Annotated in this window: 53 protein-coding genes (2 of these 53 cut by a window edge); 36 read left to right on the top strand and 17 right to left on the bottom strand. The window is 45.6% G+C overall.

Features of this window, described 5'->3' with window-relative positions:
* Positions 1-203, bottom strand: the 5' portion of a protein-coding gene (locus L3V37_RS08700; RefSeq protein WP_005379193.1) for a hypothetical protein. Its footprint begins 196 nt before the window's first position; 203 of the gene's 399 nt are visible here — the first part of the coding sequence; the start codon lies at positions 201-203; the stop codon falls past the left edge of the window.
* Between the two features lie 148 nt (positions 204-351).
* Positions 352-789: a DUF2383 domain-containing protein gene (locus L3V37_RS08705; RefSeq protein ID WP_005379194.1), complete on the bottom strand. Its 438-nt coding sequence runs from the start codon at positions 787-789 to the stop codon at positions 352-354.
* A 361-nt stretch (positions 790-1,150) separates the two neighbouring features.
* Between L3V37_RS08705 and L3V37_RS08710 the strand changes: the two genes are divergently transcribed.
* From L3V37_RS08710 to L3V37_RS08725, 4 genes are read left to right on the top strand one after another with little or no spacing between them, the layout of a single operon-like run.
* The gene (locus L3V37_RS08710) at positions 1,151-1,399 is read left to right on the top strand and encodes a hypothetical protein (RefSeq protein WP_005379196.1); all 249 of its coding nucleotides are present in this window, start codon (positions 1,151-1,153) and stop codon (positions 1,397-1,399) included.
* Between the two features lie 48 nt (positions 1,400-1,447).
* Positions 1,448-1,960, top strand: a complete 513-nt coding sequence (locus L3V37_RS08715) for a phage holin family protein (protein ID WP_158157086.1) — start codon at positions 1,448-1,450, stop codon at positions 1,958-1,960.
* Positions 1,950-2,276: a hypothetical protein gene (locus L3V37_RS08720; RefSeq protein ID WP_005379200.1), complete on the top strand. Its 327-nt coding sequence runs from the start codon at positions 1,950-1,952 to the stop codon at positions 2,274-2,276. Before L3V37_RS08715 ends, L3V37_RS08720 begins: the two co-directional genes overlap by 11 nt.
* A gap of 45 nt (positions 2,277-2,321) precedes the next feature.
* Complete coding sequence (locus L3V37_RS08725) at positions 2,322-3,392, top strand: AI-2E family transporter (protein WP_005379202.1); 1,071 nt, start codon at positions 2,322-2,324, stop codon at positions 3,390-3,392.
* Positions 3,393-3,410: 18 nt separating this feature from the next.
* On the opposite strand, the gene L3V37_RS08730 is transcribed toward L3V37_RS08725, so the two are convergent.
* Both L3V37_RS08730 and L3V37_RS08735 read right to left on the bottom strand, forming a co-directional pair.
* The gene (locus L3V37_RS08730) at positions 3,411-5,870 is read right to left on the bottom strand and encodes an EAL domain-containing protein (protein ID WP_237306171.1); all 2,460 of its coding nucleotides are present in this window, start codon (positions 5,868-5,870) and stop codon (positions 3,411-3,413) included.
* Positions 5,871-6,064: 194 nt separating this feature from the next.
* Positions 6,065-6,970, bottom strand: a complete 906-nt coding sequence (locus L3V37_RS08735) for a DMT family transporter (protein WP_053349759.1) — start codon at positions 6,968-6,970, stop codon at positions 6,065-6,067.
* A gap of 168 nt (positions 6,971-7,138) precedes the next feature.
* Here L3V37_RS08735 and rmuC point away from each other — a divergent pair, with 168 nt between their 5' ends.
* The 7 genes from rmuC (at position 7,139) to tatC (ending at position 13,327) form a co-directional block, all read left to right on the top strand.
* Positions 7,139-8,671, top strand: coding sequence for a DNA recombination protein RmuC (rmuC, locus tag L3V37_RS08740; protein WP_005379209.1), 1,533 nt, complete (start codon positions 7,139-7,141; stop codon positions 8,669-8,671).
* Between the two features lie 77 nt (positions 8,672-8,748).
* A complete protein-coding gene (ubiE, locus tag L3V37_RS08745) occupies positions 8,749-9,528 on the top strand; it encodes a bifunctional demethylmenaquinone methyltransferase/2-methoxy-6-polyprenyl-1,4-benzoquinol methylase UbiE (protein WP_005379210.1) in 780 nt (259 codons plus the stop codon).
* 11 nt (positions 9,529-9,539) lie between these two features.
* Positions 9,540-10,175, top strand: coding sequence for an SCP2 domain-containing protein (locus L3V37_RS08750; protein WP_005379213.1), 636 nt, complete (start codon positions 9,540-9,542; stop codon positions 10,173-10,175).
* Positions 10,172-11,806 (top strand): ubiquinone biosynthesis regulatory protein kinase UbiB, encoded by a 1,635-nt coding sequence (gene ubiB / locus L3V37_RS08755; protein WP_005379226.1) that lies wholly within the window; start codon positions 10,172-10,174, stop codon positions 11,804-11,806. Before L3V37_RS08750 ends, ubiB begins: the two co-directional genes overlap by 4 nt.
* Before the next feature lie 52 nt (positions 11,807-11,858).
* Entirely contained in the window at positions 11,859-12,104 is a 246-nt protein-coding gene (gene tatA, locus L3V37_RS08760; protein ID WP_005382958.1) for a Sec-independent protein translocase subunit TatA, read from the top strand.
* 3 nt (positions 12,105-12,107) lie between these two features.
* Positions 12,108-12,506: a Sec-independent protein translocase protein TatB gene (tatB, locus tag L3V37_RS08765; protein WP_017635021.1), complete on the top strand. Its 399-nt coding sequence runs from the start codon at positions 12,108-12,110 to the stop codon at positions 12,504-12,506.
* Between the two features lie 68 nt (positions 12,507-12,574).
* Entirely contained in the window at positions 12,575-13,327 is a 753-nt protein-coding gene (gene tatC / locus L3V37_RS08770; RefSeq protein ID WP_005379234.1) for a twin-arginine translocase subunit TatC, read from the top strand.
* Between the two features lie 459 nt (positions 13,328-13,786).
* Here the strand turns inward: tatC and L3V37_RS08775 are convergent, their stop codons facing one another.
* Positions 13,787-14,548, bottom strand: coding sequence for a TatD family hydrolase (locus tag L3V37_RS08775; RefSeq protein ID WP_130544871.1), 762 nt, complete (start codon positions 14,546-14,548; stop codon positions 13,787-13,789).
* 184 nt (positions 14,549-14,732) lie between these two features.
* On the opposite strand from L3V37_RS08775, the gene hemB reads away from it, so the two are divergent.
* From hemB to polA, 3 genes are all read left to right on the top strand, one after another.
* On the top strand, positions 14,733-15,794 hold the full coding sequence (hemB, locus tag L3V37_RS08780; RefSeq protein ID WP_031777176.1) for a porphobilinogen synthase: 1,062 nt from the start codon (positions 14,733-14,735) through the stop codon (positions 15,792-15,794).
* Positions 15,795-15,921: 127 nt separating this feature from the next.
* Entirely contained in the window at positions 15,922-16,356 is a 435-nt protein-coding gene (locus L3V37_RS08785) for a GNAT family N-acetyltransferase (protein WP_005379245.1), read from the top strand.
* Positions 16,357-16,975: 619 nt separating this feature from the next.
* Positions 16,976-19,762: a DNA polymerase I gene (gene polA, locus L3V37_RS08790; protein ID WP_005379246.1), complete on the top strand. Its 2,787-nt coding sequence runs from the start codon at positions 16,976-16,978 to the stop codon at positions 19,760-19,762.
* Positions 19,763-20,509: 747 nt separating this feature from the next.
* Here polA and yihA read toward each other — a convergent pair.
* Positions 20,510-21,169, bottom strand: a complete 660-nt coding sequence (yihA, locus tag L3V37_RS08795) for a ribosome biogenesis GTP-binding protein YihA/YsxC (RefSeq protein WP_031779017.1) — start codon at positions 21,167-21,169, stop codon at positions 20,510-20,512.
* Positions 21,170-21,328: 159 nt separating this feature from the next.
* Between yihA and L3V37_RS08800 the strand changes: the two genes are divergently transcribed.
* The 5 genes from L3V37_RS08800 to hemN all read left to right on the top strand — a co-directional run bounded on the left by L3V37_RS08800 (position 21,329) and on the right by hemN (position 26,037).
* Positions 21,329-21,946, top strand: coding sequence for a cytochrome c (locus L3V37_RS08800; protein WP_005379248.1), 618 nt, complete (start codon positions 21,329-21,331; stop codon positions 21,944-21,946).
* Between the two features lie 838 nt (positions 21,947-22,784).
* Entirely contained in the window at positions 22,785-23,423 is a 639-nt protein-coding gene (locus tag L3V37_RS08805) for a class I SAM-dependent methyltransferase (RefSeq protein WP_165401606.1), read from the top strand.
* Complete coding sequence (yihI, locus tag L3V37_RS08810; RefSeq protein WP_005379252.1) at positions 23,423-23,965, top strand: Der GTPase-activating protein YihI; 543 nt, start codon at positions 23,423-23,425, stop codon at positions 23,963-23,965. Before L3V37_RS08805 ends, yihI begins: the two co-directional genes overlap by 1 nt.
* Before the next feature lie 7 nt (positions 23,966-23,972).
* A complete protein-coding gene (locus tag L3V37_RS08815) occupies positions 23,973-24,461 on the top strand; it encodes a DUF2489 domain-containing protein (protein WP_054579549.1) in 489 nt (162 codons plus the stop codon).
* Positions 24,462-24,645: 184 nt separating this feature from the next.
* Positions 24,646-26,037: an oxygen-independent coproporphyrinogen III oxidase gene (hemN, locus tag L3V37_RS08820; RefSeq protein WP_237306172.1), complete on the top strand. Its 1,392-nt coding sequence runs from the start codon at positions 24,646-24,648 to the stop codon at positions 26,035-26,037.
* A 69-nt stretch (positions 26,038-26,106) separates the two neighbouring features.
* Here hemN and add read toward each other — a convergent pair whose 3' ends face one another.
* The 6 genes from add to glnA all read right to left on the bottom strand — a co-directional run bounded on the left by add (position 26,107) and on the right by glnA (position 34,734).
* On the bottom strand, positions 26,107-27,111 hold the full coding sequence (gene add, locus L3V37_RS08825) for an adenosine deaminase (RefSeq protein WP_237306173.1): 1,005 nt from the start codon (positions 27,109-27,111) through the stop codon (positions 26,107-26,109).
* 147 nt (positions 27,112-27,258) lie between these two features.
* Positions 27,259-29,805, bottom strand: coding sequence for an EAL domain-containing protein (locus L3V37_RS08830; protein ID WP_104979920.1), 2,547 nt, complete (start codon positions 29,803-29,805; stop codon positions 27,259-27,261).
* Positions 29,806-29,907: 102 nt separating this feature from the next.
* Positions 29,908-31,311, bottom strand: coding sequence for a nitrogen regulation protein NR(I) (gene glnG, locus L3V37_RS08835; protein ID WP_005379267.1), 1,404 nt, complete (start codon positions 31,309-31,311; stop codon positions 29,908-29,910).
* A 57-nt stretch (positions 31,312-31,368) separates the two neighbouring features.
* Positions 31,369-32,415: a nitrogen regulation protein NR(II) gene (glnL, locus tag L3V37_RS08840; protein WP_130544868.1), complete on the bottom strand. Its 1,047-nt coding sequence runs from the start codon at positions 32,413-32,415 to the stop codon at positions 31,369-31,371.
* 132 nt (positions 32,416-32,547) lie between these two features.
* Positions 32,548-33,129 carry a DUF4124 domain-containing protein gene (locus L3V37_RS08845; RefSeq protein WP_130544867.1) on the bottom strand — a complete coding sequence of 194 codons (582 nt, stop codon included), beginning with the start codon at positions 33,127-33,129 and terminating at the stop codon, positions 32,548-32,550.
* A gap of 195 nt (positions 33,130-33,324) precedes the next feature.
* Positions 33,325-34,734 carry a glutamate--ammonia ligase gene (glnA, locus tag L3V37_RS08850; RefSeq protein ID WP_005379275.1) on the bottom strand — a complete coding sequence of 470 codons (1,410 nt, stop codon included), beginning with the start codon at positions 34,732-34,734 and terminating at the stop codon, positions 33,325-33,327.
* 530 nt (positions 34,735-35,264) lie between these two features.
* Between glnA and typA the strand changes: the two genes are divergently transcribed.
* Both typA and L3V37_RS08860 read left to right on the top strand, forming a co-directional pair.
* Entirely contained in the window at positions 35,265-37,094 is a 1,830-nt protein-coding gene (gene typA, locus L3V37_RS08855; protein ID WP_005379276.1) for a translational GTPase TypA, read from the top strand.
* A gap of 72 nt (positions 37,095-37,166) precedes the next feature.
* Positions 37,167-37,709 (top strand): AAA family ATPase, encoded by a 543-nt coding sequence (locus tag L3V37_RS08860; RefSeq protein WP_237306174.1) that lies wholly within the window; start codon positions 37,167-37,169, stop codon positions 37,707-37,709.
* 31 nt (positions 37,710-37,740) lie between these two features.
* On the opposite strand, the gene L3V37_RS08865 is transcribed toward L3V37_RS08860, so the two are convergent.
* On the bottom strand, positions 37,741-38,382 hold the full coding sequence (locus L3V37_RS08865) for a DUF2959 domain-containing protein (RefSeq protein ID WP_005382972.1): 642 nt from the start codon (positions 38,380-38,382) through the stop codon (positions 37,741-37,743).
* A 34-nt stretch (positions 38,383-38,416) separates the two neighbouring features.
* Between L3V37_RS08865 and L3V37_RS08870 the strand changes: the two genes are divergently transcribed.
* The 3 genes from L3V37_RS08870 to L3V37_RS08880 all read left to right on the top strand — a co-directional run bounded on the left by L3V37_RS08870 (position 38,417) and on the right by L3V37_RS08880 (position 40,791).
* A complete protein-coding gene (locus L3V37_RS08870; protein WP_005379281.1) occupies positions 38,417-39,361 on the top strand; it encodes a virulence factor BrkB family protein in 945 nt (314 codons plus the stop codon).
* Positions 39,333-39,767, top strand: coding sequence for a D-aminoacyl-tRNA deacylase (gene dtd, locus L3V37_RS08875; protein ID WP_005379282.1), 435 nt, complete (start codon positions 39,333-39,335; stop codon positions 39,765-39,767). The genes L3V37_RS08870 and dtd overlap by 29 nt, the downstream gene beginning before the upstream one ends.
* A gap of 106 nt (positions 39,768-39,873) precedes the next feature.
* A complete protein-coding gene (locus tag L3V37_RS08880; protein WP_005379283.1) occupies positions 39,874-40,791 on the top strand; it encodes a bifunctional GNAT family N-acetyltransferase/hotdog fold thioesterase in 918 nt (305 codons plus the stop codon).
* Here L3V37_RS08880 and L3V37_RS08885 read toward each other — a convergent pair.
* The 4 genes from L3V37_RS08885 to hslR all read right to left on the bottom strand — a co-directional run bounded on the left by L3V37_RS08885 (position 40,777) and on the right by hslR (position 46,343).
* Entirely contained in the window at positions 40,777-42,894 is a 2,118-nt protein-coding gene (locus L3V37_RS08885) for an AsmA family protein (RefSeq protein ID WP_237306175.1), read from the bottom strand. The two genes, L3V37_RS08880 and L3V37_RS08885, sit on opposite strands and share 15 nt — an antisense overlap.
* A gap of 190 nt (positions 42,895-43,084) precedes the next feature.
* On the bottom strand, positions 43,085-44,713 hold the full coding sequence (pckA, locus tag L3V37_RS08890; protein ID WP_237306176.1) for a phosphoenolpyruvate carboxykinase (ATP): 1,629 nt from the start codon (positions 44,711-44,713) through the stop codon (positions 43,085-43,087).
* A 336-nt stretch (positions 44,714-45,049) separates the two neighbouring features.
* Entirely contained in the window at positions 45,050-45,925 is an 876-nt protein-coding gene (hslO, locus tag L3V37_RS08895) for an Hsp33 family molecular chaperone HslO (RefSeq protein WP_031780788.1), read from the bottom strand.
* Positions 45,926-45,956: 31 nt separating this feature from the next.
* A complete protein-coding gene (gene hslR / locus L3V37_RS08900) occupies positions 45,957-46,343 on the bottom strand; it encodes a ribosome-associated heat shock protein Hsp15 (RefSeq protein WP_005379292.1) in 387 nt (128 codons plus the stop codon).
* Positions 46,344-46,596: 253 nt separating this feature from the next.
* Here hslR and gspC point away from each other — a divergent pair, with 253 nt between their 5' ends.
* The 12 genes in view from gspC to L3V37_RS08960 are tightly spaced (at most 59 nt apart) and all read left to right on the top strand, a layout consistent with a single transcriptional unit that may run on beyond the window.
* Positions 46,597-47,523, top strand: a complete 927-nt coding sequence (gene gspC / locus L3V37_RS08905; RefSeq protein WP_237306177.1) for a type II secretion system protein GspC — start codon at positions 46,597-46,599, stop codon at positions 47,521-47,523.
* Positions 47,524-47,559: 36 nt separating this feature from the next.
* Entirely contained in the window at positions 47,560-49,578 is a 2,019-nt protein-coding gene (gene gspD, locus L3V37_RS08910) for a type II secretion system secretin GspD (RefSeq protein ID WP_005379295.1), read from the top strand.
* Positions 49,578-51,080, top strand: coding sequence for a type II secretion system ATPase GspE (gspE, locus tag L3V37_RS08915; RefSeq protein ID WP_005394994.1), 1,503 nt, complete (start codon positions 49,578-49,580; stop codon positions 51,078-51,080). Before gspD ends, gspE begins: the two co-directional genes overlap by 1 nt.
* Positions 51,080-52,297 (top strand): type II secretion system inner membrane protein GspF, encoded by a 1,218-nt coding sequence (gene gspF / locus L3V37_RS08920; protein WP_005382993.1) that lies wholly within the window; start codon positions 51,080-51,082, stop codon positions 52,295-52,297. Before gspE ends, gspF begins: the two co-directional genes overlap by 1 nt.
* Positions 52,298-52,356: 59 nt before the next feature.
* Entirely contained in the window at positions 52,357-52,800 is a 444-nt protein-coding gene (gene gspG / locus L3V37_RS08925; RefSeq protein WP_005379298.1) for a type II secretion system major pseudopilin GspG, read from the top strand.
* Positions 52,801-52,829: 29 nt separating this feature from the next.
* The gene (locus tag L3V37_RS08930; protein WP_017635010.1) at positions 52,830-53,429 is read left to right on the top strand and encodes a GspH/FimT family pseudopilin; all 600 of its coding nucleotides are present in this window, start codon (positions 52,830-52,832) and stop codon (positions 53,427-53,429) included.
* A complete protein-coding gene (gene gspI, locus L3V37_RS08935; protein WP_017635009.1) occupies positions 53,416-53,805 on the top strand; it encodes a type II secretion system minor pseudopilin GspI in 390 nt (129 codons plus the stop codon). The genes L3V37_RS08930 and gspI overlap by 14 nt, the downstream gene beginning before the upstream one ends.
* A complete protein-coding gene (gene gspJ, locus L3V37_RS08940; protein WP_053307279.1) occupies positions 53,792-54,469 on the top strand; it encodes a type II secretion system minor pseudopilin GspJ in 678 nt (225 codons plus the stop codon). The genes gspI and gspJ overlap by 14 nt, the downstream gene beginning before the upstream one ends.
* Positions 54,462-55,472, top strand: coding sequence for a type II secretion system minor pseudopilin GspK (gene gspK, locus L3V37_RS08945; RefSeq protein ID WP_005382999.1), 1,011 nt, complete (start codon positions 54,462-54,464; stop codon positions 55,470-55,472). Before gspJ ends, gspK begins: the two co-directional genes overlap by 8 nt.
* Positions 55,441-56,643: a type II secretion system protein GspL gene (gene gspL / locus L3V37_RS08950; protein ID WP_033905912.1), complete on the top strand. Its 1,203-nt coding sequence runs from the start codon at positions 55,441-55,443 to the stop codon at positions 56,641-56,643. The genes gspK and gspL overlap by 32 nt, the downstream gene beginning before the upstream one ends.
* Positions 56,644-56,650: 7 nt before the next feature.
* On the top strand, positions 56,651-57,142 hold the full coding sequence (locus L3V37_RS08955) for a type II secretion system protein M (protein WP_005383002.1): 492 nt from the start codon (positions 56,651-56,653) through the stop codon (positions 57,140-57,142).
* Position 57,143: 1 nt separating this feature from the next.
* On the top strand, positions 57,144-57,671 hold the 5' portion of the coding sequence (locus L3V37_RS08960; RefSeq protein ID WP_237306178.1) for a type II secretion system protein N. 234 nt of this gene lie beyond the right edge of the window; the window shows 528 of its 762 coding nt (coding positions 1-528); the start codon lies at positions 57,144-57,146; the stop codon falls past the right edge of the window.

Here is a 57,671-nt window from a genome sequence, read left to right on the forward strand (position 1 = left end):
TTTTCTGCAATGAATTGTTCACCATCTTGGTCGAAAAACAGCTTCGCCATCTTTTTGATCATCACTTTTTCTATTTTCACGAATCGATATGCCGCTCTTGCGAGTGTCATATGTGATTGCGGGTTAACGAGAGGCAAACACGTTTGGCGATGGTGTGTCATTTTTACGAGTAGCTCCCTTACTCGATTGTTATCCAATGTCATAGTGACCTCTTTATTTATGACTATTGTCGTGGGACATTTCTCGTGATGGTTATGTTAATGCGCCTGTGGGCTTGTCAGAAATGGCCAAAGCAAGTTGGCCATTTCTTTGCTCAATACCGAGCTTTATTGCAAAGGCGACCACCAGGTTTTAGCTAATAAGGCTGATGCTGCTGAGTTTTTCTTTGCAGCTTTTTATATCGCTACGAACTTTCAGCAGAACCGAGTTATCCGCCTGCTCTGGGTGGGAAGTAATCAAATTCTCAATCTCTTTGAGTACTTTGCTTTCGACACCTTCAAGCTGTTCTAAATACATTGACTCTTTGTCAGAGGACACTTCCTTCATCACGTCGCTGTAGACCTCACGCGCCTTGATGGTGTAGGAAACCGGAGTGTCGTCGGCAGATTCTTCATTGTTACTTGCTAGAGAGTAGGGTGTGAGCTCGATGACTGCACGCTCACGTACTCTGAGCAGTTCTACCAACACATTATTCAAAGAAGTGTTGTCGATGTTCTCGATGGCCTTGTTGTAAATTTCATTTCCGCTTTCGATAAGCTCAATGATTGAGGCGATGTTTTCATTTTTCATATGCCACTCCTTATTTACTGGTGATAGGGGTGTTTGAGCGTATGGAATACAAACACGATGTTTCATCTTTAATTGCAGGTTGTATGCCAATGAGTTTTAAGTCTTATTAATCAGTGACTTAATATCTTTTTTTGCAATAACTTGCTAACAGTCGGTAAGGCGCTAAGAAAAAATTACAAGAATGGCGGGGAAAGCTTGGAAAGAATTACACGTACAGATACGGCTTTTTATCGAAATGAAAATAAAATCAATAAAAAACAATAACTTAAAATTCTGGCATGGATATGGCTTTGTAGGGAGTAAGTGAGGTCAAACATTGTTTCACTTGATTCACTATTCAACTCATTAATGGAGGCTAGTTATGGCTACTACAAAAGAAAGCACAGTAAAACCTCAAGAGCAGTTAGAAGAAGCATATCATTTAGCGGAGCAAGCCACGACGGAAGCCGTTGGCGCGATGAAAGACCAAGCCAAAGAGAAGCTAGATGTAGGTGCACAGCAAGTTCAGCAGGCGACTAAGTCGGCAGAGAATGTAATCAAGGAGCGACCATTGCTGAGCATAGGTTGTGCCTTCCTTGCTGGTTGGGCGGTTTCGAAGCTGATCAAATAATAGTGGTCACCAAGGATTAAGCCACACAACAGAAGGGCGAGGCTTCACATGAATAATTCAGGGCAAGTTACCAATCAGCAATCAGGCTCGGCGGCTTCAGACAGCGGTCGAGCCCCTGATGGGGCAGAAGAACAGGACATCCAACAGACCATTAATGGTTTGGGCAGCATTCTTGCGCAATTGGACCAACTGACGAAATCGCTAAAAGCATGGTCGGGTTCAACGTTGGATTTGTTCCTCTTGGAGATGAAAGTTAACGTGTCCGCAGTGCGTCAGATTTTGCTGTGTACCGTTGTTTTTACCCTATTGTCGGTATTGTTCGTATTCAGTTTGTGCCTTGCCTCTGGGGTGGTGGCTTATCAGTTAACTGCCAACGTATATGTTGCCGTAGGTGTATTTATCACATCATTAGGCTTGGCATTATTTGCTTTAGCCTGGTGGCAGAAGCGTTTAGTTGGATTTCTTGGATTCAAAAATACGACAGAACAATTACAGGAGGGATGGGATGCGCTCGCTACAAAAGCTCAATCGAGCCATGCGGATCAAGCGGATGGAAGGTAAAGCGTCTCTAGAGCAATGCTGTTTGTCGATGGAAATGTTCACGTTTACCACCAAGAAGTTTGTGAGAGAAAACCCTTGGACGACATTAGGCATTAGTGCTGTCGTTGCCGTTACCGCTGCAAAAGCAGGTCGATTGTCTCGACTGACTTCTTCTATTTCGTCAATGGGGCTATTGGTTAGCAGCGTGTCTGATATTACCGATTCGCTCACAAAGCCGGTCGCGGCAGCTTCTCTGGATGAGTCAGATGCGGAGCAAAATGGAAATGCAGCAACACAAGTAAGCAACGCTGCGACGACAGAGGGCGAACCACTCTAATAGCGGATTTCACCGCAAAATTTTCTTACCGATTCTGAGCTTATTATGACAGCGAAATTGAACATTCCTGCCAACACTGCGATTGGTGCAACGCTTCTCGTCCTGTTACTCGTCCCAGGGCTGTATTTTGCCAAGCCAATATTGTTACCTATTGTGCTTAGCACCTTTATTTCTCTGCTGTGCAGCCCTTTCATTAATTATCTTGAAGACAAAGGTTTACCACGTGCTATTACCGTCGTGTTGACGCTGTCATTCCTCGTTGGCGCCTCAATTATTGGTCTTGCCGCCATGTCGGAGCCCGCCAAGCAATGGTGGTCTGAGCTGCCCAGTATCGTGAAAAATGTGTCGCAAGAAGTAAGCGAAGTTACTAAAGCTTCGGCTGATCACCTTAATACTCCATTGAATATCGCCAACGATATGAGTATGGATGAGGTCGGGAACAACACCGTCTTTTCTTTGGTAAAAACGCTCGCGACCACTACGCCGACGATTTTGACACAAGCGATGATCGTGCTGTTTATGGTTTACTTTATGCTCAATCATGGACGAAGCTTATTTCGAAAGTCAGTGTCTTACTTACATGGGTTTGCCAAACAGCGCCAAGCGATTGAGTTGGTCAAAGCGCTACAGAAAGACCTATCTCGATACATTGGCACCATCACTTTAGTGAATGCGGGGTTGGGGTTGAGTGTCGGGGCCGTGTTTTTTGTTCTAGGCCTTGAAGATCCATTTCTATGGGGCGCATTTGCAGGCGTGATGAATTTTGCGCCGTACCTCGGCCCTGTCATATCCATGGTGAGCTTTGGCTTTGTTGCTTATCTTCAGTTGGAGTCGGTCAGTTTTATGCTGACGGTGGTGTCTATCTATTTACTGCTCAATTTGATTGAAAGTCAGTTTGTTACACCAACACTATTGGGGAAAAGGTTTAACTTAAACCCGTTAGTGATTTTTGTTTGGCTTGTTTTTTGGGGCTGGCTTTGGGGCGGAATGGGACTATTGATCGGTGTGCCGTTGCTGGTTTGTATCAATATTTTGGTTGATCGTCTAGAGCTATGCCAATCAACCCAAAATCAAGCAAAACAAATCACCTCCGCGGACGTGGCACCGCGAGAGTGACTTGAGGAGCAAGCTGGTTCAACGAAACAGTTTTTCAGCGCTCACTGGCTGACTAAATAAATATCCCTGACCATAAATACAGCCTTTTTCGAATAAATAATCGGCTTGTTCCCGAGTTTCTATCCCTTCCGCGACGACTTTCAACGACAGCGTTTTTCCCATGGCAATAATGGCATTCACAATCGCGTTGCTGTCGCTATTACTTGGGACATCACTGACAAATGAGCGGTCAATTTTCAGTTTGTTGATTGGCAAACCTTTCAAGTAAGACAAAGACGAATAGCCAGTTCCAAAGTCATCCAGAGAAATCTCAATACCCAGCTCTCGTAATTGATTTAACGATGCAATGGCTTGTTGAGGGTCGATCAGTAAAAAGCTCTCTGTGATCTCCAAATCTAACCGTTGGGCAGGGTATCCGGTGTTATCGAGGATAGTACTTAATCGCTGAATGAAATTTGACTGCTGAAGCTGCAACGCAGAAACATTGACGGCGATTTTGCCAAACTCGATGCCCTGGTCTAGCCAAGCATTACCTTGCAAACAAGCTTGTTGTAACACCCACTCACCAATGCTTTGAATCAGCCCTGTTTTTTCTGCAATTGGAATAAAGTCTGCTGGTGGTACAAGGCCAAACTCTGGATGCTGCCAGCGTAATAAAGCTTCCACGCCGACAATCGTATTTTGTTCCAAGTTGTATTGCGGTTGGAACTCTAACCGGAGTTGTTGTTTTTCTATTGCTTGATGCAAAGCGGATTGAATGCGTACATGGGATACGGATTTATCGGTCAAATCCGGTGAGTAAAACGCGTAGCCGTTGCGTCCATTTTTCTTCGCTAAGTACATCGCAGTGTCTGCGTTTTTCAGTAAGGTTTCACTGTCTTGACCGTCTCTTGGGTACAAGGCAATACCAATACTGGTCGAGACACGAAGTGAGTCGTGGTTTGCCAAGTCGAATGGTTGCTGGAATACGCTTAGAATATCGCCGACGGTTTCCAGTAAGGCAACATCACTATGGATGTCTGGCAAAATAATCACAAATTCATCGCCGCCAATACGAGCCACATGCGCATTGAGGTGAAGCACATCTTGCAGACGAATCGCTAACTTAGACAGCAATTGGTCACCACAGAAGTGGCCCATACTATCGTTGATGTGTTTGAAATGGTCGATATCTAAGAATAGGGTGGCAAACGTCTGCTGGTTTTTGTGTCCGGTTTCGATGTGTTGCTCGAGTAAGCTGAGTAAATGGGTGCGATTAGGTAGATTGGTTAATGGATCGTAAAAAGCCATGCGCTGCAGCTTTTCTTCGTGTGCCTTACGCACAGAGATATCTTCAAACACACAAATGTAGTTAATAAGGTGGTTTTTATCGTCCATTACGGCGCTAATGGTCGCTAATTGCGGATAAATGCTGCCATCTTTCTTTCTGTTGATGAATTCGCCTTTCCATTGGCCTTTGTTTTCGAGTTGATGCCACAACTGTTGATAGAAACCTTGATCATGATGGCCTGAGCGCAGAATTCGTGGGTTTTTTCCTATCACCTCTTCAGAGCGGTAACCTGTAATTTGGGTAAAAGCCGTGTTTACATCAATGATGTTGGCATTGCGGTCTGTAATGACCATGCCTTCTTGCGAATTGTTGAAAATTTGGGACGCTAAGGAGAGCTGCGTTTCTACCATTTTTCGGCGGGTGATGTTACGTGTCATCCCCAGAATGCCGATTAAGTTTCCCGCATGATCACGGACAGGAGACTTAATGGTTTCTAGCCAAGTGGGGTTATTGTTTTCATCAATTTGACGGCATTCTTCAACAATATTTTGCGTGCCAGTGGCTACCACCAATTTATCGGCATCAATGAATTTTTCCGCACGTTCATGGCTAAACAGGGCAAAATCGTCTTTTCCAATGATTTCACTGTTGGTTTTTTGCCACGCGTTTTCTACGCTTCGGTTGGTCATCGAATAAAGGCCATCCATGCCTTTTATCCATACGTGGTCTTCAAGGCAGTCGATAAACTCTTGTAGTGTTGGTGTTGGTGTTGGTGTTGGCTTTATTTCGGCGCTTTGATGTCGCGTTTGTTCTTGCTGACAGTGCAAGTTGATATCAAAGCTGATCCGCCCCGCGATTGCGCTTAGCCATGCCGAAACAACCGTTGATTGATCATTAGGGTGAGTCAGTGTCAGTACGGCAATCAATTCGCCATTAGGTAGCCAAATCGGTCCAATGCTCAAGGTTTGCTCTTCAAAGGGGGTATGGCTAACTGTAAAATCTGTCGGCGTAAAGTGATCGACAACTTGCGTTATCACATCGACGATAGCACGATGATTTTGGGTTGAGGTGGACACCTCAGTCGATAGCCACTGCTGAGTATCGCTCAGAGTATAAAGCTGTCCCTGAGCTTGAGTTACATTACAGCATTGTCGCAGAACGTGTTGCCAGTCTGCCATCAAAGGCGAAGGAATAGCGAAGCGAAACATAATTAATAACGAGTCCTAAATCGCCCAAAGGTAATTATATTAGAATCTAGCGTAAGCTATTGGGCTTTGTGAGTATCGTATCCAACGCGTAGCTAAATCCTAGCAGCGTAAAGTGCTTTCTATCATTAAAATGTTATCTATATCTCTTTTTTATCCAACTTATTGCATCGTTTTTTAGGGCTTTTGATAGGTGATTAAGAGGCGTTTACCGCTTTGGTTTTCTTGCCCCATGAGACTTGCTGAATGACTAAGCCACTGATGATCAATACCAGGCCAATCAAGGTTGAAGGATGAATTTCTTCGCCGATGATGGTAGCTAACAACATGAGTGAGATAAATGGAGAAGCAAAGATCAGATTACTGATACGCGCGGTGTTTTGCGTTGATTTGAGTGCGCTCAGCCACAAAACGAAAGTGATCCCCATTTCAAACAGTCCGACATACGTCACCGCTGCCCAGCCTTTAGCTGAGATCATCTGCCAGCCAGCACCTTCATAAAGACTTAAACCAATGGCGAATGGAATAGCGACCAAAAAGCCGAGCAGAACGCCAACCACAGGGTCGGCCTTATTTTTGGTATTTAAAATCCAGTAACCGGCCCACAGCAGCGTTGATAGCAGCGCAAGACCAACACCCAACGGGCTCTCAAATTCCATGCCTAAAAGATTGCCTTGTGTGGCAATCACTATCACGCCGACATAACTAAAACCGCAAGCCAGCCAGTCCTTACCACGGATCTTTTGTCCTAAGAAAACAGCGGCCATTAGCGTTAAGGTGATGGCCCAGCTGTAGTTGATCGCTTGAGCCTGAGATGCGGGCAGCAAGTCATATGCTTTGAACAGAATAACGTAATACGCCAAAGGGTTAATCAACCCAAGCAGTAGGTAATACCAAGGGTTTGAGAAAAATGTAGCGCTTAACTGGCCCAGTTTACCTTGCACACCACAGATTACTGTTAACGCAATCGCAGAGACGATGCTGGCAATGCATAGCATTTGAATCGGCGTAAATTCTGCCAACGTGAGTTTAAATGCGGTTGCAACGGTAGACCAAAGTAATACTGCTGAGAGCCCAAATCCTAGGGCGCGACGCTCGTTCATGATGCCTCTGCGTGATGATGTGCCGCTCGGTTTGGATAATTTGAGCGGAAGAAAGAATATTATAGGAAGGCCTAGTGTATGCGAGGATTTTTCATCCAACAAACTGGACATTTATCCAGTATCTAAATACCATTGTTATAGATACAAAACACAGGCTAACTCGCTATTATGCAATGGATTCTTGAGTACCAATCTCTCATTCTCTCTTCTCTTTGTGCTGCCACGCTTAGTGGTGTCGCTGCCGGTTGGTGGGTGAAACAGCGTTTTATCACCCAAACTCAGCTTCTCGAGCAACAACTTGTTTCAGAAAAACAGCTTCATCAACAGCAACTTGAACAGGTCAAGCAAAGCCTTGCCGATGCCCAGCAAGAGTTGGATGAGTTAGATGATGAGCGTGATAAAGCTGCGTTTGAAGTGCGTCAAACGCACGGAAAGCTGATGGCAGCTATGGAAAAGCTGCGTTACTTCGAGGCCGTAAAGCAAGAGCGCCAGCAATACTTTGATGAGCTTGGTCAAATGCGTGAACACAAATCACGTCTAGAAACGCAGCTGCGTGAACAGCAAGCTCGCCATGAGCAAATTAACCAAGCTAATGCCGAAAAACTGCAAATTCTAGAGCAAGCGGAAGCGCGCCTGAAACAGCAATTTGAGCACTTGGCCAATCAACTGTTTGAAGAAAAAACCGCGAAGGTCGATTTGCAAAACCGTCAGAGTTTAGAAGGCTTGTTGTCACCGCTTAGAGAACAGTTAGAAGGGTTCAAAAAGCACGTTAATGACAGCTTTAGTCAAGAAGCTAAAGAGCGCCATACCTTAGTGCATGAGCTGAAAAACCTGCAACGTTTGAACGAGCAAATGACGCGCGAAGCGGTTAATTTGACCCAAGCGTTGAAAGGGGACAACAAACAGCAAGGTAACTGGGGCGAAGTGGTGCTCGCTAGGGTACTTGCCGAATCTGGCTTGCGTGAAGGGCACGAATATCAGACTCAGGTGAACTTACAAAATGAAGCTGGCAAGCGTTATCAACCTGATGTCATTGTTCATCTCCCACAGAACAAACAAGTGGTTGTAGATTCCAAAATGGCGTTGGTTGCCTATGAGCGCTACTTCAACGCCGAAACTGATGCTGAGCGCGATCAGGCTTTGAATGCGCACTTAGCTGCTCTACGTGCACATATCAAAGGGTTAAGCATGAAGGACTACCACAAACTCAAAGGTATTCAGAGTTTGGACTATGTACTGATGTTTATTCCGGTTGAGCCGGCGTTCCAAGTCGCGATTCAAGCCGATCCAAGTTTGATCAAAGACGCGATGGAGCAAAACATCATTTTGGTGAGCCCAACAACGTTGCTGGTGGCACTGCGCACCATTGATAATCTATGGCGCAATGAACGCCAAAATGAAAACGCCAAAATGATTGCGCAGCGTGCGACAAAACTCTACGACAAATTACGATTGTTTGTAGACGACATGGAGGGGCTCGGCGGTGCGCTGGATAAGGCGAATCAAAGCTATCAAGGTGCGATGAACAAGCTTGCCACAGGGCGCGGAAATGTGATTCGCCAAGCCGAAAGCTTTAAACACTTGGGAGTTGAAATTAAACGACCGATTTCTTCCGACCTCGCGCAGTTAGCGCAGAGTGATGCATTTTCAGAAAATGACCCGTTAGTAGAAAGACATCCGGCTGAGGATAAAGTAAACTAATCGCCCGCAGTGCAGTGGGCGATTTTATTTGTCAACAAACGCCCCGTAGAGGAAAGCGCTGCCTAAGAGGAATTAGAATGACGGACACAAGTTTGCAATCCAATACAGCGTTAGAGAATGAAACCACTCACTTTGGTTTCTCTACAGTGGCAAAAGACGAAAAAGTGACTAAGGTTGCCGAAGTATTCCACTCCGTGGCAACAAAATACGACATCATGAATGACCTGATGTCAGGTGGTATTCACCGCCTTTGGAAGCGCTTCACTATCGATTGTAGTGGCGCTCGCCCTGGCCAACGTATTCTTGACCTAGGTGGTGGTACGGGGGATTTGACGGCGAAATTCTCGCGCATTGTTGGCGATGAAGGCCATGTCATCCTTGCCGATATCAATAACTCAATGCTTAACGTTGGTCGCGATAAACTGCGTGATAACGGTATTGTGGGTAACGTGCATTACGTTCAAGCCAACGCAGAAGAACTGCCGTTCCCAGATGATTATTTTGATGTCATCACCATCAGTTTTTGTTTGCGTAATGTGACTGACAAAGACAAAGCGCTTCGTTCAATGTTCCGCGTACTGAAGCCTGGCGGCCGTCTATTGGTGTTGGAATTTTCAAAACCAGTGCTAGAGCCGTTATCGAAAGTATACGACGCATATTCATTCCACTTGTTGCCGAGAATCGGTGAGCTAGTTGCGAATGACTCAGAGAGTTACCGCTACCTAGCGGAGTCAATCCGTATGCATCCAGACCAAGAAACGCTGGAAGGCATGATGCAAGACGCAGGTTTTGAAAACACCAAATACTACAACTTAACTGGTGGTATTGTGGCTTTGCATCGCGGTTATAAATTCTAAGGGTTAACGGCATGCCATTTGAACCACTTATCACCGCTGTGATTGAAACGTCACTGAATACACTGATCAAAGACGACCCTGCATTGGGCCGTCGTTTAGCGCGTCTAAAAGGTCAAGTTATTCAAGTTCACCTGAAAGAGATCAATAAAACACTGACATTCGTTTTTAGTCAGCAAATTGATGTGCTTGGTCATTACGAAGGGCAGCCTAACTGCTATCTATCGCTCAACTTGAGTGTGTTACCAGAGCTGCGCGATCAGGCCAACATCACTCGTCTTATTAAACAAGATAAACTTGAACTCGAAGGCGATATTCAATTGGCGCAGAAATTCTCTCAGTTGATGGTGGATTGCAAACCAGATGTTGAAGAGTGGTTGTCTCGCGTGACTGGCGATGTCGCCGCACATACCTTTGTGCAAGGTTCAAAAAACATCGGCAACTTTCTTGCGTCTCAAGCAGAAAAACACCAGCGTCATCTTGCGCAAGTAGTGACTGAAGAATGGAAACTGGCTCCCGCTCCGTTAGAAGTGGCCTATTTCTGCGACCAAGTTGATGAGGTTCGTAGCCAGGCTTCTCGCATTGAAGCTCGTTTAACGGCTTTGCTGAATAAGCTGGATGCAGATAAGCCTGCATTGGAGAAACCATGACGCCAGCAGAACTAAAGCGCTTATACCACATCGCCAAAGTACAACTGGAATACGGCTTAGATGAGCTGCTTCCCGATCACCAACTGACCAAAGCTCCGCTTTTACTGCGCAAAAGCTTGTTTTGGATTAAGAACAAGCACCCAGAAAAACCACTCGGTGAACGTCTGCGTTTAGCACTGCAAGAGCTGGGGCCGGTTTGGATTAAGTTCGGTCAGATGATGTCGACGCGCCGTGACTTATTTCCTCCGCATATCGCTGATCCCCTAGCTTTACTTCAAGACCAAGTCGCGCCTTTTGATGGCGAGTTGGCAAAAAAGCAGATGGAGCAAGCATTAGGTGGTCCGTTAGAAAAATGGTTTACCGAGTTTGATATCAAACCACTGGCGTCTGCGTCGATTGCTCAGGTACATACTGCGCGCATAAAAGACACTAACCAAGAAGTGGTATTAAAGGTTATCCGCCCAGATATTCGCCCAGTCATTGATTCAGATCTAAAACTGATGCACCGAATGGCGCGTATAGTCGCCGGAGCGATGCCTGAAGCACGTCGTTTAAAACCAGTTGAAGTCGTGCGTGAGTACGAGAAAACCCTGCTGGATGAACTCGACTTGCGACGTGAGGCGGCGAATGCCATTCAGTTGCGCCGCAACTTTGAGGGCAGCGAAGAATTGTATGTTCCTGAAGTTTTTCCCGACTTCAGTAATGAAACTGTCATGGTTTCTGAGCGAATATATGGCATTCAAGTCTCTGATATTGAAGGCTTGAAAGCAAATGGCACCAATATGAAATTGCTCGCGGAACGCGGTGTGAGTGTGTTCTTCACTCAGGTGTTCCGAGACAGCTTTTTCCATGCCGATATGCATCCGGGTAATGTGTTCGTCAAACCCGAACATCCAGAGAACCCAATGTGGATAGGGCTAGATTGCGGAATCGTTGGTACACTTAATAGCGAAGACAAGCGTTATCTGGCGGAAAACTTCCTGGCGTTTTTCAATCGTGACTACCGCCGAGTGGCGGAGTTACATGTTGATTCAGGGTGGGTGCCTGCGGATACCAATGTCGATGAGTTTGAGTTCGCGATTCGCATTGTGTGTGAGCCTATTTTTGCTAAGCCATTGTGCGAAATCTCCTTTGGTCATGTGTTGTTGAATTTGTTCAACACGGCACGTCGATTCAATATGGAGGTTCAGCCACAACTTGTACTGTTGCAAAAAACGCTGTTGTACGTGGAAGGGCTTGGTAGGCAGCTATATCCTCAACTTGATTTGTGGGAGACCGCAAAACCATTCCTGGAAGAATGGATGATGAATCAAGTTGGGCCGCAAGCTCTAGTGAATGCGATTAAAGACCGCGCACCATTTTGGGCAGAGAAATTACCTGAACTGCCAGAGCTACTTTACGATAGCCTGAAACAAGGTAAAGCGATGAATCAACGTATGGATCAGCTTTATCAAGGGTATCGCCAGAGCAAGCGTCAGCAGGCGACAGGAAAGTTTTTGTTTGGCGTTGGCGCGACTTTAGTCGTATGCTCGGCAATATTGGTGAACGATGCTTTTGAGCAGCTTTCGTTGGCCTGCGGTATCGCAGGTGTCACATTTTGGCTGCTTAGTTGGCGAGCTTATCGTCAATAGACGTTAAACTCTTGAAATATTTTTGTTTGTTTAAAGACCCGAGGTAAAGAGAATGGGTGGTATCAGTGTTTGGCAACTTCTAATCATTGCTGTAATTGTTGTATTGCTATTCGGAACAAAGAAACTACGCGGTATCGGTGGCGATCTGGGTGGTGCCGTTAAGGGCTTCAAAAAAGCGATGAGCGAAGATGAACCTGCGAAAAATGACAAAGACGCAGACTTCGAACCAAAAAGTCTAGAAGAGCAGCAGAAAAAAGAAGCTGCTCCTGAAACGAAAAAAGACAAAGAGCAGGCGTAAAACGTGTTTGATATCGGTTTTTGGGAACTGGTATTAATATCTGTTGTTGGTCTGGTCGTTCTTGGGCCGGAGCGTTTGCCTCATGCTATTCGCAGCGTGTCTCGCTTTATCGGTGCCGCTAAGAGTATGGCAAATAGCGTCAAAGACGAATTGTCACACGAGCTGAAAGTCCAAGAGCTGCAAGAAAACTTGCGCAAAGCAGAACAAATGGGGATGGATGATTTGTCCCCTGAGTTGAAATCTTCAGTTGAAGAGTTGAAGAAGGCAGCGCAATCTGTAAATCGTCCTTACGCAAAGAACACCGATTCAGAGGCTGAGCCTGTAAAAACAGAGCCAGCAGTCGAAGAGGCCGTGAAAGCGCAAGAGAGCAAGGTTACAGCGGCAGATAAGAAAGCCGAATAGTCTCATTAGGAGGAGCTACTAGTGATTGGTAGCTCCTTTTTGATCTGGTTTTTAATAAGAGGTTTGCCATGTCTACCGTCGAGCAGACACAACCTTTAATTAGTCATTTGTTGGAGCTTCGCAACCGACTACTGCGTTCAATCCTCGCAGTGTTGGTCGTGTTTGTCGGACTAATTTATTTCTCTAACCACATTTACGAGTTTGTTTCCGCACCTTTAGTAGAACGTCTACCTGAAGGCGCGACCATGATTGCTACGGATGTAGCGTCACCTTTTTTTACGCCACTTAAGCTGACGTTAATTGCTTCGGTATTTATTGCGGTGCCGTTTATCTTGTATCAAGTGTGGGCATTTGTAGCGCCAGGTTTGTACAAGCATGAACGTCGATTGATCATGCCACTGCTGTTCTCTAGTTCGCTATTGTTCTACTGTGGAGTGGCATTTGCCTACTTCGTGGTATTTCCATTGGTGTTTGGCTTCTTTACCGCCATCTCTCTTGGTGGAGTAGAGTTTGCAACTGATATCTCGAGTTATCTCGACTTTGTGCTGGCGCTATTTATGGCGTTTGGTATCGCATTCGAGGTGCCTGTTGCGATTATTTTGTTGTGTTGGACTGGGGCCACTACACCAGAAGATTTAAGACAGAAACGTCCTTATATTATAGTGGCTGCGTTTGTCGTAGGCATGGTGTTAACGCCACCAGACATGATCTCGCAAACCTTACTCGCTATTCCGATGTGTTTACTGTTTGAAGTCGGTTTGTTCTTCGCGCGTTTTTATACTCGTCGAAGCGAAGAAGTAGAAGCGGAAACCGAAGAATAAGGCTTATCTAGATGTGAAAAGCGGCTCAATTGAGCCGCTTTTTTTGCGGTTGGTTTTTTCTTGGGCTAATTACTTAACTTTCATGACGTAACCACATTTTGTGCATACGTATACCTCCTTGATGCCCAGCAGCTTTTGAAAAAAACTGCGCGGTACGCGTTGTAAGTAAGCACCATGTGTACACACTTCAACTTCCATGTTCATGCTGTTTTACATTTGTGCTAATTAATGGGCGTAAATCAGTATAGAAAAATAATGTGTCGAGTTGTCGACAGTTTTGCAAAGCGGACGAAGTAAAGTGACGATATGAGAAGTAAGTAGAGTTGCTAGTTAATTATTATGTTTATCAATAATTTTGTATGGATTGTTCTACTATTTCAACGGGTTGAATCGTTCATTCAATAGTTTAGGTGATAAAAAAGCGACGTTGATTTCGTCGCTTTTTTCAATTCTCGTGAATTAAATATTAAACAGCTTTTTGGCATTCTCAGTCGTTATGGCATCGATGGTTGCGATGTCGACATCACGCAAGTCGGCAACACGTTGTGCAACGAGAGAAGTGTAGGCTGGTTCATTACGTTTACCACGGTGTGGCACCGGCGCTAAATATGGACAGTCGGTTTCTAAAATGACCCACTGCATATCCAAATGTGGAATGACTTTATCCATCCCGCCATTCTTAAAGGTTGATACGCCACCCAAGCCTAAGTGGAAGCCTAGCTCATTGATTGCTTGTGCTTCTTCTAAGCTGCCTCCAAAACAGTGGAATACACCACGCAGACGACCATCTTGCTCTTGTCGTAGCAAAGTGAGTGTTTCTTCAATCGAATCACGAGTGTGGATAACGACCGGTAAATCCATCTCTTTTGCCCAGTTAAGTTGAGCTACGAACGCCATTTCTTGCTCAGCACGATAGGTTTTATCCCAATATAGGTCGATACCGATTTCGCCCACCGCAATAAACTTGTGTTTCTCAAACCAACCGCGGATGATCTCCAACGTTTGTTCAACATTGCTGTCCACATAACAAGGGTGCAGCCCCATCATTGAGTGGCATACGTCAGGATATGTCGCTTCGGTTTTTAGCATGGGCTCAATAGAGTCCAGATCGATGTTTGGCAACAGGATTTTATTAATGCCTTGCGTTAAGGCGCGTTGTACTACTTCATCGCGGTCGTTATCAAATTCGCTAGCATAGATGTGCGCGTGGGTATCGATCATCGTTACTCTCTGTGCTTCATGGTTGGTTTCGTATTCGAAGTATACTTGAGTGTGAGTGCTAGGTCATTTTCAGTTTTTTTCATTACCTTTTTCCAGATTGTCACTCGCAACATGCATCAAGAGTGATATGATTTTGTTCACCAGATGATTTGATCATCATAACCGTCCAGACAAGGAGAAAATGGTGTCTGTATCAATTCAAGGTCCATTCCCTGCACGCCGTATGCGTCGTTTACGTAAGCACGATTTTAGTCGTCGTTTGATGGCTGAGAACCAACTTTCTGTTAATGATCTGATTTACCCAATGTTCATTCTTATGGGTAAAGATCGTCGTGAGAGCGTGGAGTCCATGCCGGGTGTAGAGCGTTTGTCGATTGATTTAATGCTAGAAGAAGCACAATACCTTGCAAATCTAGGCGTTCCAGCAATCGCGCTTTTCCCTGTCGTAAACCAAGACGCTAAAAGCTTATGTGCTACTGAAGCCTACAACCCAGAAGGTTTGGTTCAGCGAGCAGTACGAGCGCTTAAAGAACACATTCCTCAAATTGGTGTAATCACAGACGTGGCACTCGACCCATTCACGACACATGGCCAAGACGGCATCATCGATGAAGATGGCTACGTAATGAATGATGAAACCACAGAAGTATTGGTTAAGCAGGCTTTGTCTCATGCAGAAGCGGGTGCTGACGTAGTCGCGCCTTCAGACATGATGGATGGCCGAATTGGTAAGATCCGCGAAGCATTAGAAAACGCGGGCTACATTCATACTCAAATCATGGCTTACTCGGCTAAGTACGCATCGAACTACTACGGACCATTCCGTGATGCGGTTGGCTCTTCTTCAAATCTAAAAGGCGGCAACAAGAAAAACTACCAAATGGACCCAGCAAACATTGATGAAGCGATTCACGAAGTGGCGCTAGACATCAATGAAGGTGCGGACATGGTGATGGTTAAACCTGGTATGCCATACTTAGATGTAGTTCGCCGAGTAAAAACTGAACTTCAAGTACCGACATTTGCTTATCAAGTCTCTGGCGAGTACGCGATGCATAAAGCGGCGATCATGAATGGCTGGCTCAAAGAGCGTGAAATTGTGATGGAATCACTATTGTGCTTCAAACGTGCAGGTGCAGATGGCATCTTAACGTACTTTGCGAAAGACGTTGCTGAGTGGTTGGCAGAAGAGAATGCACAAACTGCTCAACACCTAAATCGTACTCCGGAAGCGACAGAAGAGTAATTATCGCTCAGTGAGAAATACCAGACCAACAAGAGTTGTTCGTCTGTATATACCCAAGTAACCTCAGGCGGATTACAACAGTAACAATCCAAGGTGCTTGGGTATTTTTATTTTGGAGAAGAGAACAATGACAATGCTGATTCGTGAAGGCACATTGGAAGAAGCACTTCAAGTTGTGGCGCGTGTTACCGAGTTTTCGAAAGGAGAAACGGTAGACTCCATGACTCAACGTTTAGAAGAGAAAAACAGTTTAATCCTCGTTGCAGAAAAAAATGGCACGATTGTCGGCTTCAAAATAGGTTACGAATTAGAGGATGGTGTTTTCTATAGCTGGTTAGGTGGTGTTGTCCCTGAAGCTCGAAATGAAGGCGTGGCACAACTGCTTTTGGAAGCTCAAGAGGATTGGGTGGCAGAACAAGGCTACAACACATTAAAAGTGAAATCTCGAAACCAGTTTCCGGCTATGCTTCGCTTGTTATTGAGAAATGGCTATATCATTGAAAAGTTTGAAGAAAAAGTAAATCTTCGAGAATCTAGAGTGCATTTCATTAAAGCAATGTGAAAATAAATGAGATTTTTTCTCATTTAACTGTTGACTACGAAATGAGAATCATTATTATTAAACCTGTCTTAGGGAATGAGGAAAGTTCACAAGGACGTTGAGTGACTTATTAACAGAAGTTAATTAACTGAAAGTTGAGAAGTGATGAAACATTTTTCCGAGAACTTGCACGAATTCTTTTTGACACGACATTGCTCACATTGCTTCCAGTGTAATTTATAGCTTCTTGGTTAAGCTGCTCTATTTACAGAATTTGCTTTACCACTTCTGCTAGGCGACCCCATTCGGGTCGCTTTTTTCTTTTCTACGATTTCTATTTGACGTCACTATTAATATCTTTTCCACATGCGATGATCATTTTAGGATCGTTGATCTTCTCGCCGTCATGCGAATTTATTGTTATAAATCAATGGTTTGAGTTGGTGTTTTCTTGTGTTTTTTGTTATTGGATAACCAGTGGATAATTTCTATAAACAGAGTTATCCACAGGAGGTGGTGTTTTCGTGAATAAAGTCGGAAAAATTTACGCGACCTAGATCGAGCGAACAAGATAGATTCAGATCAGCAGTCATGGCATCCTAGGCAGATCTCTCAAGTACTGAATTGGATACAGACAATTATGGCAAGTATTCCTGAAAATCCGTTGATCCTTATCGACGGCTCTTCTTACCTATATCGCGCTTTTCACGCCTACCCGGGCACCATGAGCAATGGTGAAATTCCAACTAATGCCGTTTACGGCGTCGTGAACATGTTACGCAGCATGATGCGTCAGTTTGCGTCTGAGCGCATCGCGGTGGTTTTCGATGCAAAGGGAAAAACCTTTCGTGATGATATGTATGCAGAATACAAAGCGAATCGTCCGCCAATGCCGGATGACCTGCGTTGTCAAATTGAACCATTACACAATGTTATTCGTGCAATGGGTTTGCCGCTGATCTGTGTTCCTGGCGTCGAGGCGGATGACGTCATCGGTACGTTAGCATACCAAGCATCACAAAAGGGCATGCCTGTATTGATCAGTACTGGTGATAAAGACATGGCGCAGCTAGTGGATGATAACATTACTTTGATCAACACCATGACAAACGTCGTAATGGATCGTGAAGGTGTGGTTGAAAAGTTTGGCATTCCACCTGAGTTGATCATCGACTACTTAGCACTGATGGGCGATAAAGTAGATAACATTCCTGGTGTACCGGGTGTCGGTGATAAAACGGCGACCGCACTACTGCAAGGTATTGGTGGTCTGACGAAGTTGTATGAAAACCTCGATGATATTGCAGGGCTTGGTTTCCGTGGTTCTAAAACCATGGCGAAAAAGCTCATCGACAACAAAGAAAATGCCATGCTTTCGTATGAGCTCGCGACCATCAAATTGGATGTTGAGCTTGAGGAAACGCCAGAATCATTGCTGAAAGCGGAACCAAATAAAGACGAATTAGTGAAGCTGTATGGCCAACTGACGTTTAAATCTTGGTTGAATGAACTACTTGAAGGCGGTTCTGGATCTGTGGAGGCCGTAGAGCTTGCAGGATCTTCACAAGCTTCTTCTTCTCAAGCCGAGATGGAAACTTCTGCGGTAACAATCGATCGCAGCCAATATGAAACAATTCTGGATAAAGAAACCTTCAATGCTTGGCTAGATAAACTTCAAACGGCTGAGCTGTTTGCATTTGATACGGAGACCGATAACCTAGATTACATGCTAGCGAATCTAGTTGGTTTGTCATTCGCTGTCGATGAAGGTATTGCGGCTTATGTGCCAGTTGCACATGACTATTTAGATGCGCCTGAACAGCTTGATCGTGATTGGGTACTAGAACAGCTGAAGCCAATTCTTGAAGATGCAGCGAAAGCAAAAGTCGGTCAAAACTTAAAGTATGATGCGTCTGTACTCGCTCGTTACGACATTGAGCTAAAAGGTATCAAGCACGACACGATGTTGGAATCGTATATCTACAACAGTGTCGGCGGTAAACACGATATGGACAGCTTGGCGCTTCGCTTCCTACAGCACAGCTGCATTTCTTTTGAGCAAATTGCAGGTAAAGGCAAAAATCAGCTTACGTTTAACCAAATCGAACTGGAACAAGCATCGCCATACGCGGCAGAAGATGCGGATGTGACCCTTCGTCTGCACAATCGCTTGTTTGCTAATATCGAGCAGGATGAAAGCCTGAAGACAGTTTACGAAGAGATTGAAATGCCGTTGGTGCCAGTTCTTTCGCGCATTGAACGCACTGGGGTCTTTATTGATGAAATGAAGCTGAGTGCGCAGTCGGTCGAGATTACCGCTCGCCTTGATGAGCTTGAAAAGAAAGCGTACGAAATTGCAGAGCAAGAGTTTAATATGAACTCGCCAAAGCAATTACAAGCCATCCTATTTGAAAAAATGGGTTTACCGGTTGTGAAGAAAACGCCATCAGGCACACCATCGACGAATGAAGAAGTTCTGCAAGAACTCGCGCTAGACTACCCGCTACCAAAACTGATTTTGGAATACCGTGGTTTGGCGAAGCTAAAATCAACTTACACCGACAAACTGCCGAAGATGATCAACCCATCGACGGGACGTGTGCATACTTCTTACCACCAAGCAGTGACTGCAACGGGTCGTCTATCTTCTACTGATCCGAACTTACAGAACATTCCAATTCGTAACGAAGCTGGCCGTCGTATTCGTCAAGCGTTTGTCGCGCCATCAGGGCATAAAATCTTAGCGGTCGACTACTCGCAAATCGAACTACGCATCATGGCGCACCTTTCTGGCGACCAAGCGTTGTTGGATGCATTCCGTGATGGCAAAGATATCCACGCGGCAACCGCAGCAGAAATCATGGGTGTTTCTATTGAAGACGTTTCAAGTGAGCAACGTCGTCGTGCGAAAGCGGTTAATTTCGGTCTTATTTACGGCATGAGTGCGTTTGGTTTGGCGAAGCAATTAGGCATTCCTCGTGGTGAGGCTCAAGCGTACATGGATACATACTTTGAACGTTACCCAGGCGTGATGCAGTACATGGAAGACACACGCAGCACGGCAGCAGATAAAGGGTATGTTGAAACGATTTTTGGTCGACGTTTGCATTTACCAGAAATCAAATCGCGCAACGGGATGCGTCGTAAAGCTGCTGAACGTGCGGCAATCAACGCACCAATGCAAGGTACGGCTGCGGACATCATTAAGAAAGCGATGCTGTTGGTTGATCAGTGGATTCAGGAAGAAGGCAATGGTCGTGTGAAGTTATTAATGCAAGTACACGATGAATTGGTCTTTGAAGTTGAAGAGTCATCATTGTCCGAAATTGAAAGTAAAGTACAGAAATTGATGGAATCTGCAGCAGAGCTAAAAGTACCGTTGGTTGCAGAAGCAGGTCATGGTGATAACTGGGATCAAGCTCATTAGTCATTTTTAGACCAAAATAACCAATTAATTATGAGCCAGCGCACAAACGCTGGCTTTTTTTTGAGATTAAAAAAGCTAGCGCAAAGTTAACTTTGATGTTGCTTAATAAAAGTTTCATGAAAAAAAACTACAAAAATTCTTTGCAATTCTGACCAATTGTTGTACATTAATACTCGTAGGGTACAGAGGTAAGATGTTCTATCTTTCAGACCTTTTGTTTCACGTTATTGGATTAGGCTGATTCAGCCGCCCCAGTCAGTTTTTGACTGGGGCGTTTTTTATTGGGCGAAAGAAAATTATTCTTTTGGATCAGTAACTTAAAGTAAGCCTTCAAAAACCTTCTTTTTTGACCTTTCTAAGTCACTGCAAAATCTCGATTTTTCCTTCAAATTTATTGCGTTATTCATCCTGTAAATTTACGCCAGTCACACTATTATTTTTTCTTGAAGGAAACTAAGTTACATCTTTTTGAAGCTTTGCTTGGCTTAACTGTCTGAATTGTAATGCTATTGGGTGTTTTTGGAGTGAATGTTTGGTGATAAACAGGAAACAAGAGCGCTTTTTAACCTATTGAAATCGAATCTCAGTTCAGCAATGCTTCGTCACATAACAATAATTACCAATTTTTCTCTCCCGTTATCCCTGCCAGGAAGGCGGGGATTTTTATTGCCTGTTATTTAGTTCAGATAAACAAAAGCCCCACCAAATGGTAGGGCCGTGTCGAAGAAATTTAACAAATATTGTTAATTATTCTTCATCGCTCGCAGGTGTCTCTTGTTCGTCTTCTTCTATCAGGTGCGCTAGTGCTGGTGCAAACCAGATATCCAGTTTTGCACGTAGTTGATCGACACCTAATCCTTTAAGTGAAGAGAACACATCAACAGAAACGTCACCACCGAAAGTTTCTACTTGCTTACGAACTTTCAGTAGAGTTTGTTTGCGTGCACCACTTTTTAGTTTATCTGCTTTGGTTAGCAAAACCTGCACAGGAATGTGGCTATCGATGGCCCAGAAAATCATTTGTTGGTCGAGATCTTTCATTGGATGACGAATGTCCATTAGAACCACTAAGCCTTTTAGGCACTCGCGTTTCTGTAGGTATTCACCCAAAGATTTCTGCCATTTGTTTTTCATCTCTACCGGTACTTGAGCAAAACCGTATCCAGGTAGATCGACAATGTGACAACCTTCTTCTACTTTGAAAAGGTTGATTAATTGCGTACGACCAGGTGTCTTTGATGTCTTGGCTAAGCTTTTTTGATTAGTTAGACGGTTAAGTGCACTCGATTTACCAGCGTTTGAGCGTCCTGCAAACGCAATTTCGACACCTTCGTCTTCCGGCAGGTGACGAATATCGGGTGCGCTGGTGATGAAATGCGTATTTTGGTAATGAATTTTTACGCTCACTGTTAACTCCATCTCGACTTTGTGTAGTCGATTGATTACTTTTTTGTGAAAATGTGTAAAATAACCGTGCTCGGCATAAGGTCGCCTATTGTACCATGAGTGTACGCGGTATGTTCACATTCCGTGGTACTGGAAGCTTGATAATTATAATGGAATGTCATGAAGAAATTAGCGCTAATTTTGAGTCTTTTAGCCAGTTGCTCAGTATGGGCCCAAGGTAATATTGAGGCTGGTAAAGCAAAATCACAAACCTGTGTCGCCTGTCACGGAGCAGATGGCAACAGTGCAATAACAACGTACCCGAAACTCGCAGGCCAACACGCTAAGTATCTTGAGAAGCAGTTAAAAGAACTTAAGCTAGGCATGACAAGTGGTGGTAAACAAGGTCGTTACGATCCTGTAATGAGTGGTATGGCAATGCCACTGAGCGATGAAGATATCGCAGACCTATCTGCTTACTACGCTTCGCTACCAGTTTCAGAAAACTCAACACCTGAAGATGTAGTAGCAAAAGGCAAAACGCTTTATACCGCTGGTGATGCCGAGCGTGGCCTAACCGCATGTATTGCATGTCATGGTCCTCGTGGCAATGGTACTGAGCTTTCAGGTTTCCCGAAAATTTCTGGTCAGCATGCTGACTACATCAAAGCTCAGCTAGAAAAATTCCGTGATGGCGACCGTGGTAATGATATGAATGCCATGATGCGCGACATCGCGAAGAAAATGACAGACGAAGATATCGAAGTGCTGTCTAAATACGTTGGCGGTCTGCACTAATATACCTAAATCGCTCAAGATCCTGCATCTTGAGCTGGTTGGGTAGATGTCCCTACATCGTTCGAGCAACTTGTACAAAAATGCCCTAGTGAATCCACTAGGGCATTTTTGTTCGTGACAGATATCACAGTCGAGTTTGGATACGAAAGCGATAGTTGGCTCGGCAGTTTGTGAGACATTTGCCATACTTGATGTTGGCTTTTTCTTGTTAGTGTTTTTAAGTTTTTGATTAAATGATAATTTTGATTTTTTAGAAAAATAGGCGGATTTTTTTTTCAACCCATTACTTGTGAGCATAACGGGATGGCGTAAAGTAGAAGTCGTTCACAGGGGGTGAATGTAAGGATTTAAGACCACGGTTTAGGTCTCCAAGGATGTAGCTCGGATGCTTGGTGATTTAGAAAGGGATTTAGATAGGTAGGGAGCCTATCAGATAAGGATGGTCATCTCGTCTGACGGTTAAGACAGTGAAACGGATCAGGCACAGGAAGTTGCTCAGTAGACAGGAAGTAAACGGATAGCCAAAACTCATCAGGAAGATGAAAAACAACTCTTTTTGGCAGGGAAAGCTCTAAAAACAAAGGGATCATTGGTGCACCAAATGTGTGCAACACAGTTTCGCCAATTGATGGCACTTAGAAAGCGACAGTCTGACTGTCGCTTTTTTTATATCCGTTGACTTGCTCAGTCGTAACTTGAATTGAGATTACTGCACTTATTTAGCTTTATAGGTTGTAAACAAAGTTTTTTAATAAAAATTGCTGAAAAAATACTCAACAACACTCCAATCCGAGTTCACTTTCTGGTATGTTTCGCATCCCTGTTTGAGGAAGTCAGCATGCATACCTGTCCTTTATGCCAAAATCAGCGCACTCACCATTATTTTGAAGATAAGCGTCGTGAATATCTTCAATGTGAGCAGTGCAGCTTGGTATTCGTAAATCCAGGCCAACGTTTGGATGCGGAAAGCGAAAAAGCTCACTATGATTTGCATGAGAACAACCCCGATGATTTGGGTTACCGACGCTTTTTGTCGCGTATTGCTGACCCGATCACAGAGCGAATTTCTCCACAATCAAATGGTATCGACTTTGGTTGTGGTCCTGGCCCAACGCTCTCCTTGATGCTGGAAGAGGCGGGGCACAACATGGCGTTGTACGATCTCTACTACCACCCTGATACGTCGGTTTTAGAAAAAACGTACGACTTCATGACAGCAACAGAGGTGATAGAGCACCTCTACCACCCAGATTTGGTGTGGAAGCAATGGTTGAATTTAGTTAAGCCAGGGGGCTGGATAGGCCTGATGACGAAAATGGTCATCGACGTGGAGGCTTTCAAATCATGGCATTATAAGAACGATCTCACTCACGTAGTGTTCTTTAGTCGTGACACGTTCCAGTTCCTAGCAGAGCGGGATAAGCTCGAACTCGAATTTATTGGTAATGATGTAATTTTACTGAGGAAACCCCAGTAATGAGCCGTAGTAAAAAATCTAGAAAACCGGGTGCCGCTGGTGCACCTGAGTTTGTTGTAACTCGTAACCGTACAGAATCTGATGTGGAAGGCCGCTTACGCAAGCGTGCTAAAAAGCGTAAAGGTCTGAAAACGGGTAACCGTAACTCAGAAGTTAACGAGCAGAAAAAGCAAGCTGCTGCACAAAATCGCGACCCGCGCTTAGGCAGCAAAAAGAAAATACCTCTGATTGTTGAACCTGCGAAGAAAATGACGAAGCAAGAGCGTCGTTTGTCGGCAGAGCAAGAACTAGAGATGCTAGAAAATGACGCGCAATTGAACGTGTTGCTAGACCGTATTGAAGCGGGTGAAAACCTGGGCACAGGTCTACAGAAATTCGTCGATGAGAAACTCGATCGCATTGAGAAGCTAATGGACCAACTAGGTTTGTTGGAACCTGAAGAAGAGGAAGACTTCACTGCACCTGCTGAGAAAAGCACGCGCAACGATGATGACTTGCTGGCAGATTTCGACGACATTAATTTCGACGACTATAAAGGATAATTAAGCTATGAATGTAACCTTATTAGCTATTGCTGGTGTTGTGATTATCATCGCACTCGCTTCTTATGCAGGTTACCTTCTGCTTCAATTGAAAAAGCAAAAGGAATTGCAGCTGAAGCATCAAAAATTGGCGATAGACAAACGTAACGCCAACATTTTTGAGAATGTGCATACCTTGTGTCAGGCGGGCATTCAAGGCCAGTGCGATTTATCTGAAATCAGTATCCGTGTGTATAACATCATGGATTATGTACAAGGTGAAGACCGCGTTGATTTCGATAAAACGTACCCTGCGATTTCTGAGCTTTACCACATCGTGAAAGATATGGCGCGTGGCGAAGAACGCCAAAAACTTGCCAAGAAAGAGCGTATGCAACAGAACTTGACGCGTCATAAAGCGGAAAGCCGCCTCACTGATGCGATTATTGAGGAGCTCAAAGTGTTGCAGAAAAACGTCCAGCCACTGAATAATCAAATCAATATTCAGATGATTTAAGCGCGACCCTCAATAGTCTCCTTATGGCTAATGGGGGTATCGTGATCACGCTAGCACTTCTTTAGTTTTATACTTAAAAAGCCAGTCGGCGTTGCCACGCTTGTCATCGTCGTATGGCAAAATAGCGGCTCTGAATATCGGGTGACGGCTTTCGTTGCCCTAGCATTTAACGGAAAGTACCACCATGTCGAATCAACACACTGAATCGAAACAGCAAATCGTCTGGGATCAAGCGGTATTGGATAAGTACAACTATTCCGGGCCTCGTTATACGTCGTACCCAACGGCGCTGGAGTTTCATGAAGCGTTCACCATTTCTGATTATGATATGGCATGCACTCAATACCCAGAACGCCCATTATCGCTGTACGTACACATTCCGTTCTGTCACAAGCTTTGTTACTACTGTGGATGTAATAAAGTCATTACGCGCCACTCGCACAAAGCGGATGAATACCTCGACGTGCTTGAACACGAAATTCGTCAACGTGCTGCATTACTTGTGGGTCGCACCGTGACGCAATTGCATTTTGGTGGTGGTACACCGACGTTTCTCTCTGAAAAGCAAATCACGCGTGTAATGAGCCTGCTACGCCAAGAGTTTACTTTTAGCAGCGATGCTGAAATCAGTATCGAGGTTGACCCGCGTGAAATCGAGCTGACCATGCTGGATCATCTGCGTAGTGAAGGCTTCAATCGCTTGAGCATCGGTGTTCAGGACTTCAACAAAGAAGTGCAAAAGCTGGTGAATCGTGAGCAAGATGAAGAGTTCATCGTTGCGATGGTTGCGCGCGCAAAAGAGTTAGGCTTTCGTTCGACGAACCTAGATTTAATTTACGGTTTACCGAAGCAGACCAAAGAATCTTTTGCCAAGACTCTAGAACAAGTGCTAGAGATGCAGCCGGGCCGTCTATCCGTGTTTAACTACGCGCACATGCCACAGCTATTTGCAGCGCAGCGTAAGATTAAAGACGAAGACCTGCCAAAAGCAGAGGAGAAGATGGCGATTCTGCAAGACACCATCACGACACTGACTGGTGCTGGCTACCAATTTATCGGTATGGACCACTTTGCTTTGCCGGACGATGAACTTGCTGTTGCCCAGCGCGAAGGTATTTTGCATCGCAATTTCCAAGGCTACACCACACAAGGTGAATGTGACTTGGTTGGCTTTGGTGTTTCTGCAATCTCGATGATCGGCGATGCTTACGCGCAAAACCAGAAAGAGCTGAAGAAATACTACGCTCAAGTCAACGAACTTCGTCACGCTCTATGGAAAGGGGTCTCGCTGGACTCCGATGATTTGCTCCGTCGTGAAGTGATTAAGCAGCTGATTTGTAACTTCAAGTTAGACAAGAAAGCCATTGAGTCTGAGTTTAAAGTGAGGTTTGAACAGTACTTTAAAGAAGATTTGCAGCTACTTCAGACCTTTATTAACGATGAGCTGGTGGAAGTGGATGATAATGAAATTCGTGTGACGCTGCGAGGTCGTTTGTTGATCCGTAATATTTGTATGAGCTTCGATAAATACCTACGAGCAAAGGCACGTCAGCAACAGTTCTCTCGTGTTATTTAATCAGAGATACAGATTCAAGATATAAAAAATGCCAGCAGATGCTGGCATTTTTTTATGTTTTCGCTGGATTTAAGCGCGATCTTTTACTTTTTCTCTCAGTTCCGATTTTTCTGCTTCTGAAAGGAACGCAATCTCAAGGCCATTGATTTGCGCTTGGCGAATCTGGTCTTGGCTCAGGCCAGCGGCTGGTGCCGCTACTTCGTATTCGTATGGCAGTTCGATACCTTCAACCGCTGGATCGTCAGTGTTCAAACACGCAAGAACGCCATGCTCTAGGAACTGCTTGAGAGGGTGGTTTTCTAGCGTTTCTACCGTACTTGTTTGGTAGTTTGACGTCAGGCAAGATTCAATACCAATGCGGTTTTCTGCTAGGTAATCCATCAGTTTTGGATCGTGAATCGCTTTTACGCCGTGACCGATACGAGTTGCGCCCAGCTCATTGATTGCTTGCCACATGCTCTCTGCACCTGCTGCTTCACCAGCATGGACCGTTACCCCAAGGCCAGCATCGCGTACTTGCTTGAAGTGAGACACAAAGCGATCACCTGGTTGGCCTAGCTCGTCACCCGCAAGGTCGACGGCAACGATGTGATCTTTCTGGCTCAGAATGCCGTCCAGTTCTTGTTGACATGCGTCAGTGCCAAATGTGCGACTCATGATACCGATCAGGTTGGCTTTCACGCCAAAATCGCGCATACCCGCTTGCACACCGTCCACGACGGCTTCAACAACCCCCTCTACTGGTAGTTTGTGTTTCATCGCCATGTAGTAAGGAGAGAAACGCAGCTCTGCGTAATCGATTTGTGCATTTAGCGCGTCTTCTACGTTTTCATACGCGACACGACGACACGCATCTAGGTCGCCCAGTACCGCAACACCCCAGTCGAGCTTAGAAAGGAAAGCAACAAGAGAGGGTTCCGCTTCGACAATTTGAACGTGAGGAGTGAGAGACTCAATATCGTACGCTGGTAGGGCAATGCCAAACTTTTGGCCTAGCTCAAGAATCGTTTTAGTACGAATGTTACCGTCGAGGTGACGGTGCAAATCAGTAAGAGGAAGGTTCTTCGTTATCATTTTGTCGATCCGGATAGTTATGAACTGGAACAGGGCCCAAACATCATCTGTGACAATACATGGGTAAGATTTGCAGTTAAGTATAAATAACAGTTGGGTAGATTGTCAGTAGAGGATGACTAGGAAATCAACGATTCTCGCTCTTTTCTACTTCATGTTCACCAAATGTGTTGGCCATTCTTCTAGTGGCATAGGGCGGCTGTAATAGAAGCCTTGCACCTGGTTACAGCCTAAAGAGCGCAGTAATTGTGCTTGATTGCTATCCTCGACACCTTCCGCGACGACATTAGTTTTGAGACCTGCTGTGATATTGATGACGGCAGCGACGACTGAACTGTTTAAGTTTTCTTGTGTGAGTTGATTGATGAAGGTGCGATCAATCTTCAAGCAGGTAAACGGCAGAGAGTGGAGGTAACCCAGTGATGAGTAGCCGGTGCCAAAGTCATCTATCGCGATACCAATACCCATTTCACGCAGTTTAGTCATATTTTCTAGTGTGGTCGGTGCGCTATCAATGATACGTGATTCTGTGATCTCTAGTGTGAGGTTACTTGCTGGTAATTTCGTGATATCCAATACGCTTGTCACCGTATCAACAAAACTTGGGCAGGATAGTTGATTAACAGAGATATTCACATGCAGTTGGAAGTCCGACGGCCACTGTTTGCTTTCGATCGCTTGGTAAGTGTCGCGACAAGCTTGTAACAGAATCTGTTGGCCGATGGCTTTGATCATGCCGCTTTCTTCCGCGATTGGGATAAAATCTAATGGTGACACCATACCTGAGTCGCTATGCCAACGCGCCAGTGCTTCGGCGCCACACACTGTGCCACTGACGAGATCCACAATCGGTTGGTAATGAGGAATAAACTCTCGGTTTTCAATGCCAGTTTGGATCTTGGTCAGCATTTGCGTACGAAACTTTGAAGCGCTCGCTAGTTCTGGGCTGTAGTGACAAACACCAGTCAGTGAGTCTTGTTTAGCGTAACTTAATGCGATGCTGGCGTTGCGTAACCATAAAGGCATGGTTTCGTTTGGCTGGGTTTGTACAATACCAAGTGAAATCTTCATCACTACATTCTCGCCTTCCACCATAAATGGGGTGGAAAAGAGTTGCTGTAATCGACGCTCGGTTTGTTTAATTTTGGTTTCAGTGTCGACATTTGAGAGAAACACCGCGAACTCATCACCACCAATCCGAGCCAATAATGCGTTGTCACGAAACTGCTGTTTTAACCTTTCAGCGATGCTGACCAACAGCTGGTCGCCGTTGTGATGACCCACACTGTCGTTGATATCTCTAAATTTGTTGATACCAAGTAAAAATAAACTGCCGTGACAAAGATCAGACTGATTTTCACAGATTTCGACCAAACCCTGACGGCTATATAAGCGTGTCAGAGAGTCATAAACCAACTGTTCACGCAATGCTTTGAATGAAGCTCTTAGATTGTTCGCCATTTCATTAAAAGCATGAACCAGTACGGTTGTCTCATACACATAACCAGGCTTTGGCATGCCGCTATCCCAATCCCCATTTGCCAGGTGCTGAGCGGCGGCGGCCGTCGCGTTAATTGGTCTGGTAACTCGGTTGAAAATGATCCAACTGATGGCGATCCCAAATAGGCTTACAATAATGCCAACGAGCCAACTCTCTTGCTGGCTTTTCGGTAACAGGCCGAGAAGCTCGGACTCCGAAATGGAGGTGCCAATAAACCATGTTAAGCCATCTTGGTCTCGATACGGGGTTAGCCGACTGAAAATACGTTGGCCATCATGTTCAAATGAAAAAGTATAAGGTTGCTTGGTGTTGTTGAGATCGAAAGACCGGACGCGGCTCGCACTGATTTTGATGATCGGGTCTGCGTTTTCAGCGGCAAGCAAACGCTGCCCTTTATCCGAAAATTTTGTGCCCCATGAGATGACGCTTCCCGGGCCTGAGTGAGCGATTAAACGATGATCTGGGTCCATGATGTAGACCGACGCTTTAGTGTTGTATTTTAACTCGCGCAGGAACTCGTTGAATGTATTGATACGAATGTCTGTCACCAAAACACCAGCAAATTGGTCGTGTTTGTACACCGGCGTCATGGCTGATAGCGTAATATCCTGGCGTTCATCAGCGTTGGTATAAATTTCAGACCAAGTGGCGTTTTGGCTCTCTGCAACGGGCTTATACCATGGGCGAGTGCGAGGATCGTATTGGGAGATAACCGTTCGAATGTTGTTACTCACATGGTTGGTTCCATAAATAACCAGATCACCATCGGTGTAGCGATCTTGCACCATTAAGGTGTAATCGTCAGAAAGCTCGCGGCGAAAGCCTGCAAAGTCGCCGTTTTCTGAACCAAATGCGATTACATCCAACTGCGGTATCGATTGGTAAAGATTTTTGAATGCACTCAGCAGGTAGTTTTGAATGTCTGAGGTATCGTGAGGGCGATAAAGGTTGTGATAGCTGACGTTGTGCGCGAGAGCCATAACCGCAGTAAAAGGCTTACGTAGATAGCTATTGAGGTGGTCGTGGACACTTTCGGTTAACACGGAAAGTTGCTTGTCACTGATATCCGTGACCACTTCTTCGTAACTTTGTTTTTGGACGTAGACAATGACACCGATCGCCAGTAAGAAGATCATGACAAATGGAATCAAAACAGCAGTACGCAGTGTAATTTGAGTCGTAGCAGTAGACATCGCCTAATCACATAGATGGTGGTGCGCCACAATTGTACTGATGTTTTTATTAATATCGAGTGACAAACGACGCTCGTTGTTAACGCACCACGTAAGTGATTGTCAGTACAATTCTTTTAATTTTCTGGTGAGTGTATTTCGCCCCCAGCCTAATACTTTAGCGGCATCTTGCTTATGACCTTTAGTGTGCTCTAAGGCTGCTTCTAATAAAATGCGTTCAAATTCTGGTAAAGCGTAAGAAAGCAGTTCTTTATCTCCTGCTGCGAGTGAATGCCGTGCCCAATCCGCTAATTGTTCTTGCCAACTACCATGTGCAGAGTCTGAAATGGATTTTTTCTCTTCGAGTAGTTCGCTTGGCAAGTCATTTGGTAACACTTCGCTACCACTGGCCATAACGGTTAACCAACGGCAAATATTCTCTAATTGACGCACGTTGCCAGGCCAATCAAGGCGGTTAAGAATCTCTACGGTTGACGGGTGGAGAGTTTTTGTTTCCACACCAAGCTCATCAGCCGCACGGATAAGAAAATGCTGTGTAAGCTTTTCAATGTCTTGCTTACGCTCACGCAGTGCCGGGATCTGCACGCGAATCACGTTTAAGCGATGAAAGAGGTCCTCACGGAAGTCACCTTCGTGAACCAGCTTTTCTAAGTTCTGGTGTGTTGCCGCGACAATTCGTACATCGACACTGATCGGAGAGTGACCGCCCACTCGATAAAACTGCCCGTCAGCTAGAACGCGTAGTAAACGAGTTTGAATGTCTAATGGCATGTCGCCGATTTCGTCTAAAAATAGAGTGCCGCCATTGGCTTGTTCGAATCGTCCTTGACGAACATTGTTTGCTCCCGTAAACGCGCCTTTTTCGTGGCCAAACAGTTCTGATTCAATCAAGTCTTTGGGAATCGCCGCCATATTGAGCGCAATGAAAGGTTTGTTAGCACGTGGACTGTGACGGTGCAGTGCATGAGCAACGAGTTCTTTACCCGTGCCCGATTCACCGTTAATCAAAACTGAAATAGAGGAGCGAGAAAGACGACCAATGGCGCGAAACACCTCTTGCATCGCTGGTGCTTCACCGATAATTTCAGGCGTTTCTGCTGGAATGTCTTCTGGAGAGAGCTGCTCGCGTTTGTTTTCGTGGCTGTGTGCAATGGCTCGCTCAACCAGAGTTAAGGTTTCATCAATATCAAAAGGTTTTGGTAAATATTCAAAAGCACCTTTTTGGTACGCATTCACTGCCGCATCTAAATCTGAGTGTGCGGTCATGATAATCACGGGAAGGTCTGGGTAATCGCGCTGTACTTGTTTTAGTAGCTCCAACCCATCAATACCTGGCATGCGAATGTCTGATACTAGAACATCCGGCACTTCGCGTTCGAGCGCCATTAACACGCTTTCCCCATCGGCATAGGTTTCACATTTGATGTTGGCAGAGGAGAGCGTTTTCTCCATTACCCAGCGAATTGAACTGTCGTCATCAACGACCCAAACATATCCTTTACTCATGTAGTAATCCTTGCAGCAAACCGAAAAACTGACGCGACTTGAAGTCCATTAGCGCAATCAGATCGGCAGATAAATAGTAAATGTTGTGTGACCAGGCCAGCTTTCTACGTCTATTTTTCCATTGTGCTGGTCGATCAAATTTTGCGAAATAGATAGCCCTAATCCAGTTCCTCCCTCGCGGCCACTGACCATGGGATAGAACAGCGTGTCTTGTAGTTCTGGTGGAATACCTGGGCCGTTGTCTGTGATTTCGACACGAGCAGCGAGTTTACAGCGTTTGCCGTGAATATTGGCTTGGTGCACCGTTCTGGTGCGAATGGTGATTTTCCCGTGTTCTTGATGGCTAAGAATTTGTGCGGCGTTGCTGACGATATTAAGCATTGCCTGTTCGATTTGGTCTGTATCCATCAAAATCTCTGGCAAGCTTGGGTCATAATCTCGTTCAATGACGATTGAGCGTTGTGACTCTAATTCAACCAGTTGGCGAACCTTTTCAAGAATTTGGTGCAGATTCTCTTGTGTCTTCTTACCTGGCTTCTGCGGTCCTAGTAATCGATCCACGAGCGCCCTTAAACGGTCTGCTTGCTCAATGATGATGTGTGTATATTCGGTGAGAGAGGGCTCTGGCAGCATTTTTTCTAACAATTGCGCCGCACCGCGTAAGCCGCCAAGCGGATTTTTGATCTCATGTGCAAGCCCTCGGACTAACAGCTTCGCCGCTTGTTGTTGGGCGTGTTGGTTCAGTTCTTGAGAGAGTCGGCGCTGCTGATCAATTTTGCGCATCTCGACCAGAAGCATTAACTGCTTTTGCCAAGTGATAGGGCTAACCGTCACCTCTAGCATTAAAGGGCGGCCATCAACAACGAAAGTGACGTCACTGTCGGTGATGCTTTGGCCACTTTGCAACGGTTGAGTGAGCAGCGCGAGATCCAGCGACGCATGCTGAATCAATTGAGAAAGTGATTGTTCAATAATTCGTTTGGCGCTTTGAGAAAACAGCAATTCGGCAGCCGGATTGGCATAACGGATGGCCAATCCATCATCAAGAATCAGCGTTGCTGTCACCATATTGTTGAGAATGGCACTAGGAAGACTGGTATCCACATTACGTCCTTGTTTTGCTTTAAGATTGTGCAATGCACAATAATGGTGCAATTGAACGTTAAGTATGGCGAATAAATCTTAGAAGAAAAAGTGAAAAGCATCGCTGTGATGTGATTTTTTTCACCAGATATTCTATTTTGCCCCTTTTACGGTCGGCTTAACACTTGCTCTATGTAAATGCACCGTTATAGGGCTAGTAGATGCAATAAGCTTGCCGCTTCTTTTCGCGTGCACAGCAAGTGTGTGAGTGCCTCGGTCAATATTGTTTAGCTGCCACACTATATGGTTTTGTGGTGCACCATAAGGTTTTCCATCGAGTAACAATTGCAATTGCTCACCGATACCAAGCTTGCGATTGGTTTCTAATTGAATATTGATGATGCCTCGATTGCTGCGGATGGTCTCGTTGTGCTTGGGAGTCAGCATCGAGAGTTGTAATGGGAGAGGCTTCTCGGTTGTTTTATCTGGCTTGTTTTGTGATGCAGTAGATGGCGTAGTCTGAGGTGCGAGCGATTCAGTACTTTCTACCTCAGGAGCTGGTGCGCTGGCTTCAAGGTTTGGCAGTGCGATCGCTTTTGCTCCTTTGTTTGGCGTATCACTAAAGTGAACCACGCCATTTTCATCTACCCACGTATACGCGACCTGCGCGAAGGCGATAGAGGCGATTAACAATCCGCTGAGTGCACACAGTGATGGAATAAGCTGAACTTTCATTGCTCACCTTCTCTTGTTCGATGATTTCACGTTTCAATGGCTTAGCTCTTTGACCTGTAAGGAAAAATTCTAAGCGTATTTTTATTATCCCCTCATGTTAAACGTCGAAGCTTGAGTGGCGAATACAAAAAAGGCCCGCCTGCGAGGCGAGCCTAATATTTTATTGCTGTGTTTACATTTTACACAGTGTCGACCTTACACAGAGTAGTAAAGTTCGAACTCAACAGGGTGAGTTGTCATGTTCACACGCTCTACGTCCTGAGACTTAAGGTCGATGTACGAATCGATGAAGTCGTCAGAGAATACGCCGCCCGCTGTTAAGAACTCACGATCAGCATCTAGCTCTGCTAGCGCGTCTTTTAGTGAGTATGCAACAGTTGGGATTTCTGCTGCTTCTTCAGCTGGAAGATCGTAAAGGTCTTTATCCATCGCTTCGCCTGGGTGGATCTTATTCTTGATACCGTCAAGACCAGCCATAAGCATTGCTGCGAAACATAGGTATGGGTTCGCCGCTGGGTCACCGAAACGAACTTCGATACGACGTGCTTTCGGGCTTGGTACCACTGGGATACGGATTGAAGCAGAGCGGTTACGCGCTGAGTAAGCTAGCATTACTGGTGCTTCGAAGCCTGGTACAAGACGTTTGTACGAGTTTGTTGATGGGTTAGCGAATGCGTTGATTGCACGAGCGTGTTTGATGATACCACCGATGTAGTAAAGCGCCATTTCAGATAGACCGCCGTACTTGTCACCAGCAAATAGGTTTACGCCATCTTTTGCTAGAGACTGGTGAACGTGCATACCGCTGCCGTTGTCGCCAACAAGTGGTTTAGGCATAAACGTCGCTGTTTTACCAAACGCGTGAGCAACGTTGTGTACAACGTACTTGTAGATTTGGATTTCGTCAGCTTTGGTTGTTAGCGTGTTGAAACGAGTTGCGATTTCGTTTTGACCCGCCGTTGCCACTTCGTGGTGGTGCGCTTCAACAACAAGACCCATTTCTTCCATTACTAGACACATAGCAGAACGGATGTCTTGAGATGAATCTACTGGAGCTACTGGGAAGTAACCACCTTTAACGCCTGGACGGTGACCTTTGTTACCTTCTTCGTAGTCAGAACCTGTGTTCCATGCCGCTTCTACGTCGTCGATCTTGAAGAAAGAGCCTGACATGTCTGTCGAGAACTTCACGTCATCAAATAGGAAGAATTCTGGCTCAGGACCGATAAGTACAGTATCTGCAACACCTGTAGAACGCATGAAGTCTTCAGCGCGTTTTGCGATAGAGCGTGGGTCACGGTCGTAGCCTTGCATTGTTGCAGGCTCTAAGATGTCACAACGGATATTTAGTGTTGCGTCTTCCGTGAATGGGTCAAGCACAGCAGAAGATGCGTCAGGCATCATTACCATGTCTGATTCGTTGATACCTTTCCAGCCAGCAACTGATGAACCATCGAACATTTTACCTTCTTCGAAGAAGTCTGCGTCGATTTGGTGAGCAGGGATCGAAATGTGCTGCTCTTTACCTTTTGTATCAGTGAAGCGTAGGTCAACAAACTTAACTTCGTTTTCTTGGATCAGCGATAGAACGTTTTCTACTGACATCTTGGATAACCTCCAGTGTTAATAAGCGGTAAAAGCTCGATTTATGAATTATTCATGAAACCTGGCATTGATTAATCAATTTGACTTTTCATTAATCGATGCTGTTTTAACTAAAGCCAAAACCGTGCCAAAAAAAATATTCCATTAATTTCAAGCAATTGTGTTTTTGAATGCTAGTTTGGTGCACTTGCTTGCACCAAAATGATCTTTGCTTGCACTATTATGGTGCCAAAAATCATTGTTGCACCATAATGTGACAGGTACATTGCGTATTCAGCCCAGTTTTTGAGCAAGAGTCAATTTGAATTATGCATCGATTAGAATAAAGTTGCGTTTAATCAATTCGTTCTGAGGAAGAAAATGGGCATTAAGCGTAAAAATCGCAGAAATGCTCGGGAGTAGATCACATATTTCTAGGCTTTTTGCTAAAATCTGGTACATTATGGCCGTTTTTTTAATCAGCAAATGTCGCCAGAGAGCACCCGTTCTCAGCGTGGGGGCATTTCATCTATCTAAGTGAATCAATATCCATGGCTACTCCACAGATTGATAAATTAAGAAATATCGCGATCATCGCGCACGTTGACCACGGTAAAACCACGTTGGTTGACAAGCTGCTACAACAATCAGGCACGCTTGAGTCTCGCGGTGAAGCTGAAGAGCGAGTCATGGACTCGAACGACATCGAGAAAGAGCGCGGTATTACCATTCTTGCTAAAAACACAGCAATCGACTGGAACGATTACCGTATCAACATCGTAGATACTCCGGGACACGCGGACTTCGGTGGTGAAGTTGAGCGTATCATGTCGATGGTAGACTCTGTACTACTTATCGTTGACGCAGTTGATGGTCCAATGCCTCAAACGCGTTTCGTAACACAAAAAGCGTTTGCTCACGGTTTAAAACCAATCGTTGTAATCAACAAGATTGACCGCCCTGGCGCACGTCCTGATTGGGTTATGGACCAAGTGTTCGACCTGTTCGACAACCTAGGTGCAACTGATGACCAGCTAGACTTTAAAGTAGTTTACGCATCAGCACTTAACGGTTGGGCTTCTCTAGAAGAAGGCGAAACTGGCGAGAACATGGAACCACTATTCCAAACTATCGTTGATGTTGTTGACGCGCCAAATGTTGACCTTGATGGTCCACTACAGATGCAAGTTTCTCAGCTAGACTACAGCTCTTACGTTGGTGTTATCGGCGTGGCTCGCGTAACTCGTGGTAGCGTTAAACCAAACCAGCAGGTAACCATTATTGGTGCTGACGGTAAAACTCGCAACGGTAAAGTGGGTACAGTAATGGGCTACCTTGGCCTAGAGCGTCACGAAGTGGAACAAGCTAACGCGGGTGATATCATCGCAATCACTGGTCTTGGCGAGCTGAAAATTTCTGACACTATCTGTGCACAAAACGCAGTAGAAGCATTACCACCATTGTCTGTTGATGAACCAACAGTAACGATGACATTCCAAGTAAACACGTCTCCATTCGCGGGTAAAGAAGGTAAGTTCGTAACGTCACGTAACATCCTTGAGCGTCTTGAGAAGGAATTGGTACACAACGTTGCACTACGCGTTGAGCAAACAGACGATCCAGATAAATTCCGCGTATCAGGTCGTGGTGAACTTCACCTTTCTATCCTGATCGAAAACATGCGTCGTGAAGGCTTCGAGCTAGCAGTATCTCGTCCAGAAGTAATCATCAAAGAAGAAGATGGTCAGTTGATGGAACCGTTCGAAACGGTAACGATCGACGTAATGGAAGAGCACCAAGGCGGCATCATGGAGAACATCGGCCTACGTAAAGGTGAGCTGAAAGACATGTCTCCAGACGGTAAAGGTCGTGTGCGTATGGACTTCGTTATGCCATCACGTGGTCTGATCGGTTTCCAAACGGAATTCATGACACTGACTTCAGGTTCAGGTCTTCTTTACCATACGTTTGATCACTACGGCCCTCACAAAGGCGGTAACATCGGTCAACGTGTAAACGGTGTACTAATCGCGAACGCGATGGGTAAAGCGCTAACTAACGCACTGTTCAACCTTCAAGAGCGTGGTCGTCTATTTATCGGTCACGGTGTTGAAGTTTACGAAGGTATGGTTATCGGTATTCACAGCCGTGACAACGACCTAACGGTAAACGCACTGAAAGGTAAGCAGCTAACCAACGTTCGTGCATCAGGTACAGATGACGCACAGGTTCTTACTCCGCCAATCAAGATGACTCTTGAGCAAGCACTAGAATTCATCGATGACGACGAGCTAGTAGAAGTAACGCCTGAAAGCATCCGTATCCGTAAGAAGTTCCTAACGGAAAGCGACCGTAAGCGTGCTTCTCGTGGCGCGAAATAATTTTCGTTAAGCGATTCAATTAAGAAGAAGCCTCGAGTTATGCTCGGGGCTTTTTGTTTTCTGGAGTTGAATATGAACCCGATTATTATCACCGGTGGGCCTGGTGCGGGAAAAACAACACTGCTGAATGCGCTAGACGCGTGTGGTTACGCCACGTTTCCTGAAGGGTCTCGCGACTTGATTGAGCAGCAAAGCCAGTTAGAAAATGGTATTTTGCCGTGGACGAATTTACCTGAGTTTGCCAAGTTATGCCTTGGGTTGATGGACAAACAAAAGAGTGATGCGCGTTGTCATGATTTTGCGTTTGTTGATCGCGCCATCCCCGACATCATTGCATACCTGCAAGTGGGCGGCTGTAAGGTTGACCAAGCTTTCTTAACCGAAAGTGCTGGGTACCATAGTCAGGTGTTTACTTGTCGACCTGAAGCATCCATTTACGTACAAGATGAAGTGCGTCCGCACAGCTTTGAAGAAGCATTGGAGATTCATCAGTCGTTAGTGAGTGTCTATACTGAGTTGGGTTATGAAGTGATAGAAGTACCATGGGGAACTGTGCCAGAGAGAGTAGGCTTTGTTCGAAGAGTCATCGGTTTACTCGGTAAGGTCGCCGACTAAAACCTCCTCGCTAGGAGGAGGTCTGAATCATTTACTTTTGATTGAGCTTTTGTAGGAATTTATCGGACTCTGCAATCGCTTCGTTCATTTGTTTGATCGCAAACTGAATGTCCTTCTCTAAGCTAGAGAACTCACCTTGCAAAGAACCAATCGCACTGGCGTTAAGGTTGTGTTTTAAGTACAACGTGTTGTCACGCAGCGTGTCCAGTACCGGTGTCATCTTTTTCTCTGCACGCTTCATAGCGCTAAGCATGGTTTTGTACGAGGCTTTGGTTTCACGTAGCTTTTGCTCGCTTGAACGACGCAGTTTCGCACTCGAGTACAGCTCTAGCTCATCTTGCCACTCATCAAACAGTGCGCCGGATACGTCTTCAATCGCAGCAATACGGTCACGTACGTCTTGAGCCGCTTTTTCGCTATCTTCGTATTTGTCATTGATGTTGTTGTAGACATTTTCTAGCTCACCACCATCAAAGTTGGTGATCGCAGATAAGGCTTCAAGTGCACTGGTGAATTCTTCTTGTGCATCTTGTTGAGATTCTTTGGCATCTTCGACGCGGTCGACCATAATATCTCGTTTATGATACCCAACCTGCTCCATTGCTGAGTAATAAGCAGATTGACACCCTGTTAAAGTGAAAATTGATAGTACAATTGCTAATAAATAAGGCATTCTTATGTCCTCGGCGCTAATTATGGGATGAACTATGAACCAGTTATCAGAGAGTTACAAGGCGAGATTAATCAATCTACTGCCAAGTTGCGTCGCGTTTTTTAAGTATCTTCTTAAGCGATTAACGCATGACCGTGTGAATGTGAACGCGGGCTATCTTGCCTACATTACCTTGTTATCCATCGTGCCAATGCTGACGGTATTGTTATCAATATTGTCGAAATTTCCCGTTTTTGCGAACGTTGGTGAGGTGCTGCAAGGCTACATTATTGAGAATTTTGTGCCAGCTTCTGGAGAAGCTGTACATACGGCATTACAGGAATTTGTGGCGAATACGGGCAAAATGAGCGCGGTTGGCGGTGGGTTTTTATTCATCGCAGCGGTCATGCTGATTTCCAACATTGATAAGAACTTAAACTACATTTGGCGAGTTAAAGACAAGCGCCGTTTAGTCTTTTCATTCTCTATGTATTGGATGGTACTCACGTTAGGGCCGATCATGGTCGGTGCGAGTATTGCGGCGACGTCGTACGTGACTTCGCTGCAAATTTTAGAGAACGAGACATTATCTGGTGCGTTTAATTTATTTCTGCGTTGGCTACCGTTGTTGCTGTCCTTTTTTGCTTTTCTTGGCTTGTATATTCTAGTGCCGAATAAAAAAGTACACCTCGCTCATGGTGCCATGGGGGCAGCAGTCGCCGCGATACTGTTCGAGTTGAGTAAAAAAGGCTTTGCGCTTTACATCACTCAGTTTCCGTCTTATCAGCTCATTTACGGCGCGTTAGCGGCGATTCCTATCTTATTTGTTTGGGTGTATTTATGCTGGATGATCGTGTTATTGGGGGCGGAAGTTACGGCTGCGCTTGGTGAGCGAGAGCACTGGAGTGAAGATTTAGACATGATACACTCGACCGCTGAATCTCAGTTAACAGATGAAGGAAGCGAGAGTAGTGATAGCGCTAATTCAACGAGTCAGTGAAGCAGCCGTCCGTGTGGATGGTGAAGTCGTAGGAGAAATTGATCGTGGTCTGCTGGTCTTATTGGGCGTAGAGAAGGACGACGATGAAGCTAAAGCAAAGCGTTTAATGGAGCGTGTTACAACCTACCGTGTGTTCGAAGATGACGAAGGCAAGATGAACCTGAACGTTAAACAGGTGGAAGGAAAAGTGCTGGTGGTTTCTCAATTTACGCTGCCAGCGGATACAAAAAAAGGCACGCGAGCTGGCTTTTCTCGCGGTGCGCATCCTGTGGATGCAGAGCGCTTGTATGATTACTTTTCTGACTTGTGTGAAGAAGTTTTACCCACACAGCGTGGCCGCTTCGCTGCCGATATGAAAGTGTCCTTGGTGAATGACGGTCCAGTAACGTTTTGGTTGCAGGTCTAATCTGGTAACACAGGCGCCATAGTCTAAGCTTTAACTCCAAGCTCATGGAATTGGCTTGGAGTAATTTTTCCGACACTGATTAGTGTTGTGCTTTCAAAGGATTGATATGTTCAAACTCATTACTCCCAAAACCGATAATCAGATAAACAAGTATTATCAGTTTCGCTGGCAACTGCTTCGTGAGCCATGGCGTATGCCGATCGGCTCAGAGCGCGATGAATACGACGAAATGAGTCATCACCGCATGATTGTTGATGGTCGAGGTCGTCCTATGGCGATTGGCCGTTTATACATTACGCCGGACAATGATGGCCAGATCCGCTATATGGCGGTTAAAAATAATCGCCGTAGCAAAGGGATGGGTTCGCTGGTTTTGGTTGCACTAGAGTCGTTAGCACGCCAAGAAGGAGCGAAACGCTTGGTGTGTAATGCCCGTGAAGATGCCATCGCCTTTTATGAAAAAAATGGCTTTGAGCGTCGAGGTGAGCTGACCGATGAGCGTGGCCCTGTGCGCCATCAGCAAATGGTGAAGCAACTGGATCCGATGGCCAATGTGTTACGTCGCCCTGAATGGTGTACTGAGCTTCAACAGCGCTGGGAGCAACAAATCCCAATTAGCGACAAAATGGGGATCAAAATTAACCAGTACACGGGTTACCAGTTTGAATGCTGTGCGCAGCTTAATCCTAACCTTAATCCGCATAACACCATGTTCGCCGGGTCAGCTTTTACCTTAGCAACCTTGACAGGGTGGGGGATGACGTGGCTGCTGCTTAAAGAGCGTGGGTTGCACGGTGATATTGTGTTGGCCGACAGCTCGATTCGCTATCGTCAACCAGTCGAACAAAACCCCGTGGCGAGTACTTCGTTGGATGGGATCAGTGGTGACCTAGACCGATTGGAGTCGGGACGCAAAGCACGCATCGTTATTCACGTAGTGATTTATAGTGGTGACACGCCAGCTGTTGATTTTGTCGGTACCTATATGCTGATACCGAACTACTCGCAGTTACTCAGTTGCTGATGGGGTAAGCGCCGACTGACCTGCTGGGCGCTTATCTGTTTCACCTTCTTGCTCTGTCGGTGAGAGGGTTTGTTCTGCTGCGGAATTCGTGTCGGGTACTTCATCTTCTTCGATAACTTCTTCGTAAAGCTCTTCCTCTTGAGTCTCCAAATTGATGTTATCAATTACGATTGGCTGCTCGATGGAAGGTTCATTTTTCTGTGGAGTCTCAATATCAGTAGGCTCGGCCAGTTTTGATGCGTTCACGCACTCATTACGGTGGGTTTCGCCACTTAGTAGATCGCCTTCAATGTTTCCGCACGACTCTTCCAATTGATAAGTAATGCCACTTAGCGGGTTGTTGGCCATATCAAATGTTCCCCAAACCTTACCACTTATGGCTTTTCCTGAGATGGTGACCGGCTTTATGGCAACTTCCCCTCGTTGCGCGCTTAAACGCAGTGGACTTAAGGTAATGGCTTTGAGCGAATGATCCGCTTGGGACTTCAAGCGGGTATCTCGGAGATTGGCTTCCACTTCACCCGATAAGCTGTAGGCCAGCATGTTGCGATCACCTGATAACCCTTGTAGATCGAGGCTGAGATCGGAAAAACCATCAATAGCCAGTGTGTCGGGTAAAAAATAATCGTGGAAGAGCGATAAGGGAATACCATCAGCATTGACGTTGAGCGCCCAAGGTTGGCTCGGGGTACTCAAATCTATTTGTCCGATGCCTTCTACGTAGCCTTGCTCGAGTGGCGCAAAAAGGCGAGTCAATTGCCAAAAGCCATCTTTGCTTTGCATGGCAAGTGCTGCGTGAGACGTGAGTATTTGGTCATAGCTGGCGTTGACAACGCTGACTTCCAATTCGCCTTGCCAAAGGCCCCAACGTTGAGCCGACTGTTTAATATCAAGCTGTTGCCCTTCGATATTTAAACCGGAAAGTTGCCAATAAGGTTCGTGAGATAGCTGGATAATTTGGCTGCGCTCAATGTCGAGTCGTTCGATTGCAACATGCTCTAACTCGCTGGTGGCGGCGTGCCACCAATTTAGGTTGTCTTCTGGCTGTGTTGCCCACTTGAGGCCTTGAATAGAGGCTTCTTTGAGCTTCCATTGTGTTGGCGTGAACAATCCAGAAACTTGCACTCGACCTTGCTGCCAATCTAAGCTGAGCTCGTTGAGCTGGATTACTCCTGGCTCGATAGCGGCACTCAAACGTGGCTCTATTGCGGTTTGCTGCTGGAATCGAACGCTATCCGCCTGCAATGACACTTGAGCTTTTGTCTTCCAGAGAGACAGTGGCAGTGTGGCGTTTTCCACAGAAAGATCCAAGTTCTGCCAGTGCCAGTCGCCCCATTCAATATCGGCGTTAAGCAAATCTAAGCTATTAATATGATTAATGTTAAATGGTAGATCGTGCCAAGGTTTTGCAAGCAGTGATTGGCGCTGCGTATTACTCAGTTTCAGCTTGTTGATGGTCACATTTACTAAAGACCAGCCTTGAGGATACTGCTCCCCTTGCCCAGATATTTGACTGTTACGCCAGTTAAAAGAGGTGCCATAAAGCGTACTGTCTTGCGGTTTGTAGTCTATATCGACTAAGACTTGATTAAAGGCTTCGCCATTCCAATAGAGTTGGTCGGCCGCAAGTTGAACTTCGCCATATGGTATTAATTGATCATTCCATTGTGGTGATTGAATTTGAAGATCAATGCCATTGGCAGAGAAATGCTCGTCGGCGTAATCAATATTTTTGAGCGCGATTTGATGGAATAATACGTTCTCTAAAGCTGGGAGCTTTGGTGCGCCATACTGCAAGCTCATACCATCAATCAATAAACTATCAACGATCCATTTACCATCGCGATAAACATCGGGATTCATCCATAAATCGACTTGCTCGATGTAAGACGCATCGTCTCCGCTGGTGTTCACGCGTTGTAAAGTTAGGTGATAGGGAAAGTCATAACGCACGCTTCCGGCCCGGAAGGGAAGAGAAAAGGTGTTTGACAGCAAGCGCCAGGTTGCGTCCGCGTAAGATGTTGTTAGCAGCGCAATCGTAGCGGCCGGAATGGCAACTAAGATAACCAGTAACAGAAGTAGAACTCGACGCGCTGTTTTCATCTTTGCTAGAACCTACGTGTGTTATTAAATAAAACTAGATAGGCTTTAGCTTGTATCAATATTCTGTGGTATTCAATAAAAAGCCCCTCAAAAGAGGGGCTTGAAGCAATTTTTGTAACTTGTCCTACGTAAAGGTGATAAGTTAATGCCAACTTTTCACTGCGTTTACGCGACGTCGCTGTTACTCGATTTAATCAATCTGAGGACCAGCCGCAACCAGGGATTTACCTTCAGCGTTGTCTGTGTATTTATCAAAGTTATTGATAAAGCGCGCTGCTAAATCTTTCGCTTTGCTTTCCCACTGAAGTGGGTCAACGTACGTGTCGCGAGGGTCTAGAATGCTAGGATCCACACCTGGTAGTGAAGTCGGTACTTCAAGATTGAAGATAGGAATGTGCTTAGTTGATGCATCTTCAATCGAACCATCAAGAATCGCATCAATAATTCCGCGCGTATCTTGAATCGAGATACGTTTGCCAGTGCCGTTCCAACCTGTGTTCACTAGGTAAGCCTCAGCGCCTGCTGCTTCCATGCGTCTAACCAGTACTTCTGCGTATTTAGTTGGGTGAAGCGTTAGGAACGCCGCGCCGAAACAAGCAGAGAAAGTTGGTGTTGGCTCAGTAATACCGCGCTCTGTTCCCGCTAGTTTGGCGGTAAAGCCAGACAGGAAGTGGTACTTAGTTTGCTCGGGTGTCAATTTAGATACTGGAGGCAGTACGCCAAATGCATCGGCTGATAGGAAGATCACTTTATTCGCGTGACCGCCTTTTGATACTGGCTTAACGATATTATCGATATGGTAGATAGGGTAAGAAACACGTGTGTTTTCTGTTTTCGAACCATCATCAAAGTCGATAGAACCATCGCCACGTACTGTTACGTTTTCTAGCAGTGCATCACGACGAATTGCGTTGTAGATGTCCGGCTCCGCTTCTTTCGAAAGTTTGATGGTTTTTGCGTAACAACCACCTTCGAAGTTGAAGACACCGTCATCATCCCAGCCGTGCTCATCATCACCAATTAGCGCACGTTTAGGATCAGTCGACAGGGTCGTTTTACCCGTACCAGATAGACCGAAGAATACCGCTACATCGCCATCTTTGCCCATGTTAGCGCTACAGTGCATTGATGCGATGTCTTTTAGTGGAAGGAAGTAGTTCATCATCGCGAACATACCTTTCTTCATTTCACCACCGTACCAAGTACCACCGATAAGTTGCATACGCTCAGTTAGGTTAAATACGGTGAAGTTTTCTGAGTTCAGGCCTTGCTCTTCCCATTTTGGATTAGTGCATTTTGCGCCATTCATTACTACGAAGTCTGGTTCAAATGTCGCTAACTCTTCTTCCGTCGGGCGAATAAACATGTTTTTAACGAAGTGCGCTTGCCATGCGACTTCTGTGATAACACGAATGCTCAAACGTGTATCTGGGTTTGCACCACAGTAACCGTCAACAACAAACAAGCGTTTGTTAGAAAGCTGGTTTGTGACCAGTTCTTTTAGCTCGTCCCACACTTCAGGAGTGATTGGCTTGTTATCATTTTTCACTTGATCAGACGTCCACCACATATGTTCTTCTGTCGTAGCGTCTTTGACGATGTATTTATCTTTTGGTGAGCGACCAGTAAAGATGCCAGTGTCAACGGCAACCGCACCTAGTTCAGTAACCACGCCGCGCTCATAACCGGTTAGGTCTTCACGCGTTTCTTCCTCAAACAACATTTCGTAGCTTGGGTTGCGAATAACCTCTTTTACGTTATGCAGTCCGTGCTTGGTTAGATCAAGTGTTGCAGCCTTAGTATGTTCCATAACGGTCATAGGTGCTCCTTATAAGGATTTTGTAGGGATTTTGTAAGAATGTTTTAATTTTAATCTGCTCACCATGCTAGCAACGGGGCGGGGAGAAAACAGGGAGATAGCTCAAAATTTACCCATGATTTCAATAAGGTTTTAGGTAACCCGTCACATATTGGTGGGAATAGTCTATCGTGCACGCAATCCTTTGCGCTAGGGCAAAATCATTATTAATTGTTTAAAATTAAGCAGTTGTTTTATTACGCTTGAGGCTAGTTATTACGAGGGGTTGATCACAAAAAGGCCAGCATTAAGCTGGCCTTTTGTAGGGTAAATTACGTGCTTGATAAGCTATGTAAATTAATGCAGGGTTTTCTTGTCCGTAGAAGCTTGTGCATACAGTTCAGTGACTTCAGATTCGTCGAACGTATAAGTTGTGCCACAGTAATCACAATGTAAAGAAACTGATCCAACTTCTGCCAAAATGTCATAAATTTCAGCTTTCTCAACGGTGATGATTGCGGCACCGCTACGCTCACGAGAACAGCCACAATGGAACTCGACAGGTTGCGGCTCGTACAGACGTACTTTGTCTTGGTTATATAGTCGATACAATAACTCGTTCGCTTCTAAACCAAACAATTCTTCATCTTTTACTGTATCAGTGAGCTGCTCTAGATGTTCGAAATCATCTGGAGAGCCAGTGCCGTCAGGGATCACTTGAATCAACATACCTGCTGCGTGTGCTTTGCCCTCATGCTCACCAGTGCGGATCCATAGGCGCGTTTTTAACTGCTCTGAGTTTGCAAAGTAGCCTTCTAGCACTTCTGCTAAAGTGTCACCTTCTAATCCAACGACACCTTGGTAACGCTCGCCGTTTTTCGGTTCGATAGTGATCACAAGGTAGCCCTTACCCATTAGATCGTGAATGTTTGCGTCATCGGCAATATCGCCTTCCCAGCGAGCTACGCCACGAACACGTTGGTTATGGTCACCGTTGATAACGGCAAGAGACACAGGACCGTCGCCTTGTAGCTGGATGGTGATAGAACCTTCGAACTTAAGAGTGGCAGTTAAAAGAGTAGTTGAAACGAGTAGCTCACCCAGCAGTTTCTCTATTGCTGCCGGATATTCCTTGCTGGAGATAACACGTTGGTACGCTTCATCTAATTGTACCAACTCGCCACGTACTGAAAGATCTTCGAATAGGTAGCGGTTTAAAACATTATTTGCCATGGAGTGCGTTCCTCGTTGGTAATTCCGGCTTTTATTGGTGTTTGAACTTAATGATGTCTCGGCGCTGCTTTTTATCTGGGCGGCGTTCCGGACTTGGGTTGTGGGCATTAAGCTTACGTTGAGTCGCGTGTTCCTCACGTTTCGCTATACTTTCATTAGTTTCGCGATATAAGGTTTGTGCGATGGGAGCGCCTCGGCGTTGATCTGAGATTTGTTCGATGATCACGATTTTTTCTTCGTTGCCTTGACGAAGTCTTACTTCAGCGCCCACTTCAACGATTTTACTCGGCTTGCTTCGTTGGCCATTATAGTGGACTTTACCGCCATCGACCATGTTACGCGCGATGGAGCGGGTTTTGTAAAATCTTGCGGCCCATAGCCATTTATCTAGCCTAACGGCTTCATTTAGGGAACTCATAGAACACTACGCTATCTAATCACTGCCCGAATACGGCAATGAGTGATGGATTATTCACCTACAGATGGAGTCAAGGCGTATTTTTTTCAAGGGAGTTGGCAAAAACTGCATAAGAAAAAGGTATGAAAGACAACTTGTGATATAGTTCACTGCTCTTTGTTGAGTAATAATTTTATTGCAAATTTAGCAATTTAAAGTCGATAGCTATCGTTATAGCTTAAATGACGGACGTTAGAATAAAGGAATCCATTCAGTGAAACGTTTAGAGCTAAGTGCAGGATTATCAAGCAGACCGCTACTGGCTCAGATCAAGTCCAATCATTATACCATTCAAGCCAAACTTAGCTTGTTGCTTACCTGTCTGTTTATTGCGATAACCGGATGGATACTTGGCAAAATTGTGTGGTTAGCCATACCTCAATCGTCGGAAGTGCCGCAATGGCGTCCATCGGCGAGTAGCGTTACTGCGAGTAATAAAGGCGACGCGATAGATTTTAATGCCCTTCAGAATGCCAACCTATTCGGTAAATTCACTGAGCAAAAAGCGGCAGTTGTAGAACAGCCTATTGTTAAAGACGCCCCTAAGACGCGCCTTAACCTCACCCTAGTCGGTGCGGTTGCCAGCAGTGATGCCAATACCAGCCTTGCTGTTATTGCTAACCGAGGTAAGCAAGCTACGTACGGTTTGGGTGAAGAAATCGAAGGGACACGTGCGACGCTAAAAGCGGTATTGGTGGATCGCGTCATCATTGATAACCAAGGTCGAGACGAGACCTTAATGATGCAAGGTATAGAATATAAGAAGCTATCTGAATCGCCGCAGGTAGCTAGGGCGCAAGCTCAGCGAGCAGAAGCAGCGACGTCTGACGTTGGAGAGAAATTAGAGCAAATCCGCGAGGAAATTGCGAAAGATCCACAAAGCGTTTTTAAATACATCACCATTTCACCCGTCAAAAAAGACGGAGACATTGTTGGTTATCGAGTATCACCTGGTCGTGATGCCGCATTATTTAATGATGTAGGGCTACAACCTGGTGATATTGCGGTTCAACTGAACGGGATCGATTTAAGTGATCCGTCTTCTTCAGTACAACTGATGCAAGTGATGAGCGATCCGCAAGAATTAAATTTAACTGTTGAGCGAGAAGGCCAACAGTACGATATCTATATCCAATTGTAAGACTTAGGCAACCGGCGTAAGTTCAGGGAGACATACGTGAAACATTGGTTCAGCAAAAGTGCTTGGCTACTAGCAGGAAGTTTACTCTGCGTACCAGGTGCAATGGCAAACGAATTTAGTGCGAGCTTTAAAGGCACTGATATTCAAGAATTCATCAACATAGTGGGTCGTAACCTCGAAAAGACCATCATTGTTGATCCTTCAGTACGCGGTAAGATCGATGTCCGCAGCTATGACGTACTTAACGAAGAGCAATATTACAGCTTTTTCCTTAATGTCCTTGAAGTATACGGTTACGCAGTCGTAGAGATGGACAATGGGGTACTTAAGGTTATCAAAGCAAAAGACTCAAAAACCTCAGCAATCCCTGTGTTAGGTGATGGTAGCGCGCAAGGCGATAGTGTTATCACTCGAGTTGTCGCGGTGCGTAATGTGTCGGTCCGTGAGTTGTCTCCTCTACTTCGTCAGCTGATTGATAACGCCGGTGCCGGTAACGTGGTTCATTATGATCCAGCGAATATTATCTTGATTACTGGTCGTGCGGCAGTAGTGAATCGCTTAGCAGAGATCATCAAGCGTGTTGACCAAGCCGGCGATAAAGAAATTGAATTGGTGGAGCTGCGTAATGCATCTGCAGCTGAAATGGTACGCATTGTCGAAGCACTGAATAAAAGTGCGAATCAGAAAAGCACGCCAGAGTTCCTTGAACCTAAAATTGTGGCCGATGAACGTACTAACGCGATTTTAATTTCTGGTGATCCAAAAGTAAGAGCCCGCTTGAAACGTTTGATTCGTCAACTTGATGTTGAAATGGCGACAAAAGGTAACAACCGAGTTGTGTACCTGAAAAATGCGAAAGCTGAAGACTTGGTGGATGTATTGAAAGGTGTTTCCGATAACCTGCAAGCTGAAAAGCAAGCTGGTCAGAAAACATCAGGTGCATCGCGTGGTGAGGTCGTCATTGCTGCTCACGCTGCAACTAACTCGTTAGTTTTAACAGCGCCACCAGATATTATGATGGCATTACAAGACGTCATTTCTCAACTCGATATTCGTCGTGCTCAGGTTCTTATTGAAGCGTTAATTGTCGAAATGTCTGAAGGTGATGGTATTAACCTAGGTGTTCAGTGGGGTTCATTAGAAACGGGTGCTGTAATTCAGTACGGTAACTCAGGAGCCCCGATTGGTCAGGTGATGGTTGGTCTAGAAGAAGCAAAAGATCAAACCCGCACTGAATACTATACCAACTCTAATGGCGAACGAACGCCATATGATGTTACTGAATCAGGTGACTACTCTACGCTAGCGTCAGCGCTTAGCGGAGTAAATGGTGCGGCAATGAGTATTGTCATGGGTGACTGGACAGCGCTAATTAGTGCTGTTGCTTCTGACTCCAACTCAAACATTCTATCTTCTCCGAGTATTACCGTAATGGATAATGGCGAAGCATCATTTATTGTGGGTGAAGAGGTTCCGGTTATTACGGGCTCTACGGCTGGCTCAAACAACGACAACCCATTCCAAACGGTTGACCGTAAAGAAGTCGGTATCAAACTCAAAGTAGTGCCACAAATTAACGAAGGTGACTCTGTACAGTTAAACATTGAACAAGAAGTTTCCAACGTATTAGGCGCAAACGGTGCGGTTGACGTTCGCTTTGCTAAACGACAGTTAAACACCTCTGTCATGATCCAAGATGGTCAGATGTTGGTTCTTGGTGGTTTGGTCGATGAACGCGCACTTGAAAGTGAGTCTAAAGTGCCGCTATTGGGTGACATTCCGGTACTGGGTCACCTGTTCAAGTCAACTAGCACGCAAACAGAAAAACGTAACTTGATGGTGTTCATCAAGCCGACGATTATTCGCGATGGTGTGACGGCTGACGGTATTACGCAGCGTAAATACAACTTTATTCGCGCAGAACAGCTTTATAAAGCGGATCAAGGGTTGAAGTTGATGGCAGACGAGAAGATCCCGGTTATGCCTGCCTTTGGCCAGGAGCGTCAGCACCCAACAGAGATTCAAGCGTTTATTGATCAAATGGAAAACAACTAATGGTTGATATGTTAGACACAGCGCCAAGTATGCGTCGTCTGCCATTCAGTTTTGCCAACCGCTTTAAACTGGTGCTGGAGACAGAGCATCCTGAGCGTCCACCTATTCTTTACTATGTCGAGCCGCTTAACCCTGCGGCTCTGGTTGAAGTCCGTCGTGTATTAAAGAAAAGCTTCGTACCGCAACCTATCGATAAAGAAGCCTTTGATAAAAAGCTGACCGAAGCATATCAACGCGACTCGTCTGAAGCGCGTCAGTTGATGGAAGATATTGGTGCTGATAGCGATGATTTCTTCTCTTTGGCTGAAGAACTGCCGCACGATGAAGACTTATTAGAATCGGAAGACGATGCGCCAATCATCAAATTGATCAACGCCATGTTGGGCGAAGCGATCAAAGAAGGGGCGTCGGATATTCATATCGAAACTTTCGAGAAAACCCTTTCGATTCGTTTCCGTGTCGATGGCGTATTGCGTGAAGTGCTCACTCCAAGTCGTAAGCTTGCACCACTGTTAGTGTCGCGAGTGAAGGTCATGGCGAAGCTGGATATTGCAGAAAAGCGTGTACCTCAAGATGGTCGTATCTCGCTGCGTATTGGTGGTCGTGCGGTTGATGTGCGTGTTTCTACAATGCCGTCGTCACATGGTGAGCGAGTAGTTATGCGTCTGTTGGATAAAAACGCGACGCGTCTCGATTTGCATAGCTTAGGTATGACGCCTTCCGTGCACGACAATTTCCGTCATCTTATTCAGCGTCCTCACGGTATTATCTTGGTGACGGGCCCGACAGGTTCTGGTAAATCAACCACCTTGTATGCTGGCTTGCAAGAGATCAATAGCAACGAACGCAACATTTTAACGGTTGAAGACCCGATCGAATTTGATATTGATGGCATCGGCCAAACTCAGGTGAACCCAAAGGTCGACATGACTTTTGCGCGTGGTTTGCGTGCCATTCTGCGTCAGGACCCGGATGTGGTGATGGTCGGTGAGATCCGTGACTTAGAAACCGCACAAATTGCAGTGCAAGCGTCCTTAACGGGTCACTTGGTAATGTCTACTCTCCACACCAACACCGCAGTGGGTGCGATTACGCGTCTACGTGATATGGGTATTGAGCCATTCCTTATTTCTTCTTCGTTATTAGGGGTGCTAGCGCAGCGCTTAGTTCGAACGCTTTGTCCAAGCTGTAAAGAGCCGTATGAAGCCGATGCGGAACAGAAAAAACTGTTTGGTATGGAAGCGCATGAACCGTTAGAACTGCACCGAGCAAAAGGCTGTGAAGCGTGTAACCAAAAAGGCTACCGAGGTCGAACAGGTATCCACGAGCTCATTATGGTTGATGAGCAAGTGCAAGAGTTGATTCATCGAGAGTCTGGTGAACAAGAAATTGAGAGAGCCGTTCGCGCCCATACGCCAAGTATTCGCAGTGATGGTTTAAGCAAAGTACGTCGTGGTATTACGTCACTTGAAGAAGTGATGCGAGTGACGAAGGAAACCTAATGGCGGCATTTGAGTACAAAGCGCTAGATGCAAAAGGCAAGCATAAAAAAGGCACGATAGAAGGGGACAACGCCCGACAAGTGCGCCAGCGACTCAAAGAGCAAGGGATGATCCCGATTGAAGTGGTCGAGACGAAAGCTAAATCGGCTAAGTCTTCAGGTTCAGTCAGCTTTAAGCGCGGCATCTCGACATCTGAGCTGGCACTCATCACACGGCAATTGTCTACGTTAGTCCAATCAGGAATGCCTTTGGAAGAGTGTTTGCGTGCGGTCTCTGAGCAGGCTGAAAAGCCGAGGATTCGTTCTATGTTGGCTGCGGTTCGCTCGAAAGTAACAGAGGGTTATCCGCTTGCCGACAGTTTTGCCGATTACCCACACGTGTTTGATGAACTGTACCGCTCTATGGTTGCGGCGGGCGAAAAATCAGGTCACCTCGATACCGTATTAGAGCGTTTGGCAGACTACGTCGAAAACCGCCAAAAGATGCGATCTAAATTGCTTCAAGCCATGATTTATCCTGTAGTTTTGGTGGTATTCGCGGTTGTCATCGTTTCGTTCTTATTGGCGACAGTGGTTCCTAAAATCATTGAACCCATCATTCAGATGGGCCAAGAGTTACCTCAATCGACGCAATTTTTACTGGCAGCCAGTGAGTTTGTGCAAGATTGGGGGCTGATTATTTTCGTTGTGCTGGTGGCGCTTTTCTATGGCCTCAAACTGGCGTTGCAAAAGCCAGACTTTCGCTTAGCTTGGGACAGAAAAATCTTGAGCTTACCGCTAATAGGTAAGATCTCTCGAGGTTTGAATACCGCACGATTCGCACGAACGCTTTCGATCTGTACTTCCAGTGCGATTCCAATTCTAGAGGGTATGCGCGTTGCGGTTGATGTTATGTCTAACCGTTATGTGAAGCAGCAAGTCTTGCTTGCAGCGGATAACGTTCGAGAGGGCGCTAGTTTGCGTAAGGCGTTGGACCAAACCCGCTTGTTTCCACCAATGATGCTACACATGATCGCCAGTGGTGAGCAAAGTGGTGAATTAGAGAGCATGTTGACGCGGGCAGCCGATAACCAAGATCAAAACTTTGAATCAACAGTCAATATTGCTCTGGGTGTGTTTACTCCTGCGCTGATTGCATTAATGGCTGGATTAGTGTTGTTCATTGTGATGGCGACCTTGATGCCAATGCTAGAAATGAATAACTTGATGAGCGGATAATTTCGAATTAAGACGTGTCTACTAACGGCATGGCTTTAATCTAACTTTCGGAGAAAAAAATGAAGTTTAAGCGTAGTAAACAACAGGGTTTTACACTTTTAGAAGTGATGGTTGTTGTCGTTATCCTTGGTATTTTGGCAAGTTTTGTTGTTCCAAACCTATTGGGTAACAAAGAGAAGGCAGACCAACAAAAAGCGATTACGGACATTGTCGCGTTGGAAAATGCCTTAGATATGTACAAGTTGGATAACAGCGTTTACCCAACAACGGACCAAGGTCTAGAAGCATTGGTTAGCAAGCCATCTAACCCAGAGCCACGCAACTACCGTGATGGTGGTTACATCAAACGTCTTCCTAATGACCCTTGGGGCAACCAGTACCAATACTTAAGCCCAGGTGATAACGGTACAATCGATATCTTCACTCTAGGCGCAGATGGCCAAGAGGGTGGAGAAGGTCCAGCTGCAGATATTGGCAACTGGAACATGCAAGATTTCCAATAATTGAGCCTAAGCCAGCACTAATGAAACAAATGCGAAAACATAACGGTTTTACATTGATAGAAATTCTATTGGTGCTGGTTTTGCTATCTCTTACGGCTGTGGCCGTGATCTCGACATTACCGACTAGCCAAAAAGATCTTTCCAAACAGTATGCTCAAAGTTTTTTTCAACGTTTACAGCTGCTCAATGAAGAAGCGGTGCTGAGCGGTAAAGATTTTGGCGTTCGAGTGGATGATGCCAAATCGACCTACGCTCTACTGAGTTTAACCTCAGAAGGTTGGCAGCCTCTGAAATTAAAGCAGATTCCGAGCAAAACCAAGCTAGAAGAAGATATTACGCTACAACTCGAACTCGGCGGTGGTGCTTGGGATAATGATGAGCGCTTATTCAAACCAGGTTCTCTTTTTGATGAAGACATGTTCGCAGAAGAAGAGGACGAAAAGAAAATTGAGCCACCGCAAGTGTTTATCTTTTCCAGCGCTGAAGTCACGCCATTCACCCTGTCTTTTTTTCCGCAAAATGGTGATGCCTTTAATGACGGTTGGCGAGTCATTGGCAAAGAAAGTGGACAAATTTTGTTATTAGCTCCGGGCGAAGAAGTGAAAGAGGATGAGAATGCGCAATTTTAAGCAAGCTCGCCCAAATTTGAGTCATCGCCGGACGAGAGGCATGACCTTACTGGAAGTATTGGTCGCACTGGCAATTTTCGCCACCGCTGCCATCAGTGTCATTCGCTCCGTGAGCCAGCATATTAATACAATCAGTTATTTAGAAGAAAAAATGTTTGCAGCCATGGTTGTGGATAATCAGATGGCAAATGTGATGTTGAATACCGGAGAACTCAAAGCGAAAAACGGCACAGAAGAGCTGGCAGGACGCACTTGGTTCTGGAAAGTCACGCCAGTCGCCACGACGCAGCCATTGCTGAAAGCATTTGATGTGAGCGTCTCGGTAGAGAAAAGCGCGAGCCCTGTAGTAACGGTACGAAGCTATGTGGCGCAATAATCATCCCCGCGCAAATACGCGCCAAAGGGTAAAAGGTTTTACACTTATTGAAGTGTTGGTATCGATTGCCATCTTTGCCAGTTTAAGTGTCGCTGCGTACCAAGTGGTATCGCAAGTACAGCGTAGCAATGCGCTATCACAAGAACGAACCCAACGCTTAAACGAAATTCAGCGTGCCATGGTGATGATGGATAACGATTTTCGTCAAATGGCGATGCGTCAAACGCGTACTAATGGTGAAGAGCCTGCTAGCCGGCTAATTTTTTGGTCCGATTACCTGTTGGACTCCGATACCAAAGGACTGATGTTTGCCCGTTTAGGTTGGCACAACCCTCAGCAGCAGTTCCCTCGTGGAGAAGTAACCAAGGTTGGCTATCGCTTAAAAGAAGAAACACTGCAGCGAGTATGGTGGCGCTATCCTGATACGCCGGTTGGGCAACAAGGTACTGTTACTCCATTGCTAACGCAGGTCGAGTCATTTGATATGCGTTTCTATGATGGTAAGCAATGGAAAAAAGAGTGGGCTGAAGAAAAAGCGCTGCCGAAAGCGGTTTCTGTTGTTCTCACTCTCAAAGATTATGGAGAAATTGCCCGCACTTATCTCACTCCTGATGGCACATTGAGTCAGAAAGAGGAAAGTTCAGGAGACAGCAATAATGGTTAACCGTCAGCGCGGTGTTGCTTTGATTATAGTGTTGATGTTGCTGGCGATTATGGCGACGGTTGCCGCCAGCATGTCGGAACGTTTGTTCTTGCAGTTTCAGCGAGGCGCTAATCAAATCAATTACCAGCAAGCGTACTGGTACAGCCTTGGCGTCGAGGCGCTAGCAAAAGTGGGTATCGAGCAAAGTTATAAAGACACCGACACGATTAATATGAGTCAACCGTGGGCGATAAAAGAGCAAGTCTATCCGTTAGATTATGGTCAAGCGGCGGGACGAATTAGAGACAAGCAAGCGTGCTTTAATCTAAATGTATTGAGTCGTGTGCAACCAACGGGTCAGCAAATTACAAGACCATATTTAGTGAATGTATTGCAGCGCCTATTAGAAGAGCTGGATGTCGAGCCATATCAAGCAGAAATCATTGCAGACTCTACTTGGGAATACATTGATGCTGACGACTCTGTCCGTTCGACTACTGGGGTTGAAGACAGCACATATGAAGCGATGAAGCCTTCCTATTTAGCATCAAATGGTTGGATGGCAGATGCTTCCGAGTTACGGGCTGTCTATCAGGTGAGTGGTGAAATTTTCCAAAAATTGGAGCCGCTGGTCTGTGCATTACCAAGTGATGACTGGCGTTTAAACGTGAATACGATTGATGTTGAGCAAACTCCGATTTTGGTGGCAATGTTCTCACCAAACTTAAGCAGTAGTGATGCGATTCAGCTAATTGAAAAACGCCCATTTGATGGGTGGGATAGCATTGATGAATTTTTAGCAGAGTCAGAAATGGCTGGCTTAAGTGAAGATGTAAAGAAAAACGCCAAAGGCTATTTGGGTGTGGATAGCGCCTTTTTTGAATTGGATGCACAAGTGTTGGTGGATGAATCACGTGTACGTATCCGAAGCCTTTTGCAAAGTACAAATAGAGAAACGGTGACCGTAGTTCGCCGTCGTTTTGGAGGGATCAGTGAGCGAGTTTCTGACCGTTCGGCTGAGTAGCGAACAACAAAGTACCATTCCTTGGGTGGTGTGGTCGACAGATCAACAGGAAGTGATTGCTAGCGGTGAAATCGCCGGATGGGAACACTTAGATGAATTGGTCTCATATGCTGGTCAGCGCCAAGTTGTGGCGCTGCTGGCGAGTAATGATGTGGTCCTGACGCAAGTGGATATACCACCTGGTGCAACACGCCAATTCGAGGCGATGTTACCGTACTTAGTGGAAGACGAAGTTGCTCAGGACGTTGATGGCCTGCACTTTAGCGTGTTGGGTAAACAAGCGGACAAAGCGCAGATTTGCGCAGTTGAACGTGCTTGGATTCAGACTGTACTGCAACGTTTTTCAAGCCAAGGTATCGCCATTAAACGCATTTTACCCGATGTGCTTGCATTACCGGTTCGTGGAGATCACAGCAGTGCTGCAATGATTGGCGAGCAATGGCTAATTCGTCACTCTGCGACAGAGGGCGCGGTTGTCGACGCTTCTTGGTTAGACCTTTACCTCTCTTCTTATCTACAAAATCATGAAGGTTGGAAGCTCGATTGCTTTAGCTCGGTCCCGGAATCTGCGTTACCTGAAATATGGGATCCGCAACCAGAAGAAATGACGATGGCTTTACTGGCGAAGGGGGTGACAGAAAGCAAAGTCAATTTGCTGACTGGGAGCTTCAAGCCGAAATCTTCTTGGGGTAAATACTGGAAGCTCTGGCAAAAAGCCACCATTGCTGCGGGGGTGCTTATTGTCGTCATGGTTGCGCAGCAGTTGCTCGTGGTCCACAAGTACGAAGCACAAGCTCAAGCGTATCGTGAGGAGAGTGAGCGTATTTTCCGCCAGGTGTTCCCAAATAAACGACGCATTCCTACCGTTAGTTACCTCAAACGACAAATGGATGATGAAGAGCGCCGCTTATCTGGTGGAAGTGGTCAGCAGGCAATGTTGTCATGGTTGGCGGCATTACCCGCGACACTTGGTCAGGTCAGCGACTTGGAGATCACTAGCTTTAAATACGACGGACAACGTGGCGAAGTACGTATTCAGGCTCGTAGTTCAGACTTCCAACCTTTTGAGCAAGCTCGTGTGAAATTGGCAGAGAAGTTTAATGTTGAGCAAGGTCAGTTGAACCGTAGCGATAACGTTGTGGTTGGCAGCTTTGTTTTGAAGCGTTTGTGAGGTGATGATGAAAAACTTAATTTCTCAAGCTCAGGTTTGGTGGAGCAGCATCTCGCAGCGTGAGCAGCGTTTGGTCATGGGATGTGGCGCTATTGCCGTTATCGGTATTATTTATTGGGGTTTATTACAGCCAATGAGCCAACGTGCGGAGCTAGCTCAGTCACGTATTCAAAGCGAAAAACAGTTGCTAGCTTGGGTACAAGATAAAGCGGATGGCATCACTGCACTGCGAAAAAGCAGCGGTGTGAGCTACTCTAGTCAACCGTTGAATCAGTTGGTTTCTTCTTCAGCTCGTCGTTATAAAGTTGAGTTGATTCGCGTACAACCTCGTAATGAGAGCGTTCAAGTGTGGATCAAACCACTCGCGTTTAATCAACTAGTGGATTGGTTACGTTACTTGAAAGAGCAACAGGGTATTGAAGTCGAATTTTTAGATATCGACCGAACAGAGCAAGCGGGCATGATCGATGTAAACCGCCTTCAGTTTAAGCGAGGTTAAGGTGAAGCGAGCAGTACTTTACGTTGTTATCTTTATCGTCTTTTTTTCAGTCAGTCTTTTAATGGGATTACCAGTCTCTTGGGTGTTACAACAAGCACCAACAGTGAGAGGCCTGGACATTCAAGGAGCCAACGGTTCGGTATGGCAAGGTCAAGCTTCTAGTATTCGTTGGCAGCGCCAGAACCTTGGAGAAGTTAATTGGGATTTCCAATGGTCGAGTCTACTGACAGGTAAAGCGGAGTTTGCTGTGCGCTTTGGTCGTGGTAGTGAAATGGACGTTCGTGGGCGCGGTTTTGTCGGCTATAGCTTAAGTGATGGCCCTTATGCCAAAAACTTAGTTGCCTCGATTCCGGCGGTAAAAGTTGTTGAGCAAGCGCGCCTTCCTGTGCCTGTTGGTGTTGATGGGCAACTTGAGCTGAATATTCGTCATGCGACTTATGCTGTGCCTTGGTGTAAGAACGGTGAAGGCACTTTAGTATGGAATGCCAGTGGTATTCAAAGCCCCGTTGGCAGCTTAGATCTCGGTCCT

Origin of the sequence: Vibrio sp. D54 (genome assembly GCF_021728075.1) — a bacterium.
Taxonomy (GTDB): domain Bacteria; phylum Pseudomonadota; class Gammaproteobacteria; order Enterobacterales; family Vibrionaceae; genus Vibrio; species Vibrio alginolyticus.

What these genes read in the sequence shown, in the direction of transcription:
- L3V37_RS08705 (WP_005379194.1), bottom strand. Translation starts at nt 789, where the DNA reads ATGAAAAATGAAAACATCGCCTCAATCATTGAGCTTATCGAAAGCGGA.
- L3V37_RS08710 (WP_005379196.1), top strand. Translation starts at nt 1,151, where the DNA reads ATGGCTACTACAAAAGAAAGCACAGTAAAACCTCAAGAGCAGTTAGAA.
- L3V37_RS08715 (WP_158157086.1), top strand. Translation starts at nt 1,448, where the DNA reads ATGAATAATTCAGGGCAAGTTACCAATCAGCAATCAGGCTCGGCGGCT.
- L3V37_RS08720 (WP_005379200.1), top strand. Translation starts at nt 1,950, where the DNA reads ATGGAAGGTAAAGCGTCTCTAGAGCAATGCTGTTTGTCGATGGAAATG.
- L3V37_RS08725 (WP_005379202.1), top strand. Translation starts at nt 2,322, where the DNA reads ATGACAGCGAAATTGAACATTCCTGCCAACACTGCGATTGGTGCAACG.
- L3V37_RS08730 (WP_237306171.1), bottom strand. Translation starts at nt 5,870, where the DNA reads ATGTTTCGCTTCGCTATTCCTTCGCCTTTGATGGCAGACTGGCAACAC.
- L3V37_RS08735 (WP_053349759.1), bottom strand. Translation starts at nt 6,970, where the DNA reads ATGAACGAGCGTCGCGCCCTAGGATTTGGGCTCTCAGCAGTATTACTT.
- rmuC (WP_005379209.1), top strand. Translation starts at nt 7,139, where the DNA reads ATGCAATGGATTCTTGAGTACCAATCTCTCATTCTCTCTTCTCTTTGT.
- ubiE (WP_005379210.1), top strand. Translation starts at nt 8,749, where the DNA reads ATGACGGACACAAGTTTGCAATCCAATACAGCGTTAGAGAATGAAACC.
- L3V37_RS08750 (WP_005379213.1), top strand. Translation starts at nt 9,540, where the DNA reads ATGCCATTTGAACCACTTATCACCGCTGTGATTGAAACGTCACTGAAT.
- ubiB (WP_005379226.1), top strand. Translation starts at nt 10,172, where the DNA reads ATGACGCCAGCAGAACTAAAGCGCTTATACCACATCGCCAAAGTACAA.
- tatA (WP_005382958.1), top strand. Translation starts at nt 11,859, where the DNA reads ATGGGTGGTATCAGTGTTTGGCAACTTCTAATCATTGCTGTAATTGTT.
- tatC (WP_005379234.1), top strand. Translation starts at nt 12,575, where the DNA reads ATGTCTACCGTCGAGCAGACACAACCTTTAATTAGTCATTTGTTGGAG.
- L3V37_RS08775 (WP_130544871.1), bottom strand. Translation starts at nt 14,548, where the DNA reads ATGATCGATACCCACGCGCACATCTATGCTAGCGAATTTGATAACGAC.
- L3V37_RS08785 (WP_005379245.1), top strand. Translation starts at nt 15,922, where the DNA reads ATGACAATGCTGATTCGTGAAGGCACATTGGAAGAAGCACTTCAAGTT.
- polA (WP_005379246.1), top strand. Translation starts at nt 16,976, where the DNA reads ATGGCAAGTATTCCTGAAAATCCGTTGATCCTTATCGACGGCTCTTCT.
- L3V37_RS08800 (WP_005379248.1), top strand. Translation starts at nt 21,329, where the DNA reads ATGAAGAAATTAGCGCTAATTTTGAGTCTTTTAGCCAGTTGCTCAGTA.
- L3V37_RS08805 (WP_165401606.1), top strand. Translation starts at nt 22,785, where the DNA reads ATGCATACCTGTCCTTTATGCCAAAATCAGCGCACTCACCATTATTTT.
- yihI (WP_005379252.1), top strand. Translation starts at nt 23,423, where the DNA reads ATGAGCCGTAGTAAAAAATCTAGAAAACCGGGTGCCGCTGGTGCACCT.
- L3V37_RS08815 (WP_054579549.1), top strand. Translation starts at nt 23,973, where the DNA reads ATGAATGTAACCTTATTAGCTATTGCTGGTGTTGTGATTATCATCGCA.
- hemN (WP_237306172.1), top strand. Translation starts at nt 24,646, where the DNA reads ATGTCGAATCAACACACTGAATCGAAACAGCAAATCGTCTGGGATCAA.
- add (WP_237306173.1), bottom strand. Translation starts at nt 27,111, where the DNA reads ATGATAACGAAGAACCTTCCTCTTACTGATTTGCACCGTCACCTCGAC.
- L3V37_RS08830 (WP_104979920.1), bottom strand. Translation starts at nt 29,805, where the DNA reads ATGTCTACTGCTACGACTCAAATTACACTGCGTACTGCTGTTTTGATT.
- glnG (WP_005379267.1), bottom strand. Translation starts at nt 31,311, where the DNA reads ATGAGTAAAGGATATGTTTGGGTCGTTGATGACGACAGTTCAATTCGC.
- L3V37_RS08845 (WP_130544867.1), bottom strand. Translation starts at nt 33,129, where the DNA reads ATGAAAGTTCAGCTTATTCCATCACTGTGTGCACTCAGCGGATTGTTA.
- glnA (WP_005379275.1), bottom strand. Translation starts at nt 34,734, where the DNA reads ATGTCAGTAGAAAACGTTCTATCGCTGATCCAAGAAAACGAAGTTAAG.
- typA (WP_005379276.1), top strand. Translation starts at nt 35,265, where the DNA reads ATGGCTACTCCACAGATTGATAAATTAAGAAATATCGCGATCATCGCG.
- L3V37_RS08860 (WP_237306174.1), top strand. Translation starts at nt 37,167, where the DNA reads ATGAACCCGATTATTATCACCGGTGGGCCTGGTGCGGGAAAAACAACA.
- L3V37_RS08865 (WP_005382972.1), bottom strand. Translation starts at nt 38,382, where the DNA reads ATGCCTTATTTATTAGCAATTGTACTATCAATTTTCACTTTAACAGGG.
- L3V37_RS08870 (WP_005379281.1), top strand. Translation starts at nt 38,417, where the DNA reads ATGAACCAGTTATCAGAGAGTTACAAGGCGAGATTAATCAATCTACTG.
- L3V37_RS08880 (WP_005379283.1), top strand. Translation starts at nt 39,874, where the DNA reads ATGTTCAAACTCATTACTCCCAAAACCGATAATCAGATAAACAAGTAT.
- L3V37_RS08885 (WP_237306175.1), bottom strand. Translation starts at nt 42,894, where the DNA reads ATGAAAACAGCGCGTCGAGTTCTACTTCTGTTACTGGTTATCTTAGTT.
- pckA (WP_237306176.1), bottom strand. Translation starts at nt 44,713, where the DNA reads ATGACCGTTATGGAACATACTAAGGCTGCAACACTTGATCTAACCAAG.
- hslO (WP_031780788.1), bottom strand. Translation starts at nt 45,925, where the DNA reads ATGGCAAATAATGTTTTAAACCGCTACCTATTCGAAGATCTTTCAGTA.
- hslR (WP_005379292.1), bottom strand. Translation starts at nt 46,343, where the DNA reads ATGAGTTCCCTAAATGAAGCCGTTAGGCTAGATAAATGGCTATGGGCC.
- gspE (WP_005394994.1), top strand. Translation starts at nt 49,578, where the DNA reads ATGGTTGATATGTTAGACACAGCGCCAAGTATGCGTCGTCTGCCATTC.
- gspF (WP_005382993.1), top strand. Translation starts at nt 51,080, where the DNA reads ATGGCGGCATTTGAGTACAAAGCGCTAGATGCAAAAGGCAAGCATAAA.
- gspG (WP_005379298.1), top strand. Translation starts at nt 52,357, where the DNA reads ATGAAGTTTAAGCGTAGTAAACAACAGGGTTTTACACTTTTAGAAGTG.
- L3V37_RS08930 (WP_017635010.1), top strand. Translation starts at nt 52,830, where the DNA reads ATGCGAAAACATAACGGTTTTACATTGATAGAAATTCTATTGGTGCTG.
- gspI (WP_017635009.1), top strand. Translation starts at nt 53,416, where the DNA reads ATGCGCAATTTTAAGCAAGCTCGCCCAAATTTGAGTCATCGCCGGACG.
- gspJ (WP_053307279.1), top strand. Translation starts at nt 53,792, where the DNA reads ATGTGGCGCAATAATCATCCCCGCGCAAATACGCGCCAAAGGGTAAAA.
- gspK (WP_005382999.1), top strand. Translation starts at nt 54,462, where the DNA reads ATGGTTAACCGTCAGCGCGGTGTTGCTTTGATTATAGTGTTGATGTTG.
- L3V37_RS08955 (WP_005383002.1), top strand. Translation starts at nt 56,651, where the DNA reads ATGAAAAACTTAATTTCTCAAGCTCAGGTTTGGTGGAGCAGCATCTCG.